This window comes from Pseudomonas duriflava (assembly GCF_007830155.1).
GTDB lineage: Bacteria > Pseudomonadota > Gammaproteobacteria > Pseudomonadales > Pseudomonadaceae > Chryseomonas > Chryseomonas duriflava.
In genome coordinates, this window is sequence record NZ_VLKY01000002.1 from 398,913 (window position 1) to 443,866 (window position 44,954).

A 44,954-nucleotide genomic window follows, 5' to 3' on the forward strand; every position below is an offset into this window, starting at 1 on the left:
TCTGGACCGATGGCCCGTTCGGCACCGTAACCTATGGTGACGTGTTCCATCAGAACGAAGTAGAACAGTCTACTTTCAACTTCGAGCATGCCAACGTGCCGAAGCTGTTCGAGCTGTTCGATTTGTACGAGTCCGAAGCCAACCGCCTGATTGAACTTGATTTGCCATTGCCAACCTACGAAATGGTACTCAAGGCCTCGCACACCTTTAACCTGCTGGATGCCCGTCGCGCAATTTCCGTGACCGAGCGCCAGCGCTACATCCTGCGCGTCCGTACTCTGGCTCGCGCCGTGGCGCACAGCTACCTGAAGGCCCGTGCGCGTCTCGGCTTCCCTATGGCCACGCCCGAACTGCGTGACGAAATACTCGCCAAACTCAAGGAGGCTGAACAATGAGTGCCCAGGATTTCCTCGTCGAACTTGGCACCGAAGAGCTGCCACCAAAGGCCCTGAAAACCCTGGGCGAAGCCTTCCTGACCGGTATTGAAAAAGGCCTCAAAGCAGCCGGCCTGAACTATACCGAAGCCCGTTACTACGCTGCACCGCGTCGTCTGGCCGTATTGGTCAGCCAGTTGGACGAGCAGCAGCCTGATCGTAGCGTGAACCTGGACGGCCCGCCCGTTAAGGCGGCATTCGACGCCGACGGCAATCCCACCCAGGCGGCTCTGGGCTTCGCACGCAAATGCGGTGTAGATATCAGCCAAATCGACCGTAGTGGTCCTAAGCTACGTTTCTCCCAGACAATTCAAGGGCAACCTGCCAGTACACTGCTGCCGGGTATTGTTGAAACATCCTTGGGCGAGCTACCCATTCCTAAGCGCATGCGCTGGGCAGCCCGTCGTGAAGAGTTTGTTCGTCCGACCCAATGGCTGGTTGTGCTGTTTGGCAATGACGTGCTGGACTGTGAAATCCTGGCGCAAAAAGCCGGTCGCACATCGCGCGGCCACCGCTTCCATAGCCCAGGCAACGTACACATCACTGCACCGGCCAATTACGCCGAAGACCTGCGTGCCGCTTATGTACTGGCAGACTTTGCCGAGCGTCGCGAGCTGATTGCCCGTCGCGTAGATGAATTGGCCAAGGAACAGAAAGGCAATGCTGTCGTGCCTGCCGATCTGCTCGACGAGGTCACTGCCTTGGTCGAATGGCCTGTTCCTCTGGTGTGCTCGTTTGAAGAGCGCTTCCTTGACGTTCCCCAGGAAGCCCTGATTGCCACCATGCAGGACAACCAGAAATACTTCTGCCTGCTGGACCAGAACGGCAAGCTCTTGCCTCGCTTCATTACCGTCGCGAACGTGGAGAGCAAGGACCCGGCTCAGATTATCTCCGGTAACGAGAAGGTGGTTCGCCCACGTCTGACCGACGCTGAGTTTTTCTTCAAGCAAGACAAGAAGCAGCCGCTGGAAACATTTAACGATCGCCTGAAAAACGTCGTGTTCCAGGCTCAGCTCGGTACGGTCTACGAGAAGTCCGAGCGTGTTTCCAAACTGGCCGCGTTTATTGCGGAACAGTTGGGCACAGACGTTGAAAAAGCCGCTCGTGCCGGTATTCTGGCCAAATGTGATCTGGCTACGGAAATGGTTGGTGAATTCCCTGAGATGCAGGGTATCGCCGGTTATTACTACGCCCTGAACGATGGCGAAGCCGAAGACGTCGCTCACGCGCTGAATGAGCAATACATGCCTCGTGGTGCCGGTGCCGAATTGCCTCGTACCGACACTGGCGTTGCCGTGGCGCTGGCCGACAAGTTCGATACCCTGGTAGGTATTTTCGGTATTGGCATGCTGCCCACTGGCAGCAAAGATCCGTTCGCCTTGCGTCGTCAGGCCCTTGGTGTGCTTCGCATTCTGATTGAGAAGCAGCAGGACCTGAGCATTCCGGCCGCGGTAGAGAAAGCCATCGAGTTGTACGGCGACAAGGTCAAGGCAGGCGATCTGGCCCAGCAGGTCCAGGACTTCATCTTCGACCGCCTCCGGGCGCGCTATGAAGACGAAGGCGTTGCGGCAGAAGTCTACCTGTCCGTTCGCGCCCTGAAGCCGAACTCGGCCCTGGATTTCGATCAGCGCGTCCAGGCCGTGCAGGCTTTCCGTGGTCTTCCGGAAGCCGCCTCACTGGCTGCTGCCAACAAGCGTGTATCCAATCTGCTAGGCAAAGTCGAAGGCATGGTACTGGCGCAAGTCGATGCCAAGCTGTTTGAACATGACGCTGAGCGCGTGTTGCTGGAGGCAATTACCGAGGCCGAACAAAATGTCGAGCCAATTTCCTTGTCGCGTAACTACCGCGAAGCGCTTAACCGTCTGGCACGTCTGCGCGAACCGGTCGATAGTTTCTTCGATCAAGTTCTCGTGAACGCTGATGACGAGCATGTTCGAGCTAACCGTTATGCATTGCTGGCCCGTCTGCGCGCCTTGTTCTTGGGTATCGCTGATATTTCACTGCTGGGCTGACTGCTATGAAACTGATCGTGCTCGACCGAGACGGTGTTATCAACGAGGACTCGGATGACTTCGTAAAATCGGTTGAGGAGTGGACTCCGCTCCCTGGTAGCATTGAAGCCATGGCACGGTTGAGTCAGGCAGGTTGGAAAATAGCTATCGCCACCAACCAGTCCGGTCTTGCGCGTGGCCTGTTCGATAGCCACGCGCTTGACGCTATGCATGTCAAGCTCCAGCGGCTCGTAGCAGAGCAGGGCGGTCAGGTCGATCTGATCGTCCACTGCGCCCACGGTCCGGATGACGCCTGCGATTGCCGAAAACCCAGCCCCGGACTGTTTCGGCAGATCGCTCAGCATTTTGACCTACCTGATCTCAAGGGCATCCCAGTAGTAGGGGATAGCCTGCGTGACCTCACGGCAGGTTTGGTGCTCGGCTGCGAGCCTTATCTTGTTAGAACCGGAAAAGGCGAACGTACCCTGCAGAAGCCGTTACCGGAAGGCACCCTTGTGTTTGCCGACCTGTCGGCCGTCGTACACCATCTTCTACAGGAATAATCCATGCGCGCTTTGCGTACTGTGATCTTTTATATACTTCTGGGCAGTAGCGGCATCATCTGGTCATGCGTGTCGCTATTGATTGCTCCGTTCCTGGCCTATCGCGCCCGCTATCGCTTGGTGGTCAAGGCGTGGACCAGCTTTGCCGTCTGGCTGGCCAAGGCTGTCTGCGGGATCCGCTACGAAATCATCGGCCGCGAAAATATCCCCACTACGCCCTGTATCATCATTGCCAACCACCAGAGCACATGGGAAACCTTTTTCCTATCGGCCATGTTCGAACCAACGTCTCAGGTCATCAAGCGCGAACTGCTAAAAGTACCCTTCTTTGGTTGGGCTTTTTCTTTGCTCAAACCCATCGCTATCGACCGTGACAATGGCAAAGTCGCTCTGCAACAACTCACCGAGCAGGGCGGACGTTACCTCAAGCAAGGCTGCTGGGTGCTGATCTTTCCTCAAGGCACGCGAGTAGACGTAGGCCAAATGGGCAAATTTTCCCGAGGAGGTGCCGCCTTGGCCTGTGCAGTAGGCGTTCCAGTACTGCCAATTGCCCACAATGCTGGCGAATACTGGCCCAATGCAAACTGGTTAAAGCGGCCAGGCACTATCAAAGTGGTTATCGGTCCTGTTCTGGAGCCCAATGGTAGCGATCCGCGTGCCATTGTTGACCTCAACGCCCGCAGCCAAGCGTTTATCGAAAAGGCACTGGCGGAGATATCCACAAGTAACGCTCAATGTGAGGCGATAGTAACGCCGCCCGCCTTGTGAATAATTCACCAAACATCATCAACAACCCCGATTCGTTGGGGTTTTTTACACCTGTGTATAACTATCACAATAGTTATACAGCCACTTACATATTAACAAGTACTCAGAACGCTCTTTTTTGACACCTCTTCGTAACGCATATCTAATCTTTCCAGTACCTGATCCTACGTTGCGCTTGTAGACACTATTCAACTTCAGTTGAGAAAGTCATAAATCACCAAAGCGGCAGCGACTTACATGCAACAGTGCATTCCCATAACGGTTTACAAGGATGAAAAACCGCTGGCTGTTTTGTGGATAGGAATCCTCCGTAAATTGTTATCCACTGCTCCGCTTGACCTTTTGTATACGGGGTAGGGGGAATGTTTATACACAACTGGTGATAGCAGCATTCGCAATGCAGCGCATCACTTGTAATAAGCCGGCTAAGCATTAGCGTACTGTTTTTAACAGTGGCATTAGCTTAATCACTACTCCCGGCGTATCCGGCTTTTTAAAGGCAAAAAAAAGGCCTCAGTATGATAACTGAGGCCTTTTATCGAGCCAGCGCGCTTAAACGTCCAGATTCGATACCGCCAAGGCGTTACTCTCGATAAATTCGCGACGCGGCTCTACCTGATCACCCATTAGCGTATTGAAGATCTGATCAGCTGCAATAGCGTCTTCAATCGTCACACGTAGCATACGGCGCACGCTCGGATCCATCGTGGTCTCCCACAGTTGATCCGGGTTCATCTCGCCTAAGCCCTTATAGCGCTGGATACTGTAACGCTTGGTCGTTTCGTTCATTAGCCACTCAAGCGCTTCACGGAAAGTGGAAACGTCCTTGCGTCGCTCACCGCGTTTCACATAAGCGCCATCTTCAAGCAGATTGTTGATCTGACCGCCTAGCGTTGTAATCTGACGATAATCATTGCTGCTAAAGAAATCACGATTAAACGTAACATGGCTCGACAGACCATGGGCCTTGGTTTCAACCTCTGGCAACCACAAATGACGCTCACGATCTTCTCGTAGGTTTACTTCATAGACGAGGCCGGAACGCTCATTGACCTTCAGGCGCGCCCGCAAGCTATCGATCCATGTGGTCATGGCTGCCTGGTCCGCCAACTGCTCAGGCTCGACACGTGGCAAATAGAGCATGTGCTCGCTAATATCCGCTGGATACAGACGGGTCAATCGCTTGAGCGATTTCATTACCGTCCGGTAGCTGTTCACCAGCTTTTCTAGCTCGACGCCCGACAGGCCCGGAGCATGTTCGTTGACATGCAGGCTGGCATCTTCCAAGGCCGTTTGCGTGAGGTATTCCTCCATCGCCTCGTCATCCTTGATGTATTGCTCCTGCTTGCCGCGCTTGACCTTGTACAACGGCGGTTGCGCAATATAGATATAGCCGCGTTCGATCAGCAAGGGCATCTGCCGGAAGAAGAACGTCAATAGCAGCGTTCGGATGTGCGAACCGTCAACGTCCGCATCCGTCATGATAATAATGTTGTGATAACGCAGCTTGTCGATGTTGAACTCTTCACGACCAATACCACAACCTAGAGCAGTAATCAGCGTCCCGACTTCGGCCGAGGAGAGCATCTTGTCGAAGCGCGCCTTCTCCACATTCAAGATCTTGCCTTTTAGCGGCAGGATTGCTTGAGTCCGCCGGTTGCGGCCTTGCTTGGCCGAGCCACCGGCAGAGTCACCTTCCACGATGTACAGTTCAGAAAGCGCAGGGTCTTTTTCCTGACAGTCCGCCAGCTTTCCGGGTAAACCGGCAATATCCAATGCCCCCTTACGACGTGTCATTTCACGGGCTTTACGCGCCGCTTCACGAGCCCGGGCCGCGTCGATCATCTTGCCGACCACTGCCTTGGCTTCGTTCGGGTTCTCTAGCAGGAAGTCAGCAAACTGCTTGCCCATCTCCTGTTCCACGGCTGTTTTTACTTCCGAGGAAACCAGTTTGTCTTTGGTCTGGGAGGAGAACTTGGGATCCGGCACCTTTACAGAAATAATGGCCGTCAAGCCTTCACGCGCATCGTCACCCGTAGTCGCAACCTTGTGTTTCTTGGCCAGACCTTCGGCTTCGATATAGGTGTTCAGGTTACGCGTCAGCGCCGAACGGAACCCTGCCAGGTGAGTACCGCCATCGCGCTGCGGAATATTGTTTGTAAAGCAGAGGATGTTCTCGTTGAAGCTGTCGTTCCACTGCAATGCCACTTCAACACCAATACCATCTTCACGGTCATTAATATTGAAATGGAACACCTGATTTACAGGTGTCTTGTTGGTGTTCAAATATTCAACGAACGCTCGCAAACCACCTTCATACTTGAACATCTCTTCCTTGCCGGAGCGCTCATCCTTTAGCAGGATACCCACACCAGAGTTGAGGAATGACAGTTCACGTAAGCGCTTGGCCAGAATATCCCAGCTGAATTGGATATTGTTAAAGGTCTCGGCCGAGGGCTTAAAGTGAATCTGGGTGCCAGTACCTTCGGTTTCTCCAATTGCCTTTAATGGCTCTTGCGGAACACCATGTACATAGACCTGCTCCCAGACCTTGCCGCTACGGCGGATGGTCAGGCGCAACTCTTGGGACAGGGCGTTTACAACAGATACGCCCACCCCGTGCAGACCGCCAGAGACCTTGTAGGTGTTGTCATCAAACTTACCGCCCGCGTGCAAGACGGTCATAATGACTTCAGCGGCGGAAACACCTTCTTCCTTATGGATATCTACCGGAATACCACGACCGTTGTCGCGTACCGTAATAGATTCATCCATATGGATCGTGATCGTAATTTCATCACAATGGCCGGCAAGCGCTTCGTCGATCGAATTGTCGACCACTTCGAAGACCATATGATGAAGGCCGGTACCGTCGTCGGTATCACCGATGTACATGCCTGGACGCTTACGAACTGCGTCTAGTCCCTTCAGTACCTTAATACTGGAGGAATCGTAAGTCTGGTTTTCACTCATGCTTTACTCCCAGGGGTGGGGTCTGCGTAATGGTTCCCCGTTCGACGTGGAACAGGGCTACTGGCGTATCGTCATGCCAGTTGGATTCCAAGGATTCTTTCTCGACACAGGTAATGAAGATCTGGCAGTTGAGCGCTTCCAACAAGCGGCACAACGCCTTTCGGTGTTGCTCATCCAATTCGGAAGGCAAATCATCCACCAGGTAAACGCATTGTCCGCGCTTCACCCGGTTGATCAGCCGTCCCTGAGCGATTCGCAAGGCACATACGACCAACTTTTGCTGGCCGCGTGAGAGAATATCCGCTGCGTTATGGCTACCCATACGTATACGCAAATCAGCGCGCTGCGGCCCGGCCTGTGTATGCCCAAGCTGCATATCTCGATTCAAGGAAGCCGATAGCACATCTTGCAGCTCACGGTCTTTATCCCAGCCGCGATAGTAACTAAAGGTCAGGCCGTCTATATCTACCAATTCAGCCAAAGCTGCCTGAAATTCGGGCTTTAGCTCGGTAATATAGGCGCGTCTAAAGGCGTCGATTTCATGACTGGCCTGCGTCAACTCGCGGTCCCACGCATGCTGCGAAGCGGCGTCCATTTTACCATGTCTGAGCCAGGAATTGCGCTGACGCAGAGCTTTCTGCAAGCGCTGCCACACTTGAAGAAATCGGGGTTCCACGTGAAACACACCCCAATCAATAAACTGGCGACGGATCTTGGGACTACCTTCCAGCAGGCGAAAGCTATCCGGATTGATTAGCTGAATTGGCAATGTTTCAGCCAGCTGAGCAGTCCCTCGCGCGTTCTGCCCATCAATCCGGATGGTAAATTCACCATTACGCTCGCGCTGGACGCCTAGGTTACTGACGCCATCATCAGGTAGGCTGACCTGACCAAACACTGTACAAGCAAGTTGGTCGTTCTGAATAACAGGCGCTAGGCGAGTACTACGGAAGGAGCGGGCCAAGCCAAGAAGATGAATACTTTCAAGCAGGCTAGTCTTGCCACTGCCATTATCGCCATACAGGATGTTGATTCGCGGAGAGGGCGCAAGCGTCACTGCATGCAAGTTGCGCACGGCAGTGACGGTCAAGCGAATAAGCGACATCTAAACGGCTGGATTACAGACGCATCGGCATGATGACGTAGGAGGACTCATCGTTACCGGCTTCCTGGACCAACGCACTACTGTTGGAGTCCGATAGCGTGATACGAACCTGATCGGTCGTCATCACACCCAAAACATCCAATAAATAGCTCACGTTAAATCCGATTTCTAAATCGCTGCCTGCATAATCGACTTGCAGCTCTTCCTCAGCCTCTTCCTGCTCTGGGTTATTTGCCTGAATTTTCAGCTGCCCTGTTACCAATTGCAGACGAATACCCCGGTATTTTTCATTAGAAAGAATAGCCGTGCGACTAAAGGCCTCACGTAGCAACTGACGCTCACCGGTCAGTACCTTGTCACCATTACGCGGCAAAACTCTTTCGTAATCAGGGAACTTGCCGTCAACTAACTTAGATGTGAATGTAAAATCATTCGTCATGGCGCGGATATGGTGCTGCCCTAGTACAATGTTGACCGGCTCATCCGGCTGCATCAACAGACGTGACAGCTCGAGAATCCCTTTGCGAGGCACGATAACTTGATGACGTCCCTCATACTGGATACCGGCTCCCTGGACGCACATCGCTAAACGATGTCCATCGGTAGCCACCGCACGTAAATGCCCTTCGCTGACTTCAAGCAACATGCCATTTAGGTAGTAACGTACGTCCTGCTGAGCCATGGCAAAGCCGGTGCGCTCGATAAGACGACGCAGCTTACTTTGGGGCAAACTGAAATTCATGGATCCTGGACCTTCCTCAACAGTAGGAAAGTCATTGGCCGGCAGCGTGGACAGGCTAAAGCGGCTGCGGCCTGCCTTGACCAGCAATTTCTGATCATCCGTACGGATATCTATCAGTGCGTCGCTTGGCAAGCTTTTGCAGATATCCATAAGCTTACGAGCCGGTACGGTAATCTCGCCGGGCTCAGCCTTATCCTCAAGCGTGACCCGCCCAATCAGTTCGACTTCCAGATCGGTACCGGTGAGCGACAATTGTTGTCCCTGTACCACCAACAGCACGTTGGAGAGGACAGGCAATGTCTGCCGACGCTCCACGACACCAGCCACGAGCTGCAATGGTTTCAACAAGGCTTCGCGTTGAATAGTGAAATGCATGGTCTTGTCCCTTGCCAGATGCTTCTGATCAGGTAGTCAGTGTGCGCAATAAGTTTTTGTAGTCCTCACGAATATCCGCGTCGGACTCTCTCAATTCGGCAATCTTACGACAAGCATGCAATACCGTCGTATGATCGCGTCCACCAAAGGCGTCGCCGATTTCCGGCAAACTGTGGTTGGTCAATTCCTTCGACAGCGCCATCGCCACTTGGCGCGGCCGCGCCACAGAGCGGGAGCGCCGCTTGGAAAGCAAATCGGCGATTTTGATCTTGTAGTATTCCGCAGCCGTCCGCTGAATATTTTCGATACTGACTAGCTTGTCTTGTAGTGCCAGGAGATCTTTAAGCGACTCGCGAATCAGCTCGATCGTAATCTCGCGTCCCATGAAATGAGCATGGGCAATGACTCGCTTGAGCGCACCTTCAAGCTCACGCACATTGGAACGAATCCGTTGCGCGATGAAAAACGCTGCATCGTGTGGCAAGTCGATTCGAGCCTGGTCCGCCTTCTTCATCAGAATAGCGACGCGCGTTTCCAGCTCCGGTGGTTCAACCGCTACCGTTAAGCCCCAACCAAAACGGGATTTCAGACGTTCCTCCAGACCATCGATTTCCTTAGGATAACGATCACTGGTCAGGATAACCTGCTGTCCCCCTTCGAGCAGGGCATTGAACGTATGGAAAAACTCTTCCTGAGAGCGTTCTTTACGAGCAAAGAACTGAATATCATCGATCAACAAGGCATCTACTGAGCGGTAGAAACGCTTGAATTCATTGATCGCATTGAGCTGTAGTGCCTTCACCATATCTGCAACGAAACGTTCTGAATGTAGATAAACGATCTTTGCATTCGGATTACGTTTGAGCAGGTGGTTACCCACGGCATGCATCAGGTGAGTCTTACCTAAACCTACCCCTCCATATAGAAAGAGAGGGTTATAACCATGTTTAGGATTGTCAGCTACTTGCCAAGCTGCTGCACGAGCCAGCTGGTTCGATTTACCTTCGACGAAATTCTCGAACGTAAATGTACGGTTCAGGTAGCTAGTGTGCTTGAGCGCTCCTTCCACTTGAACCGTGCGCTCGGTCTTTGGTACCAAAGGAGCAGGTTGCGGATCAGCTTCATCGACAATAGGCATCTCGATCTGCTGAACCGGCTCTTCTACCTGGTCGGCTGAAGCTGACTGAACAGACGCGGAAGAAGGTGTAGAAGCAGGCGAAGGTGCCATTACAGGCGCACGGGTTGGCTTGTTGCTCTTACGGCTGCCTATAAGCAGATTCAATTCTGGAACCAAGCCATCATCGGATTGCTCATCAAGCAGCTCAAGCAAACGTCCGACATATTTTTCGTTAACCCAATCCAGAACGAAACGATTAGGTGCATAAATACGTAACTCGGCACCCTCCGCCTCGACTTGCAACGGGCGAATCCAAGTATTGAATTGTTGCGAAGGCAGCTCATCGCGCAGAACGTCGACACAGCGCTGCCAAAGTTCAACTGACACAGTCACTCCAGAAGAAAGTCACCTGGCAACGTTCCAACAGGGAACGGCCTTGCATAAAGAAGATGGTGAGCATAGCCCCGCATTGTATCGCTCCCCGCACGACTTATCCACATTCCAGATCCATCACTGTAGATTTCTTTCTTTCCTCATGAAAAATATTTCATTGTGGATATCCTTCCTTGTACCCAGTGCTTAACCTTACCTTTAGGCCTGTTGATAACTGCCTTGTGGTTAACATCGCTTTATATCCACAGGATTTGACCAGCTGGATTACAGGCTGTGGACTGCTTTCACGGTGACTTATCCTTCGCGTCTATCTCAACAGCTCTCTAAGGTGTAGCAATTTATCCACAGAAAGAATGCTCTGTAAGTATTAACACTGTATCTATCTTTTTATATTTCGTTCCTTGTTGTTTTTTATTGACAACTCCCGCTGTACGGAAATTGACCTCTTCGCACGCTTTCTCTAGAATCGCCGATCTATTTAAAAGGGGTGATTTCACCTCTCTTCGTTCATACCTAGGTAACTGACCATGAAACGCACTTTCCAACCCAGCACTTTGAAGCGCGCCCGTACTCACGGTTTCCGTGCTCGTATGGCGACTAAGAATGGCCGTCAGGTTCTATCCCGTCGTCGTGCCAAAGGCCGTAAGCGTCTGGCAGTCTGATAGTCCGGCACAGGTGGTGAGTCGAGACTTCAGCCGCGAAAAACGGCTCCTGACCTCTAGGCAGTTTAAAAGTGTCTTCGACTCTCCCACTTTTAAGGTCCCAGGTAACAGTGTTCTTCTTCTTGTACGCCAGAACGGCCTAGATCATCCCCGGCTGGGTATGGTGATAGGCAAGAAAAGCGTCAAGCTGTCAGTCGAGCGCAACCGACTCAAGCGTGTTCTTCGCGCATCATTCCGACTTCATCAGGATCATCTGATAGGCCTGGATATTGTCGTGATTGCCCGCAAGGGTTTTGGGGATCTCGCGAATCCCGAGCTGCATCAGCATTTGGGCAAGCTTTGGCATCGCGTGGTACGTAAGACTCAACCGAAGACTGATCTTTCCGAAAGTTCGAAACAGGCAAACGGTTCCTATGCGTAAGCCGGCTTTGCTGCTTATCCGCTTCTACCGTTACGCCATCAGTCCGATGATGGCTTCGCACTGCCGTTTCTACCCCAGCTGCTCAAGCTATGCCCATGAAGCCATAGAACGTCATGGCTTTCTGCGGGGTGGCTGGATGACGACGCGCCGGCTTGGACGCTGTCATCCCTGGCATCCTGGTGGATACGATCCGGTGCCACCAGAACAATCCCAAGCACCGACCTCTTAGATGGCCGAGTAATCATGGATATCAAGCGCACGTTTCTCATTGTCGCCCTCGCGATCGTGTCTTACACAATGGTGTTGCAATGGAACAAGGATTACGACCAGTCCGATATGCCTGTTCCTGCTACACAGTCAACCGCCGCTACGTTGCCGTCCGACACGCCTACCCTTAGTGGTTCGGCGGCTGATGTACCGACAGCTCCTGGCGAGACACCAGCCAGTGAAGTGCCCAAGTCAATCAGTAGCAATGGTCAGCCCATCCATGTCCGTACCGATGTTCTGGATGTCAACATCGATCCACGGGGTGGCGATATTGTTCAGCTGGGATTGATTCAATATCCACGTCGCCAAGATCGCCCGGAGACACCGTTTACTCTATTTGATAACGGTAACGAACGCCTCTATCTGGCTCAGAGCGGCCTGACAGGAGCCAATGGACCGGATGCTCGTCAGACGGGACGTCCGGTTTATCAGAGCGTCCAACAGAACTACACCTTGTCTGATGGCCAGGATCGTCTGGTTGTAGACCTTACGTTTAGCGAAAACGGTATCAATTACATCAAGCGTTTTACCTTTCACCGGGGCTTGAAGCTTGAATGTTCCGATATTGAAAAAGCTCAGAAGAAAATTTCCTGCATCAATCCTGACGCTTATCAGGTTCAGGTCAGCTACCTGATCGATAACCAGAGCGATCAGAACTGGAACGGCATTTTCTATGCACAGCTCAAGCGTGACGCGAGTGGAGATCCATCTGCCACAACAGCTACAGGCGTGTCTACCTACCTAGGCGCTGCCGTAGGTACTCCAGAGGAACCCTATCGCAAGGTGTCGATGAAAGATATCGACAAGCAGAACCTACAGGAGACTGTTCAGGGAGGCTGGGTTGCCTGGTTACAGCATTATTTCGTAACCGCCTGGGTACCTAACAACAATGAAACGCATCAACTACAGACCCGCAAGGATAGTCAGGGCAATTATCTTGTAGGTTTTACCGGCCCTCAAATCAGCGTAGCGCCTGGTACTAAGGCTGAAACCTCAGCTACCCTTTATGCAGGTCCAAAGCTACAGGAGCACTTGAAGGATTTATCCCCAGGTCTCGAGTTAACAGTTGACTATGGCTTCTTGTGGTTTATTGCTCAGCCTATCTTCTGGTTGCTGCAACATATCCACAGCATTCTAGGGAACTGGGGTTGGTCAATTATTGTACTGACCATTATCATCAAGGCTATTTTCTTTCCGTTATCTGCTGCCAGTTACCGTTCAATGGCGCGCATGCGTGCTGTTTCACCTCGCTTGCAGGCGTTGAAAGAACAATATGGCGATGACCGCCAGAAAATGTCCCAAGCCATGATGGAGCTGTACCGGAAGGAAAAAATTAATCCTCTGGGAGGCTGCCTGCCGATCCTGGTACAGATGCCTGTGTTTTTGGCCTTGTATTGGGTGTTGCTGGAAAGTGTGGAAATGCGCCAGTCACCCTGGATGTTCTGGATTACTGACCTGGCTGCTAAGGATCCGTTCTTTATCCTGCCAATCATCATGGGCGCTACCATGCTTGTTCAGCAAATGCTGAACCCGACGCCACCGGACCCCATGCAGGCCAAGATGATGAAGCTGATGCCGATCATCTTTACCTTCTTCTTCCTGTGGTTCCCAGCTGGCCTTGTGCTGTATTGGATTGTGAACAACTGTTTGTCTATTGCTCAGCAGTGGTATATCAACCGTCGGATCGATGCTGCGGCCAAGACGGCCTGATCATCGCCTGAACCGCCTACACAACGCCCCTGTTAAGGGGCGTTGTGCATTCTGGAGTTCGAACATGCACGTATCGCAGGACACTATTGCCGCTATCGCTACCGCCCCAGGCCGAGGAGGTGTGGGTATTGTCAGGGTATCCGGGCCCGCTGCCGCGGCGATTGCTCAAACCCTCTGTGGTAAAACGCCGAAGCCACGCCATGCCCATTACGGACCATTTACCCATTCGGATGGCACTGTGCTTGACGAAGGCATCGCCCTGTTTTTCCCAGGCCCTCATTCCTTTACGGGGGAAGATGTACTGGAGTTGCAAGGGCACGGCGGTCCGGTCGTACTTGACCTTTTACTGCGCCAAGTGCTGGCTTTAGGAGCTCGCCCGGCACGCCCTGGAGAATTCAGCGAAAGGGCATTTCTCAATGACAAGCTCGACCTAGCGCAGGCCGAAGCGATTGCCGACTTGATAGAAGCTAGCTCAGAACAGGCTGCGCGCAATGCCCTTCGTTCTCTGCAAGGTGAATTCTCCCGACGGGTTGACAGCTTAACTGAGCGCCTGATCCAGCTGCGTCTGTATGTCGAGGCTGCTATTGATTTCCCCGAAGAAGAAATCGACTTTTTGGCCGATGGCCATGTTTTGACATTGATTGATGGTGTATGTGAAGAATTGTTTCAAGTTGAACGCGAGGCAGGACGAGGCGCCTTGCTCCGGGATGGAATGACAGTAGTTATCGCAGGACGCCCCAATGCAGGCAAGTCCAGCCTTCTAAACGCCTTGGCAGGGCGTGAAGCTGCTATCGTGACGGATATTGCCGGTACTACGCGGGACGTTCTACGTGAACATATTCAGTTGGATGGCATGCCACTACATGTGATCGATACTGCAGGCTTACGTAATACTGATGATCGAGTCGAACAAATTGGTGTACAGCGTGCGCTGGCAGCGATTGAGGGTGCAGATCGTATCCTTTTGGTAGTAGATGCTACTGCACCGGAAGCCAGCGATCCTCAAGCGCTCTGGCCTGAATTTTTAGCGCAGCGACCTGCCGATCGTAAGGTAACCGTCATTCGAAACAAGGCTGACCTTATTGGAGAAGATGCCAGCCAAACCGCTACGCCAGAAGGTATGCATATCCTAACGCTTTCCGCCGTGACAGGCACAGGTGTCGAGCTGCTCCGCGAACATCTCAAGGCTTGCGTAGGCTTCGAGCAAACAGCAGAGAGCAGTTTTAGTGCTCGTAGGCGGCATTTAGACGCATTAAAAAGCGCAGGGCATTTTTTGAAGCATGGACGTGCTCAATTAGTGCTTAGTGGGTCAGGTGAATTACTCGCAGAAGACCTACGTATGGCTCAGCAGGCGTTAGGAGAAATTACTGGCGCATTTAGCTCGGATGATCTGTTAGGACGCATATTTTCGAGCTTCTGCATAGGCAAGTAGACTTTTCCACATCTAAAAGCCCCAGCAGGGGCTTTTTTTATGCCTGTGGATAAGTATGCTTTAGGTATGGGTACAATATGGATTAAGGGTTGTTACTGAAAAGCCATGTGTATAACGTATTATGTTATTAACAGGCTGTGGACGGCTTTCGAAGAGGAGAGCGACAGCTTTTACCCTAACTTATCATTTCCTGGAAAGCGCTAGCTGTCTATGCCTCAGGCAGTTATCCACAGAAAATGCTGTCTACATATATAACAGCATTAACAATCTTCTTATATTTTTCATATTTGTTATTTCTATTGTCTGTGTATTCCTTAACCGAAGCTGGTTATTTTTTGTTCAAAAGGCTTCATAGAAAAAGCCTGAACCCTTATACTTCCGCCCCTTCCCTAATCCCCCTTATCAAACAGGCACGAGGTGCATGGTGGATTTCCCTTCCCGTTTTGACGTCATCGTGGTTGGCGGTGGCCATGCCGGTACCGAGGCTGCATTGGCAGCAGCACGCATGGGCGTGAAAACTTTGCTGTTAACCCACAATGTGGAAACACTCGGGCAAATGAGCTGTAACCCAGCAATTGGGGGTATCGGCAAGAGTCATTTGGTCAAGGAAATTGATGCCTTGGGTGGCGCTATGGCGCAGGCTACTGACAAGGCCGGTATTCAATTTCGTATCTTGAACAGCCGGAAGGGACCTGCTGTACGAGCTACCCGTGCTCAGGCCGATCGAATTCTTTATAAAGCCGCGGTTCGTTACACCCTGGAAAACCAGCCTAATCTGTGGATATTTCAACAGTCATGTGATGACTTGCTTGTTGAACAGGATCAGGTCAAAGGCGTTGTGACCCAAATGGGGCTACGCTTCCATGCGGATAACGTAGTTTTGACCACAGGCACATTCCTGGGCGGACTTATCCACATTGGCTTGCAAAATTATTCAGGTGGTCGTGCCGGTGATCCGCCCGCCAATGCCTTGTCGAAACGTCTTCGTGAACAACCCCTGCGCGTTTCCCGATTAAAAACAGGAACGCCTCCGCGCATCGATGGACGTACGGTAGATTTTTCGGTCATGACCGAGCAGCCGGGCGATACCCCTCTGCCTGTTATGTCCTTTATGGGGTCTGTGGATGAGCATCCACAGCAGGTAAGCTGCTGGATTACCCACACGAATGCCCGAACGCACGACATTATTCGCAACAACCTCGATCGTTCGCCGATGTATTCAGGGGTGATCGAAGGGGTCGGCCCACGTTACTGCCCTTCGATCGAAGACAAGATCCATCGTTTCGCGGATAAGGACAGTCATCAGGTCTTCCTGGAACCGGAAGGTCTAACTACTCACGAGCTTTATCCCAATGGAATCTCGACCTCATTACCATTCGATGTACAACTCGAATTGGTACGCTCGATGCGTGGGATGGAAAATGCCCATATCCTCCGCCCAGGCTATGCCATCGAATATGATTTTTTTGATCCGCGTGATTTGAAATACAGCTTGGAAACCAAGGTTATCAGCGGCTTGTTTTTTGCCGGGCAGATCAATGGAACAACCGGCTACGAAGAGGCTGGCGCACAAGGGCTGTTAGCTGGCGCAAATGCTGCGCTTCGTGCACAGGGCAAGGAAAGTTGGTGTCCTCGTCGCGATGAGGCCTACTTGGGGGTGCTTGTAGACGACCTGATCACGCTAGGTACTCAAGAGCCTTACCGGATGTTTACATCACGTGCGGAGTACCGGTTGATTCTGCGAGAAGACAACGCGGACCTACGGTTAACGGAAAAAGGTCGTGAACTGGGTTTGGTAGACGATACGCGTTGGCAGGCTTTCTGCCTTAAACGCGAACGTATCGTTCAGGAAGAGCAACGTCTTAAATCTACCTGGGTACGACCGGGAACACCGCAAGGGGATGCCATTGCGGAACGTTTCGGTACGCCACTTACGCATGAATACAGCCTTCAGAGTCTGCTGAGCCGGCCGGAAATTGATTATGTTAGCCTGATAGAAGTAACTGGCGGAGTCATTGAAGATCCACAGGTGGCTGAGCAGGTTGAGATAAAAACTAAGTACGCAGGCTATATCGAGCGTCAACAGGATGAAATCGAACGCTTGCGTAATAGCGAAAGCATACGGCTCCCAGCGGATCTGGATTATGCCGTGATTTCTGGACTGTCGAAGGAAATCCAGCACAAGCTGACGCAAAGCCGCCCGGAAACCCTTGGGCAGGCTTCGCGAATTCCCGGAGTGACTCCCGCTGCAATCTCATTGTTGATGATTCACTTGAAAAAGCGTTCAGCGGGACGCCAATTGGAGCAGATGGCCTGATGTCCGAGGGAATGAGTCGCTATACGGATGAGTTACGCTCAGGTGCACAAGAGTTAGGAATAGCGTTGGAGGACCAAACAATCCAGCGTCTACTGGCTTACATGGGCTTGCTGGTCAAGTGGAACAAAGCATACAACCTGACAGCAGTACGCGATCCCGATGAAATGGTTTCGCGGCATCTGCTTGATAGTTTAAGCATTGTCCCCCATATAGCGGCAGGCGATTGGCTGGATGTAGGTAGCGGCGGTGGTATGCCAGGTGTTCCGTTGGCCATCCTGTTTCCGGACTCCAATTTTACTGTTTTGGACAGCAATGGGAAAAAGACTCGGTTTTTGACCCAGGCAAAGATCGAATTGGGCTTGGATAATCTTAATGTTATCCACAGTCGCGTCGAAGCTTTTACGCCGGAGCGCGCATTTACTGGAATCGTTTCACGGGCGTTCAGCTCATTAGTGGATTTTACCAACTGGACACGTCACTTAGGTGATCAGTCAACGCACTGGCTTGCCATGAAAGGCGTGTACCCTGTAGATGAATTAACAGCTCTGCCTTCGGATTTTAGAATTGAAGCAGAGCACGCCTTGCAGGTTCCAGGTTGCCAAGGGCAGCGGCACCTGTTGATACTTCGCCGTATTGTTGAAGAGGGGTAAAGCGGCTCATGGCCAAGGTTTTCGCGATAGCCAACCAGAAAGGCGGCGTGGGTAAGACCACGACGTGTATCAATCTGGCTGCTTCGCTCGTTGCGACCCGTCGACGGGTACTGTTGATTGATCTTGATCCACAGGGCAACGCGACCATGGGAAGCGGTGTGGATAAGCATAACCTCGAGCATTCAGTGCTTGATGTACTGACGGGGCAGTGTGACCTCATTGAAGCCATGCAGTTTTCCGAACATGGTGGCTATCAACTTCTGCCCTCGAACCGTGACGTTACGGCGGCTGAAGTAGAAATGCTTGAAATGGATAAGCGTGAAAGCCGCTTGCGGCAAGCGTTGGCTCCAATTCGGGAAAACTATGACTATGTCTTGATTGATTGTCCGCCTTCTTTGTCGATGCTGACCATCAACGGTTTGGTTGCGTCTGATGGGGTTATTATTCCCATGCAATGTGAATATTTTGCTCTGGAAGGGCTAACCGATCTGATCGGCAGTATTCAACGTATTGGACAATCGCTCAATCCAGGTCTGAAAATTGAGGGCCTGTTGCGTACCATGTTCGATCCACGAATCAATTTGGCCAATGATGTAGCTGGCCAGCTTAAGGCTCATTTTGGCGACACGCTTTACGAAACGGTGATACCGCGTAATGTCCGGTTGGCCGAGGCACCTAGTCATGGCATGCCGGCACTGGCTTACGACAAGAGCTCTACTGGAGCCAACGCCTATTTGGCTCTGGCGGGCGAATTGGTCCGTCGGCAGCGTAAGGCTGCAAAAGCAATCGCTTAAGGAAATTACATGGCAGTCAAGAAAAGAGGGCTTGGACGCGGGCTCGATGCACTGCTGGGTGGCGTGACTGCTAATACCCTGCAACAAGAAGCCGTCAAGGCCGATGATCGTCAGCTACATCATCTTCCTTTAGAGATTTTGCAACGCGGAAAATACCAGCCACGCCGCGATATGGATCCGGCTACCTTGGAAGAGCTTGCTCGCTCGATCCGGGCTCAAGGCCTGGTGCAGCCCATTGTGGTTCGGCCTATTGGCGATGGCCGTTATGAAATCATTGCTGGTGAGCGTCGCTGGCGGGCCTGTCAGCAGGCGGGTATGGAACATATTCCTGCGTTGATCAAGGACATACCCGACGAGGCTGCCATTGCTATGGCGCTTATCGAGAATATCCAACGCGAAGACTTAAGTCCGATTGAAGAGGCTCTTGCGCTCCAACGCCTGCAGCAAGAGTTCAAACTTACACAGCAACAAGTGGCCGATGCTGTGGGCAAGTCACGTGTTAGCGTTGCTAATCTGCTACGTTTGATCGGATTGCCGGATGAAATCAAGACCATGTTGGCACATGGTGATCTGGAAATGGGTCATGCCCGTGCATTGCTTGGACTTCCCGCTGCAAAACAGGTCGAAGGGGCGCGACACGTTGTCGCACGCGGATTGACCGTACGTCAGACCGAAGCGCTGGTCAGACAATGGCTGAGCGGTAAGGAAACTACGGAAAAAGCTCCGGCAGGTGATCCTGATATCTTGCGCCTAGAACAGCGTCTGGCTGAACGCCTAGGAGCCCCGGTGCAAATACGCCATGGCGAAAAAGGTAAAGGCCAGCTAGTTATACGCTATAGTTCGCTGGATGAGCTGCAAGGTGTGCTTGCTCACATTCGCTAATATATTCAATCGGTAGCGGATGGTCGTAAACGTTACCGCATGGCTTGAATGGGCGCTTGCAGACTCCTATACTCTGCGCGCTTTTCGTCGGCATAAAATATGCCAAGGTTAAATAATTAGCCGACGCCAGAGGACTTCGAGCGCGATGGTTGATCGCATGCCCAAACGCCTGCCGCTTCACCGTCAGCCAGCATCTACTTTGCTGCTCGTCCAACTGGTCGTCGCGATTGTCGCAACGTTGGTTTTGTTTTGCTTCGTAGGCAAGGTTGCTGCTTATTCCGGTTTGTTGGGTGGCTTGATCGCCTGGTTACCCAATGTGTATTTCTCATTCAAGGCGTTCCGCTATGCGGGAGCCAGAGCAGCCCGCGATATTGTCCGCTCTTTTTATGCGGGTGAGGCGGGAAAACTGATTTTGACGGCACTGCTGTTTGCAGTGACGTTTGCGGGAGTAAAGCCCTTGATGCCTATGGCATTGTTTGGTGTTTACTTGTTGACGCTTTTCGTCAATGCGTGTGCTCCCTTATTAGTCAAACGATCTTCTAGACCTTAAAGCGTTCGAGGCAAACCATGGCAGCAGAATCCGCTTCGGGTTACATCCAGCACCACTTACAGAATCTGACCTATGGTCAGCATCCGGTGAATGGCTGGAGTTTCGCCCATACCCCTGAAGAAGCAAAAGAAATGGGCTTTTGGGCCTTCCACCTGGATACCCTAGGTTGGTCGGTCGTTCTAGGCCTGATTTTTATTGGCATTTTCCGTGCCGTAGCGGTAAAGGCTACCAGTGGCCAGCCTGGCAAATTGCAAAATTTCGTTGAAGTCATCATTGAGTTCGTCGATAGCAGCGTGCGAGATACTTTCCACGGACGTAACCCGTTGATTGCTCCCCTGGCCTTGACTATCTTCGTCTGGATTTTCCTGATGAACCTGATGGACTTGGTGCCGGTAGATTGGCTGCCCATGGTGGCTGGGCTTATTGGCGGCGAGCACACCTACTTCCGTGTGGTTCCCACAACCGACCCGAATGCTACGATCGGTATGGCACTCTCTGTTTTTGCCCTGTTGATCTTCTACAGCATCAAGGTGAAAGGTATTGGCGGTTTCCTGGGCGAGTTGACCCTGCATCCGTTCCATAGCAAGAACATGCTGGTTCAGATCATTCTGATTCCGATCAACTTCCTGCTCGAGTTTGTAACGCTTATAGCACGCCCGGTTTCCCTGGCCTTGCGACTCTTCGGCAACATGTATGCTGGCGAGCTGATCTTCATCCTGATTGCCATTATGTTCGCCAATGGGCTGGCAATGGGTGGTCTAGGTATTGTCCTGCAGTGGGCATGGGCTGTGTTCCATATCCTGATCATTACCTTGCAGGCCTTCATCTTCATGATGCTAACCATCGTCTACATGTCGATGGCGCATGAAGAAAATCATTAAGAGCTAGAGCACTTGATGATCCTCTTCGTAAGAAGAGGTCGCCCGCGAGGGCATGGGGAATAAAAAATTTCGCTTCAACCTTAAACCAAGACGACTTAAAAGTCGGGAGGAAAAATGGAAACTGTAGTTGGACTGACCGCGATTGCCGTAGCACTGCTGATTGGTCTGGGCGCACTGGGTACTGCCATTGGCTTCGGCCTGTTGGGCGGCAAGTTCCTGGAAGGCGCAGCCCGTCAGCCGGAACTCGTTCCAATGCTTCAGGTAAAAATGTTTATCGTGGCGGGTCTGCTAGACGCCGTAACCATGATCGGCGTTGGTATCGCTCTGTTCTTCACCTTCGCTAACCCCTTCGTTGGTCAGATCGCCGGCTAATCATCCGAATCGATGATTCGTGTGATTGATAGACAACGAACGAGCGAGGTGTTGGCGTGAACATTAATGCAACCCTGATTGGCCAGTCCGTTGCCTTCTTTATCTTCGTGCTCTTCTGCATGAAGTTCGTGTGGCCTCCGGTCATTGCGGCTTTGCGGGAGCGTGAAAAGAAGATTGCTGACGGTCTGGACGCTGCCAACCGCGCGGCTCGTGACCTGGAAATGGCGCAGGAACAAGCCACCCAGAAATTGAGCGAAGCGAAAGGCCAGGCGGCTGAAATCATCGAGCAAGCTAACAAGCGTGCTACTCAGATCATCGAAGAAGCCCAGGCTAAGGCCCGTGCGGAAGGCGAGCGTCTGAAAGAGCAGGCCCAGGCTGAGATCGAGCAGGAAATCAACAGTGCCAGGGAAGCTCTGCGTGCGCAGGTCGGTATTTTGGCCGTTGCGGGTGCCGAGAAGATTCTGGCTACAACGATTGATCCTAAAGCCCATGCACAGTTGGTTGACCAACTGGCTGCGGAAATCTAAGCGAGGCCATTATGGCAGAACTGAACACGCTGGCCCGGCCCTATGCCAAGGCAGCTTTTGAGTTCGCACAGTCTCAGCAGAATCTGACCAAGTGGTCTGAGGAACTGAGACTGCTCGCCGCGGTTACTCAGGATGAGACCGTGCGCCAGCTGCTTCAGCAACCGCAGTTAACCGCGGACGCCAAGGCCAAGCTGCTCATTGACGTGTGCGGCGATCAGCTGGATGTACAGGCCCAGAACTTTGTTCGGACCGTGGCAGAAAACAACCGGATAGATCTTTTGCCGACCATCTCTGAGCTTTATGAAGAGCTCAAAGCTGAGCAGGAAAGATCCATCGAGGCGGAAGTCACTAGTGCTTTCGCTTTGAGCGACGAACAGCAAGACAAACTCGCCAAGGCTCTCAGCGCAAGGCTCGGTCGCGATGTGCGACTTCATGCATCCGAGGATGCGGGCCTGATCGGCGGTGTGGTTATCCGCGCCGGCGACTTGGTAATCGATGGCTCCGTTCGCGGCAAGCTCGCGCAACTGGCCGAAGCGTTGAAACCTTGAGTTTGAAGGGGCAGTAGCATGCAGCAACTCAATCCTTCCGAAATTAGTGAAATTATCAAGAGCCGTATCGAGAAACTCGACGTCTCTTCGCAAGCGCGCAATGAAGGTACTATCGTCAGCGTGTCTGACGGTATCGTGCGCATCTTCGGCCTAGCCGACGTCATGTATGGGGAAATGATTGAGTTCCCTGGTGGCGTCTATGGCATGGCGTTGAACCTTGAGCAAGACTCTGTTGGTGCCGTGGTTCTGGGTAACTACCTAGGCTTGGCCGAAGGCATGAGTGCCAAGTGCACCGGCCGCATCCTGGAAGTGCCGGTAGGTCCGGAACTGCTGGGTCGTGTCGTCGATGCGCTGGGTAACCCGATCGATGGCAAAGGCCCGATCAATGCCAAAGAAACAGATGCGGTAGAAAAGGTCGCTCCAGGCGTGATTTGGCGTAAATCGGTTGACCAGCCAGTGCAAACTGGCTACAAGGCCGTTGATGCCATGATCCCGGTAGGCCGTGGTCAGCGTGAGCTGATTATCGGTGACCGTCAGGTTGGTAAGACGGCCATGGCGGTAGATGCGATTATCAACCAGCGTAACAGCGGTATCCGTTGTGTCTACGTAGCTATCGGCCAGAAGCAATCGACTATTGCTAACGTCGTACGCAAGCTGGAAGAGCACGGTGCTCTGCAGAACACTATCGTGGTTGCAGCCAGTGCCTCTGAATCAGCTGCCCTGCAGTTCCTGGCGCCTTATGCCGGTTGCACCATGGGTGAATACTTCCGTGACCGCGGTGAAGATGCCCTGATCGTTTATGACGATCTGTCCAAGCAGGCTGTGGCTTATCGCCAGATTTCTCTGCTGCTGCGCCGTCCGCCGGGCCGTGAAGCCTATCCAGGCGACGTGTTCTATCTACACAGCCGTTTGCTCGAGCGTGCTTCCCGCGTATCCGAAGAGTACGTAGAGCAGTTCACCAAGGGTGCTGTGAAAGGTAAGACCGGTTCCTTGACCGCTCTACCGCTAATCGAAACTCAGGCGGGTGACGTTTCTGCGTTCGTTCCGACTAACGTAATTTCTATTACTGACGGTCAGATCTTCCTAGAAACCAGCCTGTTTAACTCGGGTATTCGTCCTGCGGTTAACGCCGGTATCTCCGTATCCCGTGTAGGGGGAGCCGCGCAGACCAAGATCATCAAGAAGCTGTCCGGTGGTATCCGTACCGCACTGGCTCAGTACCGTGAATTGGCTGCATTTGCCCAGTTTGCGTCTGACCTGGACGAAGCCACGCGTAAGCAGCTCGAGCATGGTCAGCGTGTTACCGAGCTGATGAAGCAGAAGCAATACGCGCCGATGTCCATCGCTGAGATGGCCCTATCGTTGTATGCCGCCGAGCGGGGCTTCCTGTCGGATGTTTCGCTGGACAAGATCGGTAGCTTCGAGCAGGCCATGATTGCGTACTTCAACCGTGATCACGCTGCTCTCATGGCTAAGATCAACGAGAAGGGCGACTTCAACGACGAAATCGATGCGGGCATCAAAGCCGGCCTCGAGAAGTTCAAGGCCACTCAAACCTGGTAAGCCCAGGCGGGGGCGCATGAGCGCTCCCGCCTGCTAACCCGATAGGTGTTAAATGGCAGGCGCAAAAGAGATTCGCGGTAAGATCGCGAGCATCAAAAGCACACAAAAGATCACCAGCGCCATGGAAAAGGTTGCTGTCAGTAAGATGCGCAAGGCTCAATCGCGCATGGCTGCCAGCAAACCTTATGCCGAGCGTATCCGTGCTGTGATTGGCCACCTGGCTAATGCTAATCCGGAATATCGTCATCCGTTCATGGTGGAGCGTCCGGTCAAGCGTGTGGGCTATATCGTGGTCAGCTCCGACCGTGGTCTGGCAGGCGGTTTGAACATTAACCTGTTCAAGGCGCTGATTCGTGACATGGTTGAACAGCGTGATCGCGGCACCGAAATCGATCTGGGCGTAATCGGCAGCAAGGGTGCGTCTTTCTTCCGTAACTATGGCGGAAATGTAGTCGCAGCGATTAGTCATCTGGGCGAAGAGCCTTCGATCAATGATCTGATCGGTAGCATCAAGGTCATGCTTGATGCTTATCTGAATGGCCGTATCGATCGTCTATACGTGGTTTCCAACAAGTTCGTTAACACTATGGTCCAGAAGCCGACAGTTGAGCAACTGGTACCGTTGGTGGCTGAGCAGAATACAAACCTGCAAAAGCATTGGGATTACCTATACGAACCGGATGCTAAAACGCTATTAGACGGTCTTCTGGTGCGCTATGTGGAATCTCAGGTGTATCAGGCTGTTGTAGAAAACAACGCGTGTGAACAAGCCGCGCGAATGATCGCAATGAAGAACGCCACGGATAATGCGGGTGAACTCATCAGCGAGCTACAGTTGATCTACAACAAGGCCCGCCAAGCGGCGATTACACAGGAAATTTCGGAAATCGTCGGCGGCGCCGCTGCGGTCTGATAGACAGGTTCTAATTTTTCGAGGAACGCGAAATGAGTAGCGGACGTATCGTACAAATCATCGGCGCCGTAATCGACGTGGAATTTCCACGCGATTCCGTACCGAAAATTTATGACGCCCTGAAGATTCAGGGCCTGGAAACGACCCTGGAAGTTCAGCAGCAGCTGGGTGATGGTGTCGTTCGTTCCATCGCCATGGGTTCCACCGAAGGCCTTAAGCGTGGCCTGAACGTGAATAATACCGGCGAAGCGATCAAGGTACCGGTAGGGGTCAAGACCCTGGGCCGTATCATGGACGTACTGGGTAACCCTATCGACGAAGCTGGTCCTATCGGCGAAGAAGAACGTTGGGAAATCCATCGCAAGGCGCCATCCTATGCAGAGCAATCCGGCAGTAATGACTTGCTGGAAACTGGCATCAAGGTTATTGACTTGGTTTGCCCGTTCGCCAAGGGTGGTAAGGTTGGTCTGTTCGGTGGTGCCGGTGTAGGCAAGACCGTAAACATGATGGAACTGATCCGTAACATCGCTATCGAGCACAGCGGTTACTCTGTGTTCGCTGGCGTGGGTGAGCGTACTCGTGAGGGTAACGACTTCTACCACGAGATGAAGGACTCTAACGTTCTGGATAAGGTCGCCCTGGTTTACGGTCAGATGAACGAGCCGCCGGGTAACCGTCTGCGTGTAGCACTGACTGGCCTGACTATGGCTGAAAAGTTCCGTGATGAAGGACGTGACGTTCTGTTGTTCATTGACAACATTTACCGTTACACCCTAGCCGGTACTGAAGTATCTGCTCTGCTGGGCCGTATGCCTTCCGCCGTAGGCTATCAGCCAACATTGGCTGAAGAAATGGGTGTTCTGCAGGAGCGTATTACGTCTACTCGCACCGGTTCGATTACTTCGATCCAGGCAGTATACGTACCAGCGGACGACTTGACTGACCCGTCCCCAGCCACTACGTTCGCCCACCTGGACGCAACCGTAGTACTGTCCCGTGATATCGCTTCCCTGGGTATTTACCCAGCTGTGGATCCGCTGGACTCTACTTCTCGCCAGCTCGATCCGCTGGTGATTGGTCAGGAGCACTATGATGTTGCTCGCGGCGTACAGTATGTTCTGCAGCGCTATAAGGAGCTGAAGGACATCATCGCGATCCTGGGTATGGATGAACTGTCCGAAGCGGACAAGCAGCTGGTATCCCGTGCTCGTAAGATCCAGCGCTTCCTGTCCCAGCCGTTCTTCGTGGCAGAAGTCTTCACCGGTGCACCGGGCAAGTACGTTTCGCTCAAGGACACCATTGCAGGCTTTGGCGGTATTCTAAAAGGTGACTACGACCATCTGCCTGAACAGGCGTTTTACATGGTTGGCAGCATCGACGAAGCCATCGAAAAAGCGAAGAAACTGTAATCCGTGCGCCCGGCAACGGGCGCCTTACGAGGCATGCATATGGCCAAGACAGTCCAATGCGATATCGTCAGCGCGGAAGGTGCCATCTTCTCCGGAGCGGTCGAGATGGTAATTGCCCACGGTAACCTGGGCGATCTGGGTATTGCTCCCGGTCATGCTCCGCTGTTGACCGATCTCCTACCTGGCCCGATTCGTCTGGTCAAGCAGGGCGGCGAGGAGGAGGTGTTTTACATCTCTGGTGGTTTCCTTGAAGTCCAGCCGAATGTAGTTGAAGTATTGGCGGATACTGCCAGTCGAGCCGGCGATCTTGATGAAGCGGCTGCTCAGGAAGCGATGAAGCTGGCTGAGAAGACGCTGAGTGAGAAAGGCGCTAACTTTGATTACAGCACGGCCTCTGCGCAGCTGGCTGAAGCTGCAGCGCAATTGCGTACTATTCAGCAATTGCGTCGGCAGGCCAAGCGTTAAGGTCTTTTGTCTCAGACGAAAGAAAAAGGGTAGCTTCGGCTACCCTTTTTTATTTCTATGTGGTTGTGCTTGCCGCGCCTAATGGTCTTTGAGACCCTTTCTCCTGTTATTACAAGGCCTGACGGCCTGAACCGAGGCGTAGAAATGTCCCTTGAAATCGTCATTCTTGCTGCGGGGCAAGGCACCCGTATGCGTTCCGCTGTACCCAAGGTTCTCCATCCTGTAGCAGGTAGAGCCATGCTGGGTCATGTTATCGACCGCGCTCGAGAACTGTCTCCGCTTGCCATTCATGTTGTCATTGGACATGGCGGCGAAGCGGTTAGGCAGAAATTGGCGGCAGATGACCTTAATTTTATTGTTCAGGAGGAGCAATTAGGTACAGGCCATGCAGTCGCTCAGGCGCTTCCATATTTGTCAGCTGACCGAGTTCTGATTCTCTATGGCGATGTACCCCTGATCGAAACGGCAACGCTCCAGCGTTTGCTGGAGCAAGTGAACAATGATCAATTGGCGCTACTAACCGTAGAACTAGCCGATCCGACGGGATACGGACGGATCCTGCGCGATGAGCGTGGCGAGGTTTATGCCATCGTTGAGCATAAAGATGCCACTGACGTGCAGCGAGCTATTTGTGAAGGCAATACAGGAATCCTGGCGGTACCCGGTGTGCGCTTGGGCGATTGGCTCAGCCGTCTTTCCAACAGCAATGCCCAAGGTGAGTACTACCTGACCGACGTAATTGCCATGGCAGTAGGCGATGGCCTGCGCGTTGCTACCGCTCAGCCAGAAGATGCCATGGAAGTACAGGGCGCCAATGACCGTAAGCAGTTGGCAGACTTGGAGCGTCATTATCAGTGGCGTGCTGCTCAGCGCTTAATGACCCAAGGCGTCACACTAATGGATCCGGCCCGCTTCGATGTACGAGGCCAGGTGCATGCTGGCCGTGACGTTACTATCGATGTCAATGTAATTTTAAGCGGGACGGTAGTAATCGAAGACAATGTTGAGATTGGCCCTAACTGCGTTATTCACAACAGCACGCTAAAGCGCGGCGCCATCATTAAAGCCAATAGTCATCTTAATGGTGCGATTGTAGGCGAAGGTGCTGACGTAGGCCCGTTTGCTCGTTTGCGTCCAGGAAGTGTGCTGGAGGCCAACGTACATGTGGGTAATTTTGTGGAACTCAAGAATGCCCATCTGAATGAAGGCAGCAAAGCGGGGCACTTGTCTTATCTCGGGGATGCCGTATTGGGACGTAACTGTAACGTAGGGGCTGGCACCATTACGTGTAATTACGATGGAGCTAACAAACATCGGACCACGATAGGGGATGATGTCTTTATTGGTTCGAATAGTGCACTGGTTGCTCCAGTGAGTTTAGGCGATGGCGTTACAACGGCAGCAGGCTCAACGATTACTGAAGATGTACCTGCTCATGCCCTAGCCTTAGGCCGTGCCCGACAGGTTATGAAAAATGACTGGGAGCGGCCCAGCAAGAAGAAATGAGTATGAAAGGGCTGCGCTGGCAGCCCTTTTAACTATCCGGGATTGACTTACAGAGAGTAAAGAGTTTTGATTCGTAGCAAATATATTTCGAATCGAAACTTTTATGTCCAAGAGAAATACACCTCAACGCCGACATACGATTCTTGCTCGTTTAAATGAGCAGGGCGAGGTCAGTGTCGATGAGCTGGCCAAGCTGTTTTCGACTTCCGAAGTTACTATTCGTAAGGACTTGGCAGCGCTGGAAAAGAATGGTCTTTTGCTTCGGCGCTATGGTGGGGCAGTCTGCATTCCACAAGAATTCATTAGCGAGACCACTCAGGCGCCTTCGGCCGTTAAGCAGGCGATTGCACGGCTAGCGGCATCACGTATTCGCGAACATGCTCGAATCATTATTGATAGCGGCAGTACGACAGCTGCTCTGATTCGCGAGTTAGGCCATAAGCCCGGTCTGGTCGTCATGACTAACTCGTTAAACGTGGCCAATGCCCTGCGTGAACTCGAACATGAGCCAGTCCTGCTTATGACAGGCGGCACGTGGGATCCACATTCGGAATCTTTTCAGGGACAAGTAGCTGAACAGGTGCTGCGTTCCTATGACTTCGATCAGCTGTTCATTGGAGCTGACGGACTGGATCTGGAACGCGGCACGACAACCTTTAATGAGTTGCTTGGTTTGTCCCGCGTAATGGCTGAGGTGGCGCGGGAGGTTGTTGTCATGGCCGAAAGCGACAAGCTCGGGCGGCGTATACCGAACCTAGAACTACCGTGGGACAAGATTCATACCCTCGTGACCGACAATCGCTTTCCTGATGAGGCGTTGCGGTACCTTGAAAGTAAAGGGGTATCGGTTCTGCGTACGGCTGTGGATAACTTTTCTTCGTAATTAACTTATATCTGTTTTTAGCGTTCCTGCTTGGGCAACGCTTGGTTTCAATAAGGAGATCCCATGTGCGGCATCGTTGGCGCCATTGCTGAGCGAAACATTACGCCTATTCTAATTGGAGGCCTCAAGCGCCTCGAATACCGTGGCTATGACAGTGCGGGTCTGGCTGTTTTTACTGCAGATCATGAGCTGATGCGTATTCGTCGGCCTGGAAAGGTCACTGAGTTGGAAGCCGCTTTAAGAGATGATGGACTAACAGGTCGCCTGGGTATCGCTCATACGCGTTGGGCAACCCACGGCGCGCCGACCGAAGCCAATGCTCATCCTCATTTTTCACATGGTGAGCTAGCAGTAGTGCACAACGGCATTATCGAAAACCATGAGTCGCTCAGGACATGGCTCAAGACTCAGGGCTATGTGTTTACCTCGCAAACAGATACCGAGGTCATTGTTCACCTGATTCATCACAAGCTAAAGGACAATCCGAACATTGCCGATGCGTTAAAGGTGGCAGTAAAAGAGTTACATGGTGCATATGGCGTAGCCGTCATTTATGCCCGTCAACCGGACCGGATCGTAGCGGCACGTAGCGGCAGTCCGCTGGTGATCGGCTTTGGGTTGGGAGAAAACTACCTGGCATCCGATCAGCTGGCGCTGCGTCAGGTCACTGACCGGTTCATGTATCTGGAAGAAGGAGACATCGCGGAGGTTCGTCTTGATGGCGTCTCGGTGTGGGACGTGGACGGTGAGACCGTGACGCGCGATGTCATTCAGTACCATGAGGGAGCAGAGGCCGCAGACAAGGGCGCGTTTCGTCATTTCATGCTCAAGGAGATCCATGAGCAGCCTGCAGTAGTTCAGCGTACCCTGGAGAGCCGGCTCGGTGATGCGCAAGTATTGGTGGAGGCCTTTGGCCCTCAAGCCGAGGAGCTGTTCAAGCGGGTCCGCAATATCCAAATCGTGGCCTGCGGGACCAGTTATCATGCGGGTCTGGTGGCTCGTTACTGGCTTGAAGGGTTGACGGGTATTCCCTGCCAAGTCGAGGTAGCTAGTGAGTTCCGCTACCGTCGTGTTGCAGTCCAGCCCGATTCGCTCTTTGTTACCATTTCCCAATCGGGAGAGACGGCCGATACGTTGGCGGCGCTGCGCAATGCCAAACCGTTGGGGTATCTAGCCAGTCTATCCATTTGCAATGTGGCTACTAGCTCTTTGGTTCGTGAGTCTGATCTAACGCTGCTGACCCAGGCGGGCCCAGAAATTGGGGTAGCCTCTACTAAAGCCTTCACGACTCAACTGGTCGCGCTACTACTGCTCACGCTTGCCCTGGGCCGTAGCCAGAATCGTCTCGAGGAAGGCATGGAGGCTGAGCTGGTTGAGGCGTTGCGGCGTCTACCTGCCCAGCTGGACGAGGCGCTGGCTATGGACAAGGTAGTAGAGCGTATCGCCGAACTCTTTGCTGAAAAGCACCACACCTTGTTCTTGGGACGAGGCGCTCAGTATCCAGTTGCGATGGAAGGGGCGCTCAAGCTCAAGGAGATTTCCTATATTCATGCGGAAGCCTATCCGGCTGGCGAGCTCAAACACGGTCCGTTGGCCCTGGTAGATGCCGACATGCCTGTAGTAACAGTAGCGCCTAACAATGAATTACTGGAGAAGCTCAAGTCCAACCTCCAGGAAGTACGTGCGCGGGGTGGCCAGTTGATCGTTTTTGCTGATGCTGAAGCTGCACTGGAAAACGGTGAGGGTACACATTTGATAGGAATGCCGAGCGTTCATGATGTACTTGCACCTATCCTGTATACCATTCCCTTACAGCTCCTGTCGTACCACGTTGCGGTGCTGAAAGGCACGGATGTTGACCAGCCTCGTAATCTGGCAAAGTCGGTAACCGTAGAGTAAATGAGTCGACAGGACCTTGCTTCGGCAAGGTCCTGCTCCGCTGTATTCGGACATGAGTAGTGAAACATTCATCTGCGAAAGCAGGAAAAAGGCTTGCGGTATGAAAACAAGCCTCGGCACAATCAGGTCAGACCATTACCTGCCAGGAAAGCGCAGGCAGGCGTACTAGACGATTACAAACGTTGTTGAAGAAAAACAATAAAGGCCTAGCCCATGCAGCACGTTTTCATACGACCGGACCTAGCCTCCGGCATGTTCTCCTCTGAACTCTCTAGCTATCTGAGCCTTCTGGATTACAGAAAGGCGGTACGTTACAACGGTTTTTGCTCGTTCGTTCAATAACAATAAACGGAGCTATTCCATGCGTATGATCAAACGCTTGAGCGTATTTGCTGCAGCGGCAGTTTTCACCGCAGGTACGGCATTCGCTGCGCCTACGTTCATTAATGTACTGACCGGCGGAACTAGTGGCGTGTATTACCCCATTGGTGTGGCCTTGTCACAGGTGTACGGGAGCGGAATCGAAGGGTCAAAAACCTCTGTCCAGGCAACAAAGGCGTCGGTGGAAAACCTCAACCTGTTGCAGGCTGGACGTGGTGAGCTTGCTTTTGCTCTGGGAGACTCGGTGGAAGATGCCTGGGAAGGCGATGCCGAAGCAGGTTTTAAGGCACCTCTGAAAAAGCTTAGAGCTATTGCAGGCACTTATCCAAACTATATCCAGATCGTGGCCAGTGGCGACTCGGGAATCAAGACGCTAGCGGATCTCAAAGGTAAACGAATCTCCGTGGGGGCGCCCAAATCCGGTACCGAACTGAATGCGCGTGCCATCTTCAAGGCAGCCGGACTCAGTTACGAGGACATGGGACGAGTCGAATACCTACCCTTTGCAGAATCCGTTGAGTTGATGAAAAACCGTCAGCTGGACGCGACACTGCAATCGTCTGGGCTGGGTATGGCCGCTTTCCGCGACTTGGCTTCTACCATGCCGGTAACGTTTGTCCCCGTACCGGCCGATGTCGTCGCTAAAATTGGTAGCTCCGCTTATCAGTCAAAGGTCATTCCAGCTGGGACTTATGATGGCCAGAGCGCAGACGTTCCTACGGCGGCAATCGTTAATCTGCTAGTCACTCATGAAGGGGTCTCGGATGAAGTTGCTTACCAGATGACCAAGCTCATGTTCGACAACCTTGATCGATTGGCAACGTCACATGCCGCTGCGAAGGACATATCCCTGGAGTCTGCCACGCTGAATCTGCCGATCCCGCTGCATCCGGGCGCGGAACGTTTTTACAAGGAAGCCGGCGCTATCAAGTGAGTTGCAGCCCGTTGATCTCCAGAGGCCGGAGCCGCTTATTGCCGCTCCGGCCATTTCCGGTCCAAGGGAGTATGCATCATGAACGAGGCTTCAGAAGGGCTGGCGGGTAATCCAAGTGGTTGGCCCCGGGCAGTGTTTTATAGCGCGTTACTGTTTTCCATTTTTCAGATCATTACCGCCGCATTTCATCCCGTCTCTTCACAAGTGCTACGTGCTGTACACGTCGGCTTTCTATTGCTTCTTGTATATCTCTGCTTTCCGGCTAGAGGGAGAGCAGGGGAGCGCCCTTGGCAACCGCTAGCCTGGTTACTAGGCTTGGCAGGTATGGCCACCGCTGCCTATCAATGGGTTTTCGAAGCGGACCTGATCCAACGTTCAGGTGACCTGACGCCGACCGACATGGCGATTGGTCTGATGCTAATGGTTCTGGTTTTCGAGGCAGCACGACGTGTGATGGGCATTGCCTTACCTATCATCTGCGGCCTGTTTTTGGCGTATGGACTCCTGGGCCAGTACCTACCGGGCGAACTGGCCCATCGCGGTTATGGCTTGGATCAGATCGTCAATCAGTTGGCCTATGGTACTGAAGGGTTTTACGGAACGCCGACTTATGTATCGGCCACTTATATCTTCCTGTTCATTCTATTCGGCGCCTTTCTGGAACAGGCCGGGATGATCAAACTGTTCACGGATTTTTCCATGGGTTTGGTCGGGCATAAATTAGGCGGTCCGGCCAAGGTATCGGTTGTCTCTTCGGCTTTAATGGGCACGATTACCGGCTCCGGCGTGGCCAATGTCGTGACGACTGGGCAATTCACCATTCCGCTCATGAAGCGTTTTGGCTACCAGCCAGCCTTTGCTGGGGGCGTAGAGGCTACTGCGAGCATGGGTAGCCAAATCATGCCGCCGGTCATGGGGGCCGTGGCTTTTATCATGGCCGAGACCATTAACGTACCGTTCGTGGAGATTGCCAAAGCAGCCCTGATTCCGGCGCTCTTGTATTTTGGTTCGGTGTTCTGGATGGTTCACCTGGAGGCCAAACGCGCCGATCTTAAGGGTCTGCCCAAAGATCAATGTCCTAGTGCTTGGCGGGCTGTAAAAGAACGCTGGTTTTTGCTGATTCCTCTACTCGTCCTGATCTATCTCTTGTTTTCCGGACGTACTCCCATGTTTTCAGGGACGGTTGGGCTGGCGCTAACGGCTATAGTCATTCTAGGGTCGGCTATCATCCTTAAAGTGTCTTCCAAAGTCTTGCGCTTGGTGTTCTGGGTTGCGCTGGGCCTATTGTGTGCTGCGTTTTTCCGGTTAGGCATTGGCGTAGTATTTGGTGTGATCGGAGCTCTTGTGCTGATCTGCGCATTCATCCAGGGCGGGCGGCAGACCTTGCTTATCTGTCTGCATGCTCTGGTAGAAGGCGCGCGCCATGCCGTACCGGTAGGGATCGCCTGTGCGTTGGTAGGCGTTATCATTGGCGTGGTATCCCTAACGGGAATCGCCTCAACCTTCGCGGGTTACATATTGGCGATCGGGCAGAACAATCTATTCCTGTCGCTAGTATTAACCATGCTGACCTGCCTGGTGCTGGGCATGGGTATCCCTACCATTCCTAACTACATCATTACCAGCTCCATTGCTGCGCCTGCATTGCTGGACTTAGGCGTACCGCTAATCGTCTCACACATGTTCGTATTTTACTTCGGCATTATGGCGGACCTGACTCCACCCGTGGCGCTGGCTTGTTTTGCCGCAGCACCGATTGCCAAGGAAAGAGGGCTCAAAATCAGCCTTTGGGCGGTCCGGATTGCAGTAGCGGGATTCGTGGTTCCCTTCATGGCTGTTTATGATCCAGCGCTCATGCTCCAGGGCGGCAGCTGGCTAGCGACGGTCTATATGGTTATCAAGGCGGCATTGGGGATTATCTTGTGGGGCGTAGCGGTGATCGGGCACCTGCAATGTCCGCTGAAAGCATGGGAGCGGCTATTAGCCTTCGCTGCTGGCGTCAGCCTGATCTTGGCGATGCCGATCAGTGACGAAATAGGCTTTGTGTTAGGTGCTCTGTTCTTTATCGAGCATTACTGGCGTGCACGTCGAGCGAGCCTAGTAATAGTATGATCGGCTTGTGTCTGGGTATGGCAGGAATAGCATGGGCGTTCCTGCCGATATCTGATTTTACGCTGGCGTGGCAACATACCATTGAAAAGGTACGCTGGGAGGAGGATTACCACCTCCTTTCTCAAGGGTTGCTATTGACGGAAGCGCGTGTCAAAGGCAGTGGCGCAGGAATGACCATTCCGGAGGATGCGATTCTGGAAAAGGGTAGCTGGCGTTACCATCGCAGCATACCTCCCTTGCAACCGCTTAGGGTTGGACGAACGCCAGAGGCAGGGGACTATGAAATCTGCATGGCTGGACACTGTCAGCCCATGAGCACTTGGTTAGGCGCTCCGCATGCAAAACATCCAGCGGTAGAGCTGTGGAGTTGTGAGAAATAACTTAGCGAGCCTGAGTACAACCGATTGTTTTTCCACAGCGGCCTTTCTGCTGCCCTGTGGACCAACTCGATACTCGACTAAGCGAAGTCCACCCAAGGGAGCGTGTAAAACCTGCCCATACCTCACCATTTGATGCATAACCAATAAAGAAGCTGACTGGTCGATTGCGTGTTTGGGTTTGCGACCAGGTTCGGTGAGATATGGCGTCATAGTCCCGCATGAATATGAAGTTATCTACCGTAGCGATGTAGTAACGATTCCCGTAGTGGTCTTCACAGCTTACGGTTTGACCCAGCGTTCTACAGTCAATCGTCTCCTCAGCGGCCTTGACGCCCAGTGAGCAGTCTAGCAAGCCAAAGGCTACTGCCTTTATTAATAATCGATGCTTCATACATACCTATCTTTATCCATGAGATAGCTAAGTCTTTAGTTAGGTTATAACCATAAAATAGGTATGAGCTGTGATGGCTAGGGATAAATTGTTTTCCCATCATTTATTAGAAGCAGAAAGTTTTCCACAGAATCAATAAAAACGTATGCGATAACAATGTGGATGTATTTCGTTATTCCTCATGTATACCAAAAGCTATCCACAATACGACAACGGTAGAGCCTAACGATCAGACTTTTGTGCAGGAAGAAGGCGGTCCAGCCAGTGTCCCTTATTTTGCTGTTCGCAAAAGGGCTTCAAGAAACGAGCATCGCTGGGCACACCATAGTAATAAATGTCCTGTTGATAAGGTGTGCCTTGAACGTGTGCTTTCTGGCATACGCCAAAGCCTCCCGCTGGACATTGCTCGGCATAGGTGACATTAACGTTCTGATCAGCCAATTCAGGCTTACAAAAGCCCTCATGGAACAGCTGGGCTGGAATGGTACGGTTCTGCTGACATACTTTTACATCAACGTGTTTACCCTCACTGTGCACGATACACGCCTCGGCCTGAACGAAAACAGGCAATAGGGAAAACAACAAGATGAACCAACGATATATGATCATGACCATGCCGGAAGCTACTGAAACCTATACCAGAGTATGACGAGACATAACGGTGCTTGAAAACATACCGACTCATCTTATTGCTGGATCGTTGGGCGCTGGCAAGACAAGTCTTATCCGTCATCTCATGACTCAACGCCCCGAACATGAAAAATGGGCGGTGCTGATTAACGAGTTTGGGCAAATCGGCTTGGATGCAGCGCTCTTGCATACCACGAGAGAAGGAGTCGTTCTGAGTGAGATAGCAGGCGGATGCTTATGCTGTGTGAATAATGCACCCTTTCACGTAGCGCTTGGCCGTTTGCTGCGTAAGGCAAAACCCCAGCGGCTGTTCATCGAACCTTCGGGCCTTGGGCATCCTGCCGCTCTGCGAAAGCAGCTGACTCAAGCACCGTGGCAAAGTGTACTTTCCTTGCAGCCTTTGATTCTGGTGGTAGACGCTTCTTCATTGGTGATGGGAAAGAGATTGCCTCCAGTCCAGGCAGATATCATGCCCAAGGCTGGGCTACTGGTCATGAACAAGTCTGAAGCATTGGATAATGAAGCCAAGGCGCAACTTACGAGCCGCTTTTCCGGCATGCCACTTTTTTGGACAGCGCAGGGACGGGTTCCGCTCGATTGTCTACCTAAAGGTCGTTATACAAGGCAAGAAAGCCATGCCATTAAGGCAACGATATCCGATGAGGTTTCTCTGCCCGTGGTATTACAGCCTAGCCATCCATTGCGGCAGAGCCATGAAGCTGAGGGATATTTTGCCTGGGGTTGGCAATTTCATCGTGATTGGCACTTCAACGTTTATGCCATTCAGGAGTGGTTAAACAATCTGCCTGACCTGATACGAGTCAAAGCCATCCTCCGAACCGGAGAAGGGTGGATGAGCTATAACCAGGCTGTTGAAAAGAGTGAGTGGCGAGCCAGCGAATGGCGACGTGACAGTCGCCTTGAGCTGATTTTTTCCTGTCCTCAAGACCCATCCTTATTAGAAGAAGCTCTATTAAGCCATGCCAGTCGTTGAATAAGGCATCTTAAAGGTTGCTAAATTCTTTATCTTAATGATAATGATTATTAAGTTTGACCGCCTTTTGGATAACTCCCTATGTCTTCGACAGTGTCGGCCAGGTCAAAATCGCCTGAGCGAGACGAGCTTCTTCCGTCCGAACCTTCTTCCGAAGCATCTGAAGGGGTACGCCTGCATGTCGTTCGCAGCGAGATTGAGCCTATTGGGGGACTCAATGCCAGCCGTGCGGACACCACTGTCATCGCCTCAGTACAAGGTCATTTAAGGGACGAAGACGTTCCGGTTTCGGATGAAAATGTAGGGATGCCGGAAGCGGATCCCAATCCTGTCCAGCCTCGTCGCTGGTGGTTAGCTTCTGGTGCCTCATTTCTGATGCATGCGGCCTTGGCTGGCGCCTTGCTTTATGTAGTACAAGCGCCACCCGAGTTGAAAATTGCCAAGGGTGAGAGCCCTGGGGAAATGAAGGTCAGCTTTATCGAGTTGCCTAAGAAGGAACCAGCGCCAGAGCCGCCAGCTGCCGCTCCGACACCGCCGGCCCCGCCTGCTCCTGAACCACCTAAACCAGAACCACCTAAGCCGGTCGAGCCTCCAAAGCCAGTCGAGCCACCTAAGCCTGTGGTGGAAAAACCAAAGCCCAAGCCTAAACCCAAGCCAGTCGAAAATAAGCAGCAGAAGCCATTACCAGTTAAAAAGAAACCTGAACCCCAACCTGAGCCAGTACCTTCGGTTGCTCAAACATCGACCACGGCAGCAGCGGCTACACCAGCACCCGCTGCAAGTGCTCCCGTGCAGGCTCCTGTGGCTAGAGCAGGAGCGAAGACGGCAGTAGGGTCTGCTGGGTTGCCTACAGGCAGTATTGATGACAGTGATATTCGTCCGCTACGTATGGATCCACCGAAATATCCGGACATGCTCCGACGTCGTGGTCTTAGCGGTGAGGTCAAGGTTATGTTTACTGTGACGGCGGACGGCCGAATCGATGATGTTGAAGTGCTTGATTCGTCTAATCGCCAGTTTGAGCGAGTAGTTCTCGAAGCCTTGAAGACGTGGCGCTTTGCGCCACGTGTATCGGGTGGACAGATCGTTCCACGTAAGGCGACCAAGACATTCATTTTCAAACTGCAGCGTCGCTGATCGCTTACCAAACGCCACGCTTTCAACCATAAGCGTGGCGTTTGTATGTCTAAGGACAGAACTCAGTTGGTAGGCAATACGGCCCCTTCTTCCTTGAGCGCTTGGTAGCGCTCTTGCAGTTCACGTCGGATTTGTCGACGTTGTTGAGCCTGTATACAGCGGCGTTTCTCATCAGGTGTTTGAGGATTCAAGGGCGGTACCGGACATGGTTTACCGTCCTCGCCCATGGCTACCATGGTAAAAAAGCAGCTGTTGGTATGGCGTACGGAGCGCTGTTGAATGTTTTCAGTAATCACCTTTACCCCGACTTCCATGGAAGTAGTGCCGGTGTAATTGACCGACGCTAGGAAGGTAACCAGTTCACCTACGTTGACTGGTTCGCGAAAGATGACCTGATCTACGGATAGCGTAACTACATAGCAACCGGCATAACGACTAGCACAGGCATAAGCTACTTCGTCCAGATGCTTGAGCAAGGCACCGCCATGTACCTTGCCAGAAAAATTCGCCAGATCGGGCGTCATCAAGATAGTCATACTGAGCTGGTGATTGCCGGCTTCCATAAAGGCCTCGTCATGTTATGGGATACCGGTCATGCCGGCGGCGGCAGAGTATGCACAAGGTTATAGCCAGCGGCCATATCCATCGCTAGATGGGAAACGCTTGTATAGAAGCGCTCGTTACGAACGCCCAGCAGATAATCCCATATCGATCGCCATATCCGCTCCGGTGATTGCCGAAGCCTGGGGTTGGCAAAGAAAATATACCAGCTCCGCTACTTCCTCCGGTTGGATAAAGCGGGCCTGCTCACCTTGCGGGTACCGGTTGAGTAGTGTCCGGCGATAGCCAGCCGGATCCCCTTGGCCATAATGAGTAGCCTGAAAATCCAACATAGGAGTATCGATATCGCCAGGGGACACGGCGTTGACACGTACACCCTCTTTGGCGAGTTCAATGGCTAGGTTTTGACTGAAGAAACGGATGGCGGCCTTGGCTGCACCATAGGCGGCGGCACCGGATACCGGTTGGCGCCCTGCACCGCTGGAGATGTTGATGATGCTACCGCGATTTTCCTTGAGAAAAGGAATGGCCGCTGAGCACATGAAAAAGGTGGACTTGAGATTAACGTCCATCACCAGATCATAATCTTCCTCACTGAACGTTTCGACCGGACCTTCACGCCATACGCCTGCTGCATTGATCAAGGCATCAAGCCGCCCGGTTCGTGCCATAACTTTGCTTACTAGGTTTCGGCAACCTTCCGCCGTGCTGAGATCAGCAGCCACACTAGAGTCGAGCGGTACATTGCCGTTGAGGTCGTGCAAGCCGCCTTTGTCAAGATCGGCTGCCGCCACACGCCAATGACTCTGGGAAAACCGTTGGGCCAGGGCGCGGCCAAGCCCGCCTGCGGCGCCAGTGATCAGAACGACAGGGGTGCTCATGTGAGGGTTTACCTTCTAACGAAAGAAATAGCTCTATCCAGACCGCCTGGGGCGCTTTACGTTCAGCCTTTCAAGAAGGATAGTTCGAAGCGAGCAAGCGGTTCGTCAGGTCTGTCAGTTTTTGGACGCTGACCTGGCAAACCGCGCGAAAGCAAAATGTAGAGAGATCAGCTTTCCAGCCAGACATCACGTGCCCAGATCCACACAGAATCCCAGGTATCGTCATCCACTTCGCCGTCGGACCAGAGCAATACCTCGCCTTCTTGTGTGACGCAATAATAGCCGTCTCCATCTTCGCACAAAGGAATCAGATCACGGGGTAAACCCTCGTCCCAGGCATTTGCAGCTACTTCTGGCAGATAGGTATGCGATTGAGGATCGGTCACTGTGACTGGCTCGAGTTTGCCATAAACCACATCACTGACGGTCAGAAGAAATTCGCGAAACTCGGGCGGCAGGCTGATGAGTAGTTCTTCTTCGATTTCAACCAGACGGTCCTCATCAGGCAGCTCAAGCGGTACCGGAACGGGTTCGTTCTCTTCACGAAGTCTTTCAATCACATCTTCCATCAGAACATCCTCTCTTACAGGGGGAGCGAGTTATACCCTAGTCAAGAATCCAAAATCTGAAAAAGGTGCGAAGCTTTCATAGGAACAAGAGGACTTCACACGACAAACGGTAAAAGGTACAGGCATGAAAAAGCCCGGACAAGCCGGGCTTTTATAGAACGCGATTACTTAAGCGTTTTGACGGATGCCAGCTAACAACCAGGGTTGGTTGTTACCCGCCAGGCGCTCCATTCGCCAGCTTTCGCTAAAGGCTTCGCCCTGATCGAAACGGGATTCCTTGGAAATACCGGTAAAGGTAATAGTGGCAATCGTCTTGCCTTCCAGTTCCTCAACACCATCAAGCTGGGCTTGCAGGTTATCGATATAAGTCGACTGATAACCATCACCCAAGCTGGCGCGCTCGTCTTTCAACACTTGTAGCATTTGCGGAGTAACAAACTCGGCAATTTTATCCATTTCATTCGCATCCCAATGCTGCTGCAGCGACATGAAATGCTCGCGGCCTGCAACAATGAAGCGCTCAGCGTTAAACCAGGACGGTGCCTTTATCACAGGAGCCGTGCCTGTAGCTGCACTGCCGAACCCGGTTGGCTGCGTTGGAGCTTCACGATACATCGGCGCATGACCAGCTGCAGCGGGTTGAGGATGCTGAGCATTTTGGCGACGACGCATGAAGAGTTTAAACAATACAAAGGCTATTAATGCGACGATCAGAAAATCTAGGATTTGCAGACCTTCGAAGCCATCACCCATGAACATGGACGCCAGCAAACCACCGGCAGCAATACCGGCTAAAGGACCTAGCCAACGCGAAGCGCCACTAGGGGCAGCTGCAGGACGGCCCGGAGCCGCTGCGCCCGGTTGAGCTTGTTGCTGTGGAGCTGCTTGGCGAGTCTGATGGATAGGAGCCGAGCCGGATGACTTGCCTCCGCCCATGCGCTTGGCATTGGCATCAAGGCTCAGGGTCAGACCCAGGCAGATGATCATGAAGAAACTCAATACACGTTGCATCGTGGGATCTCTTGTCGTGACTACGTAATGTTCATCTTGCGCTGGACGCGCAGGAAGGGCCAGCGGTAATTGTTTCGGCTTTTTGCATCCCAGCCCTAAGAGCCAAGCCGTATACGTTATGACTCTTGCTTGGGCTGGAACATTCAGCTGCCCTGATAAAATGAAAGTTCAGTACTTCTCAGTTGAAGTAGGCATTAGCTGCAGGCTGTGTCTGAAGCCACAGAAGCGATATCAGAGCGATGTGCCATCATTTATTTCTTGAGCCCAGACGGTATGCTGAGACTACCTTTACATCGCTGATGCCACAGAGACATCGGAGTGTTCGATGTGAACGGAAAGGGTAGCTATCGCTTTACAAGGATACCGGTTCGCTGGGTGTCGATATCGACGCTGCACCATAGAGCTGAAGTAGGGCACCGAGCGCCTCTATGCAGGGAACTGGCCTGTCAGCACTGCTTCGGCAATCTCCCCATGTTGACAGGCCCTTTCCTTGCGCCTTTTACCAGCTGGCGGTTAGGGTTTTAAAGCTAATAAGACAACGCCAAAACCGATTGCGCCAATACCGCACCATTGGCGGAATGTCAGTTTCTCTCCAAGCAATACAACCCCAAATATCGCTACTAATACCACGCTCAGCTTATCGACCGGGGCCACTAATGACGCATTACCCAGTTTCAAGGCTCGAAAGTAGCAGATCCAGGACGCCCCTGTGGCCAAGCCGGATAGCAGCAGAAAAAGATAGCTCCGACCCGAAATAGTGCTCAAAGGTTGATATTGGCGTGTCGCATAGACAATCAATGCCAGGGATAGCAAGACTACGCCTGTACGCAATAATGTGGCAAAGTCCGAATTGACCTGAGCAACACCAATCTTTCCAAAGATAGCTGTAAGCGCTGCGAAAACAGCAGATAACAGCGCCCAGAAAAGCCAAGAAGAAGCCACAGAAAAACCCTATATAGTTACCGTTCCGGTGCTTTCATTTGCTCAAACGGGCTCTAACTTGGCATAACTCACCATCAACCATTTACTGCCTTCAGCATCGAAGTTGACCTGAACCCGTGCATGAGGGCCAGAACCTTCGTAATTTAGGATGACCCCTTCGCCAAAAAGAGCATGTTTGACACGCTGGCCCAGAGCAAACATCGTTTCGGGAATGGCTGCGCCGGCGAACGGATTAGGCCGAGACACGCCAAAAGGCTGCTTGACCGAATTCGACAGGCGTACTTCCTGAATGAGGTTGGCTGGCACTTCACGTATGAAGCGAGACAGTTTGTTATACGTCTCGGTACCATGCAAACGCCGTGTCTCTGCGTAAGTTAATATCAGCCTCTGCATTGCACGAGTAATGCCTACATAGGCCAATCGGCGCTCCTCTTCCAGACGGCCAGGCTCTTCCAGGCTCATCTTATGCGGGAACAGTCCTTCCTCCATGCCTGCCAGAAACACAAGTGGAAACTCCAAGCCTTTAGCGCTATGCAAAGTCATGAGTTGGACGCAATCCTCATGACTATCGGCTTGGGTATCTCCTGACTCCAATGCGGCATGGTCAAGAAAATTTGCTAGAGGGGTGCGATCATCATCCCCACTAAAATCAAAGGATTTAGCGGCGCTGATTAGCTCTTCGAGGTTTTCTACACGCGCCTGACCTTTTTCACCTTTTTCCGCTCGATGATAGGTCACCAACCCCGTCTGTTCGATAACGATCTGCGTCAAAGTATGCAGGGGCACGTCTTCCGACTTGAGACCCAAGGTATCAATCAACTCAACAAAAGCATTCAAGCTCGCTGCGGCTCGACCGGAAACGCTCTTGTTGCCTACCGCATCATGAATAGCCTGCCATAGTGAACCGTTAGTGCTTCGCGCAATAGAGCGGAGGACCTCAACAGTCTTCTCCCCAATACCACGCGGCGGAACGTTGATAACCCGCTCCAAAGCTGCATCATCATGGCGATGACAAATTAGACGCAGATAAGCCATTGCATTCTTGATCTCGGCACGCTCGAAAAAGCGTTGCCCCCCATAGATCCGATAGGGAATTTTTTCCCGCAGCAAGGCTTCTTCCAAAACCCGTGACTGGGCATTGGAGCGATAGAGAATAGCCATATCATTAAGAGCTAGTCCCTTCTTGAACTCGCTCTCAATGGTTTCGACGATATACCGCGCTTCATCGTGCTCGTTAAAGCCGGCATAAAGCGTAATAGCTTCGCCTTCGCCTGTATCGGTCCACAATTCCTTGCCAAGACGACCATTGTTGTTGGCAATCAGGCCATTTGCCGCATTTAGAATGGTGCTGGTAGAACGGTAGTTCTGCTCTAGGCGGATAAGTGCCGCAGAAAAGTCCTCATTAAACTGTTGAATATTTTCAATCCGCGCACCACGCCAGCCATAGATAGACTGATCGTCATCACCTACTACCATCAGGCTTTCACCGCCTTGGGCAAGCAATTTAAGCCAGGCATACTGAACGGCATTGGTATCTTGGAATTCATCCACCAATACATGACGGAATCGCCGTTGATAATGAGCCAGCAGATCAGGGTTATCACGCCACAGCTCCAGGGCGCGTAATAAAAGCTCGGAAAAGTCGATGACACCTGCACGAGCGCAGGCGGCCTCATACGCTTCGTAGATATTGCGCATTGTGGCTAGGAACAGATCACCACTGGCTTGAATGTGTTGCGGTCTCAAGCCTTCATCTTTCTGGCCATTAATAAACCATTGGGCTTGACGTGCCGGCCAGCGCTGTTCGTCCAGGCCTAGCTCACGAATGACTCGCTTGACTACGCGTTGCTGATCATCGCTATCCAGAATCTGGAAATTTTGTGACAGTTTGGCCTCTTGCCAGTGTGCCCGTAACAGGCGGTGAGCCAGCCCGTGGAAGGTGCCAACCCACATGCCTTGTGGGTTCATGTCTAGCAACTGCTCGATGCGGTGACGCATTTCGGCGGCAGCCTTGTTGGTGAATGTCACCGCCAAGATTGAATGAGGAGAAGCGCGTTCAACCTGTATGAGCCAGGCGATACGATGTACCAGCACGCGCGTCTTGCCAGAGCCAGCGCCGGCCAATACCAATTGTCGGCCAAGGGGCGCTGCCACTGCTTCACGCTGGGCAGCATTCAAGGAATTCAGGAGGAGAGAGAGGTCATCATGCATGATCGCATTGTAACGACTTGCGCGAAGGACTGCATGAGCGGCTGGTCAGCTCTGTTAGCCGAAAGGCTCCTTTCCTATATATAGATGTGCCTATCTAAGAATGCAGCTGCCCTAGAGAGGGTAAATCATGTCGACCTTAAAACTAGGATTTATGAGGTTAGGCAATATTGCTTCTTTATAAGAAAGGGACATAGGAGTCCATTGGGATGTGTACCTACCTAACATCTTCTGAGCGGGTGTTAGGCTCGTATTCATATGAAAGCAAAGTGATTTCAAGATAACGCTTGACGTCCTGCCTGAGGGGCCTATAATGCGCCCACTTCCTTGCTGGGGTTGTTGGAAAAAACCTTGTAAATCAATGGCTTATCTAACTAGTCTAGCAGGCAGGTCCGTCTGGCGGGCCAGCCGGGAAGGCGGGTAGCGGTTGACAAGCCCCTGGGTTTGTGTAGAATACGCCTCCCGCTGCCAAGACGAGAGATCGCCCTGGCAGGCTGACAAGGTTTCCGGAAGACAAAATGATCTGAAAGAAATGCTTGACAGAACATGAGGTTAGCGTAGAATGCGCGCCTCGGTTGAGACAAGGTTCTCAGCCAACCGCTCTTTAACAAGTTGAATCAAGCAATTCGTGTGGGTGCTTGTGCTGTAAGACTGATGGATCGCAAGATTATCAGCAACACAGGTAACACTCGTGAATTCGAGAGTTTATTT

41 protein-coding genes (1 of these 41 only partly in view) are annotated in these 44,954 nt (G+C 52.4%); 30 read left to right on the forward strand and 11 right to left on the reverse strand.

Features of this window, described 5'->3' with window-relative positions; genetic code table 11:
- The 4 genes in view from glyQ to IQ22_RS04345 are tightly spaced (at most 5 nt apart) and all read left to right on the forward strand, a layout consistent with a single transcriptional unit that may run on beyond the window.
- Positions 1-395: the end of a glycine--tRNA ligase subunit alpha gene (glyQ, locus tag IQ22_RS04330; protein WP_145138596.1), read on the forward strand. 556 nt of this gene lie to the left of the window's left edge; 395 of the gene's 951 nt are visible here — the last part of the coding sequence; its start codon lies off the left edge, out of view; its stop codon occupies positions 393-395.
- Positions 392-2,446: a glycine--tRNA ligase subunit beta gene (glyS, locus tag IQ22_RS04335; protein WP_145138599.1), complete on the forward strand. Its 2,055-nt coding sequence runs from the start codon at positions 392-394 to the stop codon at positions 2,444-2,446. Before glyQ ends, glyS begins: the two co-directional genes overlap by 4 nt.
- Positions 2,447-2,451: 5 nt before the next feature.
- Complete coding sequence (gmhB, locus tag IQ22_RS04340) at positions 2,452-2,988, forward strand: D-glycero-beta-D-manno-heptose 1,7-bisphosphate 7-phosphatase (protein ID WP_145138602.1); 537 nt, start codon at positions 2,452-2,454, stop codon at positions 2,986-2,988.
- Positions 2,989-2,991: 3 nt separating this feature from the next.
- Positions 2,992-3,756 (forward strand): lysophospholipid acyltransferase family protein, encoded by a 765-nt coding sequence (locus tag IQ22_RS04345; protein ID WP_145138604.1) that lies wholly within the window; start codon positions 2,992-2,994, stop codon positions 3,754-3,756.
- Positions 3,757-4,308: 552 nt separating this feature from the next.
- Here IQ22_RS04345 and gyrB read toward each other — a convergent pair.
- From gyrB to dnaA, 4 genes are read right to left on the reverse strand one after another with little or no spacing between them, the layout of a single operon-like run.
- Positions 4,309-6,729, reverse strand: a complete 2,421-nt coding sequence (gyrB, locus tag IQ22_RS04350) for a DNA topoisomerase (ATP-hydrolyzing) subunit B (RefSeq protein WP_145138607.1) — start codon at positions 6,727-6,729, stop codon at positions 4,309-4,311.
- Positions 6,722-7,834, reverse strand: coding sequence for a DNA replication/repair protein RecF (gene recF, locus IQ22_RS04355; protein WP_145138610.1), 1,113 nt, complete (start codon positions 7,832-7,834; stop codon positions 6,722-6,724). The genes gyrB and recF overlap by 8 nt, the downstream gene beginning before the upstream one ends.
- A gap of 13 nt (positions 7,835-7,847) precedes the next feature.
- On the reverse strand, positions 7,848-8,951 hold the full coding sequence (gene dnaN, locus IQ22_RS04360) for a DNA polymerase III subunit beta (protein WP_145138612.1): 1,104 nt from the start codon (positions 8,949-8,951) through the stop codon (positions 7,848-7,850).
- A 28-nt stretch (positions 8,952-8,979) separates the two neighbouring features.
- Entirely contained in the window at positions 8,980-10,455 is a 1,476-nt protein-coding gene (gene dnaA / locus IQ22_RS04365; RefSeq protein ID WP_145138615.1) for a chromosomal replication initiator protein DnaA, read from the reverse strand.
- Positions 10,456-10,988: 533 nt separating this feature from the next.
- On the opposite strand from dnaA, the gene rpmH reads away from it, so the two are divergent.
- The 24 genes from rpmH (at position 10,989) to IQ22_RS04485 (ending at position 34,919) form a co-directional block, all read left to right on the forward strand.
- On the forward strand, positions 10,989-11,123 hold the full coding sequence (rpmH, locus tag IQ22_RS04370; protein ID WP_010796343.1) for a 50S ribosomal protein L34: 135 nt from the start codon (positions 10,989-10,991) through the stop codon (positions 11,121-11,123).
- A gap of 16 nt (positions 11,124-11,139) precedes the next feature.
- Entirely contained in the window at positions 11,140-11,544 is a 405-nt protein-coding gene (rnpA, locus tag IQ22_RS04375; RefSeq protein ID WP_244308921.1) for a ribonuclease P protein component, read from the forward strand.
- Positions 11,537-11,773 (forward strand): membrane protein insertion efficiency factor YidD, encoded by a 237-nt coding sequence (gene yidD / locus IQ22_RS04380; RefSeq protein WP_145138620.1) that lies wholly within the window; start codon positions 11,537-11,539, stop codon positions 11,771-11,773. Before rnpA ends, yidD begins: the two co-directional genes overlap by 8 nt.
- Before the next feature lie 14 nt (positions 11,774-11,787).
- A complete protein-coding gene (gene yidC / locus IQ22_RS04385) occupies positions 11,788-13,521 on the forward strand; it encodes a membrane protein insertase YidC (RefSeq protein WP_145138623.1) in 1,734 nt (577 codons plus the stop codon).
- 64 nt (positions 13,522-13,585) lie between these two features.
- Positions 13,586-14,953 (forward strand): tRNA uridine-5-carboxymethylaminomethyl(34) synthesis GTPase MnmE, encoded by a 1,368-nt coding sequence (mnmE, locus tag IQ22_RS04390; RefSeq protein ID WP_145138626.1) that lies wholly within the window; start codon positions 13,586-13,588, stop codon positions 14,951-14,953.
- A 424-nt stretch (positions 14,954-15,377) separates the two neighbouring features.
- Positions 15,378-17,270, forward strand: a complete 1,893-nt coding sequence (gene mnmG / locus IQ22_RS04395) for a tRNA uridine-5-carboxymethylaminomethyl(34) synthesis enzyme MnmG (protein WP_145138767.1) — start codon at positions 15,378-15,380, stop codon at positions 17,268-17,270.
- Positions 17,270-17,920, forward strand: coding sequence for a 16S rRNA (guanine(527)-N(7))-methyltransferase RsmG (rsmG, locus tag IQ22_RS04400; protein WP_145138630.1), 651 nt, complete (start codon positions 17,270-17,272; stop codon positions 17,918-17,920). Before mnmG ends, rsmG begins: the two co-directional genes overlap by 1 nt.
- An 8-nt stretch (positions 17,921-17,928) precedes the next feature.
- Entirely contained in the window at positions 17,929-18,714 is a 786-nt protein-coding gene (locus tag IQ22_RS04405) for a ParA family protein (protein ID WP_145138633.1), read from the forward strand.
- Positions 18,715-18,723: 9 nt separating this feature from the next.
- Positions 18,724-19,596 (forward strand): ParB/RepB/Spo0J family partition protein, encoded by an 873-nt coding sequence (locus IQ22_RS04410; RefSeq protein WP_145138636.1) that lies wholly within the window; start codon positions 18,724-18,726, stop codon positions 19,594-19,596.
- Between the two features lie 145 nt (positions 19,597-19,741).
- On the forward strand, positions 19,742-20,146 hold the full coding sequence (locus IQ22_RS04415; RefSeq protein WP_145138639.1) for a F0F1 ATP synthase subunit I: 405 nt from the start codon (positions 19,742-19,744) through the stop codon (positions 20,144-20,146).
- 17 nt (positions 20,147-20,163) lie between these two features.
- A complete protein-coding gene (atpB, locus tag IQ22_RS04420) occupies positions 20,164-21,027 on the forward strand; it encodes a F0F1 ATP synthase subunit A (RefSeq protein ID WP_145138642.1) in 864 nt (287 codons plus the stop codon).
- 114 nt (positions 21,028-21,141) lie between these two features.
- Complete coding sequence (atpE, locus tag IQ22_RS04425; RefSeq protein WP_010796333.1) at positions 21,142-21,399, forward strand: F0F1 ATP synthase subunit C; 258 nt, start codon at positions 21,142-21,144, stop codon at positions 21,397-21,399.
- Between the two features lie 56 nt (positions 21,400-21,455).
- On the forward strand, positions 21,456-21,926 hold the full coding sequence (locus tag IQ22_RS04430; protein WP_145138645.1) for a F0F1 ATP synthase subunit B: 471 nt from the start codon (positions 21,456-21,458) through the stop codon (positions 21,924-21,926).
- Between the two features lie 11 nt (positions 21,927-21,937).
- A complete protein-coding gene (locus tag IQ22_RS04435; RefSeq protein WP_145138648.1) occupies positions 21,938-22,474 on the forward strand; it encodes a F0F1 ATP synthase subunit delta in 537 nt (178 codons plus the stop codon).
- 18 nt (positions 22,475-22,492) lie between these two features.
- A complete protein-coding gene (atpA, locus tag IQ22_RS04440) occupies positions 22,493-24,037 on the forward strand; it encodes a F0F1 ATP synthase subunit alpha (protein WP_145138651.1) in 1,545 nt (514 codons plus the stop codon).
- Positions 24,038-24,089: 52 nt separating this feature from the next.
- Complete coding sequence (gene atpG / locus IQ22_RS04445; RefSeq protein ID WP_145138654.1) at positions 24,090-24,950, forward strand: F0F1 ATP synthase subunit gamma; 861 nt, start codon at positions 24,090-24,092, stop codon at positions 24,948-24,950.
- A gap of 32 nt (positions 24,951-24,982) precedes the next feature.
- Entirely contained in the window at positions 24,983-26,359 is a 1,377-nt protein-coding gene (gene atpD, locus IQ22_RS04450; RefSeq protein WP_145138657.1) for a F0F1 ATP synthase subunit beta, read from the forward strand.
- Positions 26,360-26,398: 39 nt separating this feature from the next.
- Positions 26,399-26,824: a F0F1 ATP synthase subunit epsilon gene (locus IQ22_RS04455; RefSeq protein WP_145138660.1), complete on the forward strand. Its 426-nt coding sequence runs from the start codon at positions 26,399-26,401 to the stop codon at positions 26,822-26,824.
- Positions 26,825-26,968: 144 nt separating this feature from the next.
- Complete coding sequence (gene glmU, locus IQ22_RS04460) at positions 26,969-28,330, forward strand: bifunctional UDP-N-acetylglucosamine diphosphorylase/glucosamine-1-phosphate N-acetyltransferase GlmU (RefSeq protein ID WP_145138664.1); 1,362 nt, start codon at positions 26,969-26,971, stop codon at positions 28,328-28,330.
- 103 nt (positions 28,331-28,433) lie between these two features.
- Positions 28,434-29,213 (forward strand): DeoR/GlpR family DNA-binding transcription regulator, encoded by a 780-nt coding sequence (locus tag IQ22_RS04465; RefSeq protein WP_145138667.1) that lies wholly within the window; start codon positions 28,434-28,436, stop codon positions 29,211-29,213.
- A 63-nt stretch (positions 29,214-29,276) separates the two neighbouring features.
- Positions 29,277-31,112: a glutamine--fructose-6-phosphate transaminase (isomerizing) gene (gene glmS, locus IQ22_RS04470; RefSeq protein ID WP_145138671.1), complete on the forward strand. Its 1,836-nt coding sequence runs from the start codon at positions 29,277-29,279 to the stop codon at positions 31,110-31,112.
- 361 nt (positions 31,113-31,473) lie between these two features.
- On the forward strand, positions 31,474-32,427 hold the full coding sequence (locus IQ22_RS04475; RefSeq protein WP_145138674.1) for a TAXI family TRAP transporter solute-binding subunit: 954 nt from the start codon (positions 31,474-31,476) through the stop codon (positions 32,425-32,427).
- A gap of 78 nt (positions 32,428-32,505) precedes the next feature.
- Positions 32,506-34,539, forward strand: a complete 2,034-nt coding sequence (locus IQ22_RS04480) for a TRAP transporter permease (protein WP_145138677.1) — start codon at positions 32,506-32,508, stop codon at positions 34,537-34,539.
- On the forward strand, positions 34,536-34,919 hold the full coding sequence (locus IQ22_RS04485) for a DUF1850 domain-containing protein (RefSeq protein ID WP_145138680.1): 384 nt from the start codon (positions 34,536-34,538) through the stop codon (positions 34,917-34,919). The genes IQ22_RS04480 and IQ22_RS04485 overlap by 4 nt, the downstream gene beginning before the upstream one ends.
- Before the next feature lie 613 nt (positions 34,920-35,532).
- On the opposite strand, the gene IQ22_RS04490 is transcribed toward IQ22_RS04485, so the two are convergent.
- Positions 35,533-35,919, reverse strand: coding sequence for an NADH:ubiquinone oxidoreductase (locus IQ22_RS04490; protein WP_145138684.1), 387 nt, complete (start codon positions 35,917-35,919; stop codon positions 35,533-35,535).
- Positions 35,920-35,971: 52 nt separating this feature from the next.
- Here IQ22_RS04490 and IQ22_RS04495 point away from each other — a divergent pair, with 52 nt between their 5' ends.
- Both IQ22_RS04495 and IQ22_RS04500 read left to right on the forward strand, forming a co-directional pair.
- Positions 35,972-36,934 carry a CobW family GTP-binding protein gene (locus tag IQ22_RS04495; protein WP_145138686.1) on the forward strand — a complete coding sequence of 321 codons (963 nt, stop codon included), beginning with the start codon at positions 35,972-35,974 and terminating at the stop codon, positions 36,932-36,934.
- A gap of 81 nt (positions 36,935-37,015) precedes the next feature.
- A complete protein-coding gene (locus IQ22_RS04500; RefSeq protein WP_145138689.1) occupies positions 37,016-38,071 on the forward strand; it encodes an energy transducer TonB in 1,056 nt (351 codons plus the stop codon).
- A gap of 62 nt (positions 38,072-38,133) precedes the next feature.
- Here IQ22_RS04500 and IQ22_RS04505 read toward each other — a convergent pair whose 3' ends face one another.
- From IQ22_RS04505 to uvrD, 6 genes are all read right to left on the reverse strand, one after another.
- A complete protein-coding gene (locus IQ22_RS04505) occupies positions 38,134-38,634 on the reverse strand; it encodes an acyl-CoA thioesterase (protein WP_145138692.1) in 501 nt (166 codons plus the stop codon).
- A gap of 117 nt (positions 38,635-38,751) precedes the next feature.
- The gene (locus tag IQ22_RS04510) at positions 38,752-39,513 is read right to left on the reverse strand and encodes an SDR family NAD(P)-dependent oxidoreductase (protein ID WP_145138695.1); all 762 of its coding nucleotides are present in this window, start codon (positions 39,511-39,513) and stop codon (positions 38,752-38,754) included.
- Positions 39,514-39,680: 167 nt separating this feature from the next.
- Positions 39,681-40,082, reverse strand: coding sequence for an SMI1/KNR4 family protein (locus IQ22_RS04515; protein ID WP_145138697.1), 402 nt, complete (start codon positions 40,080-40,082; stop codon positions 39,681-39,683).
- A gap of 168 nt (positions 40,083-40,250) precedes the next feature.
- Positions 40,251-41,093, reverse strand: coding sequence for a Tim44 domain-containing protein (locus IQ22_RS04520; RefSeq protein ID WP_145138700.1), 843 nt, complete (start codon positions 41,091-41,093; stop codon positions 40,251-40,253).
- 513 nt (positions 41,094-41,606) lie between these two features.
- The gene (locus tag IQ22_RS04525; RefSeq protein ID WP_145138703.1) at positions 41,607-42,035 is read right to left on the reverse strand and encodes an EamA family transporter; all 429 of its coding nucleotides are present in this window, start codon (positions 42,033-42,035) and stop codon (positions 41,607-41,609) included.
- A 42-nt stretch (positions 42,036-42,077) separates the two neighbouring features.
- Positions 42,078-44,246, reverse strand: coding sequence for a DNA helicase II (uvrD, locus tag IQ22_RS04530; protein WP_145138705.1), 2,169 nt, complete (start codon positions 44,244-44,246; stop codon positions 42,078-42,080).
- Between the last annotated feature and the right edge of the window lie 708 nt (positions 44,247-44,954).

Coding starts and splice junctions, on each gene's coding strand:
- uvrD (WP_145138705.1), bottom strand. CDS start 44,246: ATGCATGATGACCTCTCTCTCCTCCTGAATTCCTTGAATGCTGCCCAG.
- IQ22_RS04510 (WP_145138695.1), bottom strand. CDS start 39,513: ATGAGCACCCCTGTCGTTCTGATCACTGGCGCCGCAGGCGGGCTTGGC.
- IQ22_RS04455 (WP_145138660.1), top strand. CDS start 26,399: ATGGCCAAGACAGTCCAATGCGATATCGTCAGCGCGGAAGGTGCCATC.
- IQ22_RS04515 (WP_145138697.1), bottom strand. CDS start 40,082: ATGGAAGATGTGATTGAAAGACTTCGTGAAGAGAACGAACCCGTTCCG.
- gyrB (WP_145138607.1), bottom strand. CDS start 6,729: ATGAGTGAAAACCAGACTTACGATTCCTCCAGTATTAAGGTACTGAAG.
- atpG (WP_145138654.1), top strand. CDS start 24,090: ATGGCAGGCGCAAAAGAGATTCGCGGTAAGATCGCGAGCATCAAAAGC.
- IQ22_RS04475 (WP_145138674.1), top strand. CDS start 31,474: ATGCGTATGATCAAACGCTTGAGCGTATTTGCTGCAGCGGCAGTTTTC.
- IQ22_RS04405 (WP_145138633.1), top strand. CDS start 17,929: ATGGCCAAGGTTTTCGCGATAGCCAACCAGAAAGGCGGCGTGGGTAAG.
- IQ22_RS04415 (WP_145138639.1), top strand. CDS start 19,742: ATGGTTGATCGCATGCCCAAACGCCTGCCGCTTCACCGTCAGCCAGCA.
- IQ22_RS04480 (WP_145138677.1), top strand. CDS start 32,506: ATGAACGAGGCTTCAGAAGGGCTGGCGGGTAATCCAAGTGGTTGGCCC.
- glyS (WP_145138599.1), top strand. CDS start 392: ATGAGTGCCCAGGATTTCCTCGTCGAACTTGGCACCGAAGAGCTGCCA.
- IQ22_RS04500 (WP_145138689.1), top strand. CDS start 37,016: ATGTCTTCGACAGTGTCGGCCAGGTCAAAATCGCCTGAGCGAGACGAG.
- dnaN (WP_145138612.1), bottom strand. CDS start 8,951: ATGCATTTCACTATTCAACGCGAAGCCTTGTTGAAACCATTGCAGCTC.
- gmhB (WP_145138602.1), top strand. CDS start 2,452: ATGAAACTGATCGTGCTCGACCGAGACGGTGTTATCAACGAGGACTCG.
- IQ22_RS04520 (WP_145138700.1), bottom strand. CDS start 41,093: ATGCAACGTGTATTGAGTTTCTTCATGATCATCTGCCTGGGTCTGACC.
- yidC (WP_145138623.1), top strand. CDS start 11,788: ATGGATATCAAGCGCACGTTTCTCATTGTCGCCCTCGCGATCGTGTCT.
- IQ22_RS04465 (WP_145138667.1), top strand. CDS start 28,434: ATGTCCAAGAGAAATACACCTCAACGCCGACATACGATTCTTGCTCGT.
- IQ22_RS04345 (WP_145138604.1), top strand. CDS start 2,992: ATGCGCGCTTTGCGTACTGTGATCTTTTATATACTTCTGGGCAGTAGC.
- IQ22_RS04435 (WP_145138648.1), top strand. CDS start 21,938: ATGGCAGAACTGAACACGCTGGCCCGGCCCTATGCCAAGGCAGCTTTT.
- IQ22_RS04490 (WP_145138684.1), bottom strand. CDS start 35,919: ATGATCATATATCGTTGGTTCATCTTGTTGTTTTCCCTATTGCCTGTT.
- atpB (WP_145138642.1), top strand. CDS start 20,164: ATGGCAGCAGAATCCGCTTCGGGTTACATCCAGCACCACTTACAGAAT.
- IQ22_RS04410 (WP_145138636.1), top strand. CDS start 18,724: ATGGCAGTCAAGAAAAGAGGGCTTGGACGCGGGCTCGATGCACTGCTG.
- mnmE (WP_145138626.1), top strand. CDS start 13,586: ATGCACGTATCGCAGGACACTATTGCCGCTATCGCTACCGCCCCAGGC.
- atpA (WP_145138651.1), top strand. CDS start 22,493: ATGCAGCAACTCAATCCTTCCGAAATTAGTGAAATTATCAAGAGCCGT.
- rpmH (WP_010796343.1), top strand. CDS start 10,989: ATGAAACGCACTTTCCAACCCAGCACTTTGAAGCGCGCCCGTACTCAC.
- atpD (WP_145138657.1), top strand. CDS start 24,983: ATGAGTAGCGGACGTATCGTACAAATCATCGGCGCCGTAATCGACGTG.
- atpE (WP_010796333.1), top strand. CDS start 21,142: ATGGAAACTGTAGTTGGACTGACCGCGATTGCCGTAGCACTGCTGATT.
- rsmG (WP_145138630.1), top strand. CDS start 17,270: ATGTCCGAGGGAATGAGTCGCTATACGGATGAGTTACGCTCAGGTGCA.
- glmU (WP_145138664.1), top strand. CDS start 26,969: ATGTCCCTTGAAATCGTCATTCTTGCTGCGGGGCAAGGCACCCGTATG.
- yidD (WP_145138620.1), top strand. CDS start 11,537: ATGCGTAAGCCGGCTTTGCTGCTTATCCGCTTCTACCGTTACGCCATC.
- recF (WP_145138610.1), bottom strand. CDS start 7,834: ATGTCGCTTATTCGCTTGACCGTCACTGCCGTGCGCAACTTGCATGCA.
- IQ22_RS04485 (WP_145138680.1), top strand. CDS start 34,536: ATGATCGGCTTGTGTCTGGGTATGGCAGGAATAGCATGGGCGTTCCTG.
- glmS (WP_145138671.1), top strand. CDS start 29,277: ATGTGCGGCATCGTTGGCGCCATTGCTGAGCGAAACATTACGCCTATT.
- IQ22_RS04505 (WP_145138692.1), bottom strand. CDS start 38,634: ATGGAAGCCGGCAATCACCAGCTCAGTATGACTATCTTGATGACGCCC.